Genomic DNA, 55,495 nt, shown 5'->3' with positions numbered 1-55,495 from the left:
CGATGCAGTCCAAGGGCCTGACGCTGCGCAGCGAAGGGCAGGAGATCACCGTCTATCCGCGCTGCGTCGGCACCGCGGAGGAAGCGGGGCCGCAGGATTATGTCGTCGTCACGCTGAAGGCGCATTCGCTGCCCGGTGCCGCGAAGCAGATGCAGCCGCTGCTGGGGCCCGAGACGGCGGTGGTGTCCGCCGTGAATGGCATCCCCTGGTGGTATTTCCACAAGCTGCCCGGTCCGCATGAAGACCGCCGCGTGGAGAGCGTCGATCCCGGCGGCGTTGTCAGCGTCCTGCTGCCGCCGGAGCGCGCCATCGGCTGCATCGTCTACCCCGCCGCCGAGGTGCCGGAGCCCGGCGTCATCGAGCACACCTACGGCGACCGCTTCACGCTGGGCGAGCCTTCCGGCGAGCGCACGCCGCGCATCGCCGCGCTGTCTGAGGCGCTGATCGCCGCCGGCTTCAAGGCGCCGGTGCGGCCGAAGATCCGTGACGAGATCTGGGTGAAGCTGTGGGGCAACCTCGCCTTCAACCCGATCTCGTCCCTGACCACGCAGACGCTCGACGTGCTGACCGGCGACGAAGGCACGCGCGGCATCGCGCGCGCGATGATGCTGGAGGCGCAGGAGGTCGGCACGAAGCTTGGCGTGCGCTTCGGCATCGACGTGGACAAGCGCATTGCCGGCGCGGCCGAGGTCGGCGCGCACAAGACCTCCATGCTGCAGGACCTGGAGCGCGGCCGGCCGATGGAGATTGATGCGCTGCTCGGCGTGGTGGTGGAACTCGCCGAACTGGTGGGGGTGGAGGTGCCGACCTGCCGCACGGTGCTGGCCCTGGTCCGTGCGCGCGGGCGCGCCGCCGGCTGCTACTGAGCGGCCGGCGCGAAGACGTTCCGGAGCGTGCCGATACTGGCAATCGTCACCTCCACCACCATCCCCGGCCGCATCGGCAGCGCGCCGAGGCTGGTGCCGCAAGCGATGATGTCGCCCGGCTCCAGCGTCATCTCGCGCGAGATCAACGCGACGATGCGCGCCGGCGGGATGATCATGTCGGAGAGCGGATAGTCCTGCCGCACGCGGCCGTTCAGCGCGACCTGCACGCGCAGCGCCGACCAGTCGAGCCCGGTTGCGATCGCCGGCCCGATCGGCCCGAAGCCGTCGCAGCCCTTGGCGCGCGCCCATTGCGCGAAGGAGGGATCGGCATTGAGCAGATCGAGTGCCGTCACGTCGTTCACGCAGGTCAGCCCGAAGATCGCCGCTGCCGCTTCGTCCTCGCTCGCATTGGCGACACGCCTCCCGATGACGAGGCCCAACTCGCCCTCGTAGAGCACGCGGCCGGCGTAGCCGGCGGGTGGACGGATCGGCGCCTCCGGCCCGACCACGCTGCGCGGCGACTTCAGGAAGAACAGCGGCGTCTCCGGGATGGCCAGCCCCTGCTTCGCTGCCGCCTCGTGGAAGTTGTTCCACAGCCCGATGAAGACGCCTGGCCGAACCGGGGGCAGCAGCGCGACATCCGCGAGCGGCAGCACGTCTCCTGTCGGGGTCGGCACGGCGAAGAGGTCGCCCGCATGCACGCGGATCGCCCCATCATCGAGCGTGCCGAAGCCCTCCGCGCCCTCGCGGCCGAACCGGACCCAAAGCGCCATGCCCACAATCCCCTCTCGCCAGCGGCGAGTGTCGGGGCGACGCAGGCGGTCCGCAACCCGTCAGGCTGCCGCCGCCGCTCCCGCTTCGATCCGATCGCCGCGAAGGCTCACCGGGCGGGGGGAGCGACGATGGATCTTGTTGTCAGGCGTCACCACCCCCCGCTCGGAACGCGGCCGTCGGCTTGTCGGCCGGGATGATGCTGGCGCCGGGCGAGCACCTCGGTCACGGTAGCGGCCATCTCGAAGCCACTGTGCATACCGATCCGCGCCGCGACCACGCCATCGCCCAGGCCCCGCACCGACGTATAGCGCTCCACGGCCGCGACCGGCATCAGGGCCGGCCCGCCGTGATCGCTGCGCGAATCGATGCGGCGAAAGGCCCCGCCGCTTCAGCCGGTCGCCGGCAGCTTCGGCGCGTTCTCGTTCGCCTTTCCCCACCACGTGATCTCGAGCCCAAGCGCAGCGCCCAGCCGCTGCGGCGCATCCGGCGCCGCAATGTCGAGGTCGAGGAAATGCGGGTCGGCGGCGAAGATCCGCCGCAGCGCCGACAGCTGCGTCGCGATCCAGCGGACGAGATCCGCGCGCTTCTGCCCGCGCCCCATGGGCAGGCCGGGCTGCGCCCCCTCGCTCAGCCGCTTCGCCAGGTCTCCCCAGCGCAGGATGCTGTCGGCGGTCTGCGCCGGATCGCGCGCATTCAGGATGAACAGGCAGGTCGGATGCACCTCGCGAATCGCGAGCAGCAGCGGGATGTCGAGATTGGGCCAGTCGTTCAGCCCCTCGGCCGGCAGGCAGATGTCCATCTGCGTCAGCACGTCCAGCGTCGGGAAATGCGCGAAGGGATCGCCCGTATCGAACCAGCCATCATAGACGAGCCGCCCGATCGGCTGGCCGCGATACCGCCAATGCGCGCAACGCAATCCGCTCTTCTGCAGGGCCTGCTGCAGGGTTGAGGTCCCCGATTTGGGAAACCCGACGACGATTGCGCGCATGCGGCCTTTCCGCACACGGAGATGCCCGGCATCGGGTGACGGGCGCGTGAGCGGGCGCAGCATAGGTTGGACACACGCACCTGTCATACGGCCGCGCATCGTGGCGCTCGCCTGTCTGCGCCGGGCAGGTTTTTGCGCTATGGTTGGTGCCATGCGCCGTATGCTCCCCGCCATCCTCTTGATGTCGCTCGCCTGTGGCCCGGTTGCGGCCCAGCCCTGGGCAAGCGAACCCGCCCGCGCCGCCGGCCGTCAGGCGCTGGCCGCCGCCCAGGCCGGCCGCTTCCCCGACGCCCAGGCCCTGGCACAGGCCGCCGATCCGCTGGCCGCGAAACTGGTCACCTGGTTGCGCCTGCTCTCGCGCGACTCCGGCGCCGGCGCCGCCGAGCTCGTGGCCTGGCTGGGGGCGAACCCCGATTGGCCCTTCCCCGTCGGCATCGCCGCGCGTGCCGAGGAGATGCTGGCCAATGAGCCGGACGATGCGCTGGTGCTGCGCCATTTCGCCCGCATCCCGCCGCGCGGTCTCGCCGGCGCCGATCGCCTGGCGGCGGCGCTCACCCGCGCAGGGCGCGGTGCCGAGGCGGCCGCAGCGCTGCGCGAAGCATGGCGGGAGGGTCCGCCCGACGATCCCGCCGTCGAGGCAGCCTTCGCCGAGCGCCACGCCGCCATCCTGACCGCCGATGACCATGCCCGCCGCTTCGACCGGCTGCTCTGGCAGGAGCAGGCCGGCCCGGCCTCCCGCCTGGTGCCGCGGCTCGACCCGGCGCGCCGCGCCGCCGCCGAGGCGCGGCTCGCGCTGCGCGCCGGGCGCGAGCCGGAGGGGGCCGCTGGCATCCGCGACCTCGGGGTGATGCACGAACGCGCGCGCCTGCTGCGCCGTGCCGACCGCGACGCCGAGGCCGCCGCCGTCTGGGCCGCCGCCGAGCCGCTGCAGACCGGGATGCCACCGGAAGCCGCGCGCGATGTCTGGACCGAGCGGCAGATCCTGGCGCGCAAGCTGCTGCGGCTCGGCGATCCCGCAACCGCCTATCGCGTGGCGCGCGGCCACGGCCAGACGGAACCCGGCGAGCCGCGGCAGGAGGCCGAGTTCCTCGCCGGCTTCATCGCGCTGCGCCGGCTGGACGATGCCGCCGGCGCGCTGGCGCATTTCGCCCGCGTCGCCGAGGACAGCCGCAGCGTCATCACCCGCGCGCGTAGCGCCTATTGGGAGGGGCTGGCGCTCACCGCGCTGGGCCGCACGGCGGAGGCCCGGACCAGCTGGGAGGAAGCGGCTGCGCTGCCGGTGGCCTTCTACGGCCAGCTCGCCAGCCTGGCGCTGGGCGAGACGCCGCAGCGCCTGGCGGCGCGGATCGCCGGCGCCGCGCTGCCCGCGCCCTCGCGAGAGGCGGCGGATCATTTCGCTGCGCGGGAGCTGGTGCGCGCGGCGGTGACGCTGGCCGACCTAGGCCAATCCGACCGCGCGCGTACCTTCCTGCTCCGCATGGAGGAGGTCGCGCCGGATGCGGCGGATCGCTGGCTGATCGCCCGGCTCGGCGTGCTGATCGGGCGGCCCGATCATGCGGTCTGGATCGCGCGCCGCAGCGGCGCCGACGGCGTGGTGCTGCTGGAGGATGGCTGGCCGACCCCCTATGCCGCGCCCGCCGAAGGCGCCGAGGCCGCGCTGGTGCACGCCATCACCCGCCAGGAGAGCAATTTCGAGCTCGGCGCCGTCTCGCGCGCCAATGCGCGGGGGCCGATGCAGCTGCTGCCCGGCACGGCGCGGCAGGTGGCGCGGCGGCTCGGCATCCGGCACAGCACAGGGATGCTGACCTCCGACCCCGAGCACAACCTCCGGCTCGGTGCCGCCTACATCGCCGAGATGCTGGACCGCTTCGGCGGGGCCCTGCCGCTGGCCGCCGCCGCCTACAATGCCGGGCCGCGGCGGGTGGATGAGTGGCTCGGCACCTATGGCGACCCGCGGGTGGCGAGCGGGCCGCACATCCTCGACTGGATGGAGATGATCCCCTTCGGCGAGACGCGGAACTACGTGCAGCGGGTGATCGAGAACGTCGTGATCTACCGCGCGCGCGACACCGCCACCGCCGACCTGCCGCATCCGCTGGCCGGCCTGCTGCGGTGAGCGCGCGGCGGATCACCTTCCACGCCCGCGACGGCCTGCTGCTCTCGGCGCTGGACCAGCCGGGTCCGGAGGGGCGCACGCCGGTCCTCTGCCTGCCGGGGCTGACGCGCAGCGCGGCGGATTTTTCGACGCTCGCCGCGCGGCACGCCGCTACTCGGCGGGTGATCGCGCTCGACCATGCCGGCCATGGCGAGAGCGGCCGCCCGGCGGATCCCGCGCGCTACGGCATCGAGGGCTCGCTGCGCGACGTGCTGGATGCGATGGCGGCGCTGCACTGCCCGCGCGCGGTGATCGTCGGCACCAGCTTCGGCGGGATCCTGGCGATGGTGCTGGCGGTGATGCGGCCTTCCGCCATCGCGGCCGCGGTGCTGAACGATGTCGGGCCGAAGCTGGAACCGGTCGGGCTCGACCAGGTGCAGGGTTTCGTGGGGCGCGACCCGGCGCTCGGCTCGCTCGAGGAGGCGGTGGCCTTCCTGCAGGCGAATCTGCCGCCGCTGGTGCTGGATTCCGGCGGCTGGCGCCGCTTCGCCGCACTCACCTACGCGCCCGGCGAGGATGACCGCTGGCATCCGCGCTGGGACATCCGCATCGCCGAGGCGATGCGCGGCGCCGGGCCGATGCCGGAACTGTGGGGCGCCTTCGGCGCGCTGGCGCATGCGCCGCTGATGCTGGTGCGCGGCGAGCTGTCCGAGCTGCTCTCGCCGGCCACCGCGCTGCGCATGCGGCAGGAGCGGCCGGACATGGCATTCGTCAACATGCCCGGCAGCGGCCATTGCCCGACGCTGGAGGAGCCGCTGGTGGCGGTCGCGCTCGACCGCTTCCTGGACCGCATTCCATGAGGCCCGATTCCTTCACCGGAATGAGCGTCGCGCATCTGGTCGCCACGCTCGGTGGGGTGGGGCTGATCCGGCCGGCACCCGGCACATGGGGCTCGCTCGTGGTGCTGCCGCTGGTCCTGCTCGGGCCCGCCGCCTGCCTGGTGCTGGCGCTGGTGCTGACCGTCGCCGGCTTCTGGGCGGCACCGCGCGTGACGGCCGACCGCAGCGACGATCCATCCTGGTTCGTCGCCGATGAGGGCGCCGGCATGCTGCTGGCCCTGGCCGCGCTGCCGGCGGCGACGCTGCCCGGCGTGCTGCTCGCCTTCCTGCTGTTCCGCGCGCTCGATATCCTGAAGCCCTGGCCGGTGTCCTGGGCGGATGCTCAGCCGGGCGGCTTCGGCGTGATGCTGGACGACGTGGTTGCCGGCGTCCTCGCGGCCTGCACGGTCGCCGCGCTGCGGACCTTCTTCCCGGGAGTGCTCGGCTGATGCTGGAGAGTTCGACGCTGGAGGAAGCCGCCGCGCTGCTCGCCGCCTTGCAGGCGCGCGGGATCACGCTCGCCACGGCCGAAAGCTGCACCGGCGGGCTGATCGCCGCGGCCCTGACGGCGATCCCCGGTTCATCGGCGACGCTGCTGGCGGGCTATGTCACCTATTCCAACGCGGCGAAGACCAGGCTGGTCGGCGTGACGCCGGCGATGCTGGCCGAGCACGGTGCCGTCAGCGCGCCGGTGGCGCGGCAGATGGCGACGGGTGCGCTGGCCGATTCCGGGGCGGACATCGCCGTCTCCTGCACCGGCATAGCCGGGCCGGGCGGCGGCAGCGAAGCGAAGCCGGTCGGCCTCGTCTTCATCGGCTGCGCGCGGCGTGGCATGGAGGCGCAAGTGGAACGCCACGTCTTCCCTGGCGACCGCACCGCCATCCGCGCCGCGACGGTGGATGCCGCCTTCGCGCTGCTGCGCCACGCCATCACGGAGTGACCCATGGACCTGACGGACAAGCTGCTCGCCGCCATCGACGCCGACCATGAGGCGGCGGTCGGGCGCCTGGTGGAATGGCTGCGCATCCCGTCGGTCAGCGCGCAGCCGCAGCACGCGCCTGACTGCGTCGCCGCCGCCGAATGGGTGCGCGACGAGCTGGGCAGGATCGGCTTCACCGCCAGCCTGCGGCAGACGCCGAAGCATCCGGTCGTGGTGGCGCATCACCCCGGCCCAGGGGGCAACGCCCCGCATCTGCTGTATTACGGGCACTACGATGTGCAGCCGGCCGATCCCTTCGAGCTGTGGACCAGCCCGCCCTTCCAGCCGCGGATCGTGGACGGCCCGCATGGCAGGCGCGTGGTCGCGCGCGGCGCGGTGGACGACAAGGGCCAGACGCTGATGTGGATCGAGGCGATGCGCGCCTGGCACAGCGTCGCCGGCGGCCCGCCCTGCGCGATCACCGCGGTGATCGAGGGCGAGGAGGAGATCGGCTCGCCCAACCTCGCCGCCTTCCTCGCCGACAACAGGGCGGAGCTCGCGGCCGATGTCGCGGTGATCAGCGACACCGGCATGTGGGATGTGGACACGCCCGCACTGTCCACGCGGCTGCGCGGCATGTGCTACGTGCAGCTCGACCTGACGGCCGCGAGCCGCGACCTGCATTCGGGCATGTATGGCGGCAGCGCACTCAACCCGCTCAACCTGATCACCCGCATCCTCGGCGACCTGCACGACGAGAACGGCCGCATCCGGCTGCCGGGGTTCTACGACGGCGTTCCCGAGACATCTGCCGCCCAGCGCGCGGCGTGGCAGGCGCTGGGATTCAGCGAGCATGATTTTCTGGCCGACATCGGGCTGTCCGTGCCGGTGGGGGAGAAGGACCGCAGCGCGCTGGAGCGGCTCTGGGCGCGGCCGACGGCGGACATCAACGGCATCTGGGGCGGCTACAGCGGCCCCGGCAGCAAGACGGTGATCCCCTCGCAGGCGCATGCGAAGGTCTCCTTCCGGCTCGTCCCCGGGCAGGACCACGCCAAGGTGTTCGAGAGCTTCAAGGCCTTCGTGCGCGCGCGCCTGCCGGCGGATGCGAAGGCCGAGTTCCAGGTGTTCAGCTCCTCGCCGGGGATCGAGGTGCCGGCCGACAGCCGCTTCGTCCGTGCCGCGCAGGCGGCGCTGGCCGACGAATACGGCAAGCCGGCGGCGATGATCGGCTGCGGCGGCTCGATCCCGGTCGTCTCCAGCCTGAAGGACATCCTCGGCCTGGATACCGTGCTCATGGGCTTCGGCCTGGATGACGACCAGGTGCACAGTCCGAACGAGAAGTTCGAGCTGCGCTGCTTCCACGGCGGCACGCGCAGCCATGCGCGGCTGCTGGCGAAGCTGGCTGCGGGGTGAAGCGGTGCCGCTGGCGGAACCGGTGGTTCCGCCGGCGGCGCGTGATGCTCAGCCGCGCTGGATGGCGGCGCGCAGCAGCTGGACGGTTTCCTCGATCATGCCGGCCGTCACGTCGAGATGGGTGCAGGCGCGCACGCGGCCGCCGAGCATGGAAAGCTGCACGCCCTCCATCCGCAGCCGATCCACCAGCACGGGCGCGCTGAGGCCGGTGCCGCGAGGGTCGAAGAACACCAGATTGGTGTCCGGCGCTTCCACATTCATGCCGGGGATCTGCGCCAGGCCGCGCGCCAGCGCCTTGGCATTGGCGTGGTCCTCGGCCAGCCGCTCCACATGGCGGTCCAGCGCATAGAGGCAGGCGGCGGCGCAGATGCCGGCCTGGCGCATCGCGCCGCCGAGCCGCTGCTTCCAGCGCCAAGCGTCGTCGATGAACTGCTTCGATCCGCACAGCACCGCGCCGAGCGGCGCACCCAGGCCCTTGGTGAAGTCGAGCCACACGCTGTCATAGCCGGCGGCCATGTCGCTCGGCGGGAAGCCGGCGGCGATGCAGGCATTCATCAGCCGCGCGCCGTCCATGTGCGTGGCGAGGCCATGCTCCTTCGCGATCGCCGCGACCTGGTCGAGCTGCGCCTTCGGCCAGACCGCGCCGCCGCCGATATTCGCCGTCTGCTCCACCGCGACCAGGCGCTGCGTCGGCGTGTGGCGGGACTTGCCGCGGATATGCGCGCGCAGCTCCTCCGCCGAATACATGCCGCGCGGCCCCTTCAGCGGCAGGATCTGGAAGCCGCCGAGCGCCGCATGCGCGCCGCCCTCGCTGGTGAGGATATGTGCGGTTTCGTGCGCGAGGATCTCGTCGCCCGGCCGGCAATGCGTCAGCGTCGCGGCGACGTTGCACATGGTGCCCGAGGGCATGAAGACCGCCGCCTCCTTGCCCATCAGCGCGGCCATGCGATCGCACAGCAGATGCACGCTGGGGTCGTCGCCATGCTGCTCGTCGCCAACCTCCGCGCGCATCATCGCCTCCTTCATCGCGGGAGTCGGGCGTGTCTGCGTATCGGAGTAGAGATTGATGCGAACGGGCGGCGCGCCGGCTGGCGGGCGCTGCGGTGTATGGACCATGCACAGGGTTCCGGCGTGACGCGGTGGCCCGCACTTCGCAGCGCGGGGGCCCATGCGTCAAGACGCCGCGGCCGTGGCACCGCCGCGGTGACGCCACGCTTCTCTACAGTTTGCCGCGCACGCTCCAAAGTTCGGGAAAGAAACGCTTGCCCAGCACCGTGCGCAGATAGGCCACGCCGGCGCTGCCGCCCGTCCCCGGCCGGCCGCCGATGATCCGCTCCACCGTCGAGAGATGGCGGAAGCGCCAAGTCTGGAAGGCGTCCTCCAGGTCCACCAGTTCCTCCGCCAGTTCGTAGAGGTCGAAGTGGCGCTCGGCGTCGCGATAGACCTCGGCCCAGGCGGCTTCGACCCCCGCATCGGCCGTGTGCGGCTGCGCCGGGTCTCGCGCCAGCACCGCCGCCGGCACCGGCAGGCCGCGGCGGGCCAGCAGGCGCAGCGCCTCGTCGTAGAGGCTCGGCGCGGCGAAGGCTTCGGAGAGGAGCGCGTGGATGTCGGGGCGATGGCCGTGCGGCTTCACCATGAAGGGCTCGCGGGTGCCCATGCGGATCTCCAACAGCCGGTACTGCCAGGACTGGAAGCCGGAGGAGGAGCCGAGGCTGGCGCGGAACGCCAGGTAGTCGTGCGGGGTCATGGTGGTCAGCACCTCCCACGCTTCGACCATCTGCTTCTGGATGCGGCTGATGCGCGCGGTGGCCTTGAAGGCGGGGCGGAGGTCGTCGGCGCGGATGCGCTCCATGGCGAGTGCCATCTCATGCGCCATCAGCTTCATCCACAGCTCCTGGACCTGATGGATGACGATGAACAGCATCTCGTCATGCTGGCCGGAGCGCGGGTTCTGCGCAGCGAGCAGCGCATCCAGGCCGAGATAGTCGCCGTAGCTCTTCTTTGCGGTGAAGTCGGTCTCGACGCCTTCGACCATCGCTGCCTCCCTGCCGCCATCGGGCCGCCATCTGGCCACTTGCGTGGCGGCAACGCATATGGGTGCGATGCTCGACCTGCGCGGCCATTTCTCGCGATTCCTCGGTGCCGATCCGGCGCGGCTGCACTTCGCCGCGCACAGCCACCACCCCTGGCCCGACGTGACCCGCGAAGCGCAGCTGCGCGCCTGGGACGAGGCGGCGCGGCTGCAGGACGGCAAGTGGGAGGAGGTGCTCGGGCCGCTGCTTGCGGATTGCCGGGCGAAGGTGGCGCGGCAGCTTGGCCTGCCCGATCCGGCCACGCTGGTCTTCGCGCCGAACACGCATGAGTTCGTGGTCCGCATCCTGTCCTCGCTGCCCGCGCACCGCCCGCCGCGCGCGCTCACCACCGATGCCGAGTTCCACAGCCTGACGCGCCAGCTCGCCCGGCTGGAGGAGGAAGGGCTGGTGCAGGTGACGCGCGTGGCGACCGAGCCGCATGGCAACTGCCTCGACCGGCTGGTGCAGGCGGCGCGGCAGGGCTTCGACCTGGTCTGGGTCTCCGAGGTCTTCTTCTCCTCCGGCTTCGTGCTGGAGGGGTTGGAGGCGCTGGCCGAGGCGGCGGGCGAGGCGGTGCTGGTGCTCGATGGCTACCACGCCTTCATGGCCCGGCCCGTCAATCTCTCGCGTCTGGCGGGCCGCGCCTTCTACACCGCCGGCGGCTACAAATACGCCATGGCCGGCGAGGGGTGCTGCTTCCTGCACTGCCCACCGGGCTGGCTGCCCAGGCCGCGGGCAACGGGGTGGTACGCCGCCTTCGGCGCGCTGGCGGGACCGCAGGGCGAGGTCGGCTATGCCGGCGATGGCTGGCGCTTCATGGGCGCGACCTTCGATCCCTCCGGCCTGTACCGGCTGGATGCGGCGCTCGGCTGGTTCGAGGCGCAGGGGCTGACCACGGCGATGGTGCGCGACCATGCCCACGCGCTGCAGGCGCGCTTCGCCACCGGCCTTGATGGCACCGGCCTTGATCCGGCGCGGCTGGTGGTGCCGCTCGACGAGCCGCGACGCGGCAATTTCCTCACCTTCGAGCTGCCGGATGCCGAGGCTTGGCAGGCGCGGCTGGCGGCGGCCCACATCGTGACCGACCGGCGCGCGACGCGGCTGCGCTTCGGCTTCGGCCTCTGCCAGTCGGCTGCAGAGGTGGACGGGGTGCTGGAGCGACTGCGCAACCTTCAGCGTTAGGCGCCCGCCGTTCGCAGCCTTGTGTCGGCGCCAGGCCTTGAGCCCGCACGGCACGAGCGCCGACCCTACCGGGCGCCGGGACAGCAAAGGGGAGGAGGAGCGATGCGCTCACCATTCGCGGCGCACACACTGGCCGCGGTCGCTGTTGCCGCGGCACTGGCACAGCCCGCGGCGGCGCAGCCGCGGCCACATGAGCCCGGCGCCGAGGCGTATCGCCTTGCCTGCGGGCAGTGCCACGGCGAGCAGGGCCGCGGTGACGGGCCGCTGCGCTCCCTGCTCAACATCCAGGCGCCGGACCTCACGACGCTCAGCCAGCGCAACAGCGGCGAGTTCCCCTTTGCCCGGGTCATGCGGATCGTGGATGGGCGCACCGAGATCGCCGCGCACGGCACGCAGCAGATGCCGGCCTGGGGCGCGGTCTTCTCGTTGGAGGCGTCGGACCGGCTCGAGCCGTATTGGCGGGAGACCTACATCCGCGGCCGGATCGTCGAGGTGGTCAGCTACATCGAGGCGCTGCAGCGTTAGGGCGGATAGCGGCCACTTGCCGGGAAGGATCAGCTGCGGGAAACCCCCGCGATGACCCTCCCTCCCCTCGCCCTGACCATGGGCGAGCCCGCCGGCATCGGACCCGAGATCACGCTGGCCGCTTGGCGCGCGGTGCGTGCGGCCGGGCCGGCCTTCTTCCTGATCGGCGACCCGGCGCTGCTGCCCGGCGCGCCCATCGCGCGCATCGCCGCGCCGGAGGAGGCGGAGGCCGCCTTCCCCGACGCCCTTCCCGTCCTGCCGCTGGCCCTGCCGGCACCGGCCACCCCCGGCCGGCTCGATCCGCGCAACGCACCGGCGGTGATCGCCTCGATCGAGCAGGCGGTGGCCTTCGCCAAGGCCGGCCGCGCCGGGGGTGTCGTCACCAACCCGATCCAGAAATCGGTGCTCACCGCCGCCGGCTTTCCCCATCCCGGCCATACCGAGTTTCTCGGCGAGCTGGCCGGCACGGGCCTGCCGCCGGTGATGATGCTCGCCTGCCCCGGCCTGCGCGTGGTGCCGGTGACCATCCACCTGTCACTGAAGCGTGCCGTGGCCGAGCTCACCACCGAGGCCATCGTCACCCAGGGCCGCACGGTCGCCGCTTCGCTGAGGCGCGACTTCGGCATCGCGCAACCGCGGCTGGTGGTCGCCGGCCTCAACCCGCATGCCGGCGAGGACGGAACCATGGGCCGCGAGGATATCGAGATCGTCGCCCCCGCCGTCGCCGCGTTGCGCGCAGCCGGCATCGCCGTGCGCGGGCCGCTGCCAGCCGACACGCTGTTCACCCCGCGGGCGCGCGCCGGCTATGATTGTGCGCTCTGCATGTATCACGACCAGGCGCTGATCCCGGTGAAGACGCTCGACATGGATGGCGGGGTGAACGTGACGCTCGGGCTCTCCATCGTGCGCACCAGCCCGGACCATGGCACCGCGCTCGACATCGCGGGGCAGGGGTTGGCCGATCCCGGCAGCCTGATCGCCGCGCTTCGCATGGCCGCCGGAATGGCCCGCCATCGCGCCGAAGGACACGCCGCATGACGCCCCTCAGGCTCTCGATCAACGTCGACCACGTGGCGACGCTGCGGAATGCGCGCGGCGGCACGCACCCCGATCCGCTGGCCGCCGCCCAGGCGGTGCTGGAGGCGGGCGCCGACGGCATCACCGTGCATCTGCGCGAGGATCGCCGCCACATCCGCGACCACGATTTGGAGCGCATCCGTGCCGCCATCGCCGCGCCGCTCAACTTCGAGATGGCGGCGACGGAGGAGATGGTCGGCATCGCCGAGCGCCTGCGGCCCGCCGATTGCTGCATCGTGCCGGAGAAGCGCGCCGAGCTCACCACCGAGGGCGGCCTCGACCTGCTGCGCGCCGGCCCCTTCCTGGCCGAGGCGGTGCGGCGCCTGTCGGCCGCCGGCATCCGCGTCTCGATCTTCGTGGAGGCCGACCAGGCGCAGATCGCGGCGGCGGCGGCGCTCGGCGCGCAGGCGGTCGAGTTGCACACCGGCACCTATGCCGATACCGCGCCCGAGGCCCGCGCGCCGCATCTGGCACGGCTGCGGGAGGGCGCGCGGATCGCCGCGGCGGCCGGGCTCGCCTGCCATGCCGGCCACGGCTTGGCCTATGACAGCATCGGCGACATCGCCCGGATCCCGGAGATCTCCGAGGTCTCGATCGGGCATTTCCTGGTCGGGCAGGCCGTGTTCGAGGGCCTGCCTGGCGCGGTGCGCCGGATGAAGGCGCTGATCGCGCAGGCGCGGGGCGCGTAAGCCCCCGCCTCAGGCGGCCCGGCGCAACGCCGCGCGGCCGGCATCGCGGACCGAGGCGGCCCAGCGCGGCGCGGCGGCGAGGAAGCTGTCCAGTTCGGCCGGCGCCAGCGCCTCAACATGCTCGGCGGCCGTGGTGACGGCGGGATCCCAGCCGCGGGCGACGCGCAGCACGATGGCGGTGGCCGAGCCGGGGGAGGCCTCATGCGGGGCGAGGGCGGCGGCGCGGCGCGCGGTGACCAGCACGCGCGCGGCGGCATCGAGGCGCATGCGCTCCGCCAGCCCGCCATCCGCGAGTTCCGCCACGGCAGCCATCACATGGACCCGATCGGTCTGATCCGCTCCCTGTGCCACCCTGTCCCACATCCAATGAGCCTCCTGCTGCCGATCCTGCTTCCGGAACACCGCCATGGCGCGCCGCGGCCGGTGTCGGATGGGGACGCGCAGCCCCCGGCGCAAGTGTCAAGCTCACGGAAATTCCATCGGGATGACGGCGGCGTCATGCCGCCCAGCGCTCAACTCAGCGCAAGGTTTCCCAGAGGCCGTTCTCCTCGTTCAGCCGGGCATGTTCCATGGCGCGGAAATCGCCCCGCGAGACGACGCCCACCACGACGCCATCCTGCACCAGCGGGATATGGCGGAAGCCGCCATCCTGCATCAACCGCAGCGCCTCCAGCGCGCCGGCACCTGGCGGCAGGGTGACGGGGTGCCTGGTCATCACCTGGTCGAGCCGGGTGCTGGCCGGGGGCAGGCAATCCGCGCCGATCCGGCAGACGGCATCCCGCCCGGTGAAGATGCCGAGCAGCCGCTTCGCGGCATCGGTGACGACCACGCACCCCACCCGGTGGGCGCGCATCTCACGGCAGGCCTCCTGCACGGTGGCGTCTGGCGGCAGGGTGACCGGGTCGTGGCGATGGACCAGGTCAGCGAGGGGACGGTCGCGCATGGCGTGCTCCACATGCAGCCACGCGGTCGGGCCACGGGGCTGTGTGACAGTTCCGTGATCATGCGGCGGGCGCAGCGCGGGCGGCAAGTCATAGTGATGTCAGCGCCCCGCCGCGGTTGACGCCGACCGGCCCCCGCCGCAGCCTGCGCGGCCTGGCGGAGCCCCGAGACCGTGCCCGAGATCCGTGATTCCGAAGCCGCGCAGATCCACGCTGCGACCCTGACGCTCGATACCCATGTGGACATCCCCTGGCCCGACACCCCCGATCCGGCGGGCGATACGCAGCGCCGGGTGGACTTCCCGAAGATGCGCCGCGGCGGGCTCGGCGCCGTGGTGTTCATCGCCTACCTGCCGCAGGGGCCGCTGACGCCCGAGGGCCACGCCGCCGCGGCGGACCGCGCCGAGGCGATGCTGCGCCACATCGCCGGCACCGCCGATGGGACGGAGCGCGCCTTCTGCCCCGACGCGGCCACCACCGAGGCGGCAAAGGCGGCCGGGCAGCTGGCCGTGCTCTCCGCGGTGGAGAATGCCTATGCGATGGGCGAGGACCTCTCGCGCCTGGCGCTGTGGAAGCGGCTCGGAGCGACCTATGTCACCCTGACCCATAACGGCCACAACCTGGTGGCCGATAGTGCCATTCCCCGCAAGGATCTGGGCGATGGCGAGGCGCGGCATGGCGGGCTCTCGCCGCTCGGCCGGCAGGCAATCGCGGAGATGAACCGGCTTGGGCTGCTGGTGGATGTCAGCCACGCCTCGCGCGACGCCATGCTGCAGGCGGCGGAGGCCTCGCGTACGCCGGTGGTGGCGACCCATGCCTGCTGCCGGGCGTTGCGCGACCATCCGCGCAATCTGGACGACGCGCAGCTGGATGCGCTGAAGGCAGTTGCGGGGCTGGTGCAGATCACCGCGGTGCCGGCCTTCCTGCGCAACCCGCCGGGCGGCGGTGGCGCGACCCAGGCGAGCGTGGCGGATTACGTGGACCATGTGGATCATGCGGTCCGGCGGATCGGCATCGAGCATGTCGGCCTCTCCTCCGATTTCGACGGCGGCGGCGGCCTGACGGACTGGCCGGACGCCGCGCGCTCCCGCGCCGTCACCGCGGAGTTGCACCGCCGAGGCTATGGTGCGCGCGAGATCGGGCTGCTGTGGAGCGGCAACTTCCTGCGGCTGATGCGCGTGGCGGCACTGGCGGCGCGGTAGCAATTCACCTGCCGGTCACCACCTCCTCCGGCACCTCGAAGCGCTCGTCGCCGATGCGGATCAGGAACAGCTCGCCGAAGCGCTCGAAGTGTAGTTCGGCGGTGCTGTTCGAGCCGGTCGGCGCGCCGCGCTCGAAGGTGATGCGGCGGGTCACGCCGCTGCTGCCGAGCACGTCCACCACCGCCGCACCCGCGCCCCGGCGCTCGACACCGAAGCGGCACTCGCGGGAGGGCTGGCCGCGGACCATGGCGCAGGGCAGCAGGCCGGTGGCGTCGAAGGGGCGCAGGGCGGCCGCGGCGGGCTGTTCCGGGGCCGGGACCCCGGCCGCCGCAGGCCGCGCCGCTGCGGGTGGCGGCGCCACGGACTCCCTGAGGTAGCGCCCCAGGACCCAGCCCTGCAGGCTGCCATCGGGGAGTTCGACCCGGCACCAGCGCTCGCCTTCCGCCAGGCGACAGCCGCGGTTGCGGAGCACCGTCCCCGACGTAAGCTGGCGGAGCAACCGCTCCCGCGCCGATGGCCCGTCCCGCAGGTTCAGCCGCCGCCCGCCCCGCAGGCCGCTCACCTCCCAGAAATCGGGACCGCCGGTGAGTTCGTCCGCCATCTCGGGCTGGCGGTGTGCGGTGGCGGCGTCGGCACGGTCCACCACCGCCACCGAGAGGGTGTAGCGGGCTGGCTGGTTCCGCCGTGCGGCCGCGGGCGCAAGATGGACCGAGATGCGGTAGTCGCCGGTCACCGGCACCAGCCCGGCGAAGATGTTGCCGCTGGCCGCGCCGACATGCATCGCCTCGGTGGCGCCGGGGGCGTGCACGTTGAGAAAGGCGGACCGGCTGGTCGCGGTCAGCTCGATCCGCATCCATTTCCCGGCGGGCGCGGCGATGAGGTAGTCCACCGCCTCCCGCCCGCGGACCATGCCCTGCACCACGGCGCGGGTACCGCCTTCGACGAGGGCGATGCGCTCGGACCGAGTCTCCTGCGCCGGCGCCGGCGGCGCCCAGCACAGGCCGGCCAGCAACAGCAGCGCCAGGATCGGGCTGGATCCGGACCTCGGCATCGTCGTCCCCCCGCTCGATTCGACCGGGAGAATCCATCCCCTTCCGGGCGGCGAAGGCAAGCGCCTCCGCCGGGCCGTGCGGTCAGCGCGCGGCCTGGATCGCCGCCCAGACCCGCTCCGGCGTCGCCGGCATGTCGAGATGCCCAACGCCCACCGGCCGCAGCGCATCCACCACCGCGTTCATCACCGCCGGCAGCGAGCCGGCGCAGCCCGCCTCGCCGCAGCCCTTGGCGCCGAGCGGGTTGGTGGTGCAGGGCACCGAATGGCTGTCGGTGGCGATCGCGGGCAGGTCGCCGGCGCGCGGCAGGGCGTAGTCCATGTAGCTGCCGGAGAGCAGCTGCCCGTCCTCGCTGAAGGCCACATGCTCCATCAGCGCTTGGCCGATGCCCTGCGCGATGCCGCCATGCGCCTGGCCGGCGACGAGCAGCGGGTTCACCTGCACGCCGAAATCGTTCACCGCCAGGTAGCGGTCGATCCGCACGATGCCCGTCTCCGGGTCCACCTCGACCTCGCAGACATGGCAGCCATTCGGGTAGGCCTGCGGCGCCTGGTCGAACACATGGGTGACGTCGAGCGTGTCCGGCACGCCCTCCGGCAGGCCCGACGCGGTGCGCAGCTTCGCGGCGAGTTCCATGATGCCGATGCCGCGATCCGTGCCGGCGATGACGAACCGGCCCTCGGCGGTCTCGCCATGCGGCTCGAACTCGATGTCGGCGACGGCGGCTTCCAGCGCCCAGGCGGCCGCGGCCTTGCCCTTCTCGATCACCTTCTCCGACGCCTCGAGGATGGCAGCCCCGGAGGCCATGATGGACTTGGAGCCGCCGGTGCCGCCGCCGGCGATGAGTTCATCGGAATCGCCCTGCAACAGCCGCACCTGCTGGAAGGGCACGCCGAGCGACTGGTGCAGCACCTGGGCAAAGGCGCTCCAATGGCCCTGGCCGTAGTCCAGCGTGCCGGTGATGATCGTCACCGTGCCGTCCTTCTCGAAGCGGATGCCGCCCTGCTCCTTGGTCGGCGGCGCGGTGCATTCGAGGAAATTGCCGATCCCCCTGCCCCGTAGCAGGCCCTTCGCCTTGCTGGCGGCGAGGCGTTCCGCGTAGCCATCGGCATCGCTCGCCGCGATCGCCTGGTCGATCAGCGCGGAGAAGGCGCCGCTGTCGTAGACGGAGCCCGAGGCGGCGGCATAGGGGAACTGGTCGGGCCGGATATGGTTGCGCTTGCGCAGTTCCACCGGGTCGATCCGCATCTCCTGCGCGGCGGCGTCGATCAGCCGCTCCATGAAGTAGTTGCCCTCGGGCCGGCCGGCGCCGCGATAGGCGGAGACCGGCGTGGTGTTGGTCACCAGGCACTTCGTCCGCACCTCGATCGCGGGCGTGGCGTAGTTGGACTGCACGTTCTTGAAGAAGTTGCCGGTACCCATCAGCGGCGCCACCGGGCTGAGCCAGGCGCCCATGTTGGCGTAGCCGGTCAGCCGCACCGCGAGGAACTTCCCGTCGGCGTCCAGCGCCAGCTCGCCGATCACCTCGTGGTCGCGGCCATGCGCGTCCGACAGGAAGGAGCCGCTGCGCTCATCGGTCCACTTCACCGGCCGGCCGAGCTCCTTCGCGGCGTGCAGCAGGCAGAGATACTCGGGATAGACGGCGGCCTTCATGCCGAAGCTGCCACCGACATTGCCCGTCAGCACGCGAACCTGCTTCGCCTCAACGCCGAGCAGCCCGGCGAGCTGCGCCCGCATGCCGAACACGCCCTGGCAGCCGACGCGCAGCACATGGCGGCCATCCTCGATGCTGCCGATGGCACTGCGCGGCTCCATCGCCGCCACGACCACGCGGTTGTTGCGCAGCGGCAGCTTCGCGACATGCGCGGCACCGGCGAAGGCCTCCGCGACCTTGGCGCTGTCGCCGGCCACGTAATCCAGCACCAGGTTGCCGGGCAGGTCGTCGTAGAGTTGCGGCGCGCCGGGGGCGGCGGCGGCGGATGCCTCGGTCACCGCGTCGAGCGGCTCGATGTCCATCTCGACCGCCTCGGCGGCGTCCTTGGCCTGCGCCCGGGTTTCGGCGACGACGAAGGCGACGGGATCGCCGACATGACGCACCTTGTCGGTGGCCAGCGGCGGGCGCTTCGTGCTGCGCAGGGGCGAGCCGTCGGCGTTCTTCAGCGGCATGGCGCAGGTCATCGCGCCGTAGCCGGCCAGATCGGCCCCGGTCCAGACGCCGAGCACGCCCGGCATGGCGCGCGCCGCCTCGGTGCCGATGCCGTTGATGACGCCATGCGCATAGGGGCTGCGCACCATGACGCACCAGACCTGGCCAGGGAGCGTGATGTCGTCGGTGTAGCGGCCGCGGCCGGTGAGCAGCGTCGGGTCCTCGGCGCGCGGCACCGGCTGCCCAACGCCGAACTTCAGGCGCGTGGGATCGAAGGCGGGGGCGAGCGTGTCGGGCATGTGGGTTTCCTGACTGCCCCCTCCTCCGGCGGGCGGAGGAGGGTCGGGGTGAGGGCTGTGCCCCCCTACGGTAAGGCCTGCTCGCGCTTTGCCAACAGCCAGGCGGCGTAATCGGCGCTCGCGGCCGCCGGCGCGAAGCGGGGCCGCCAGCCGAGATCGGCGGCGCGGCCGATCGCCATCACCCCGCGCGGCCGGCTCTCGTTCCAGCTTATGCTGGGCCTTTCGCCGGGCTCGGCATGGCGCCAGCGGCAGCCGGGGAAGGCGCGGCGCAACGCCTCCAGGCAGGCACCATAGGCCGGCGCCCAATCCGTGCCGGAAGCGAGGTTCACGACCCGGTGCGGTGGATCCCTCGCATCCAGCAGGGCGATCAGCCCTTCGGCGAGATCGCGCGAATAGACCCAGTCATAGGCCGGCAGGGGCGCAGGCGGCAGCACCACCTGCTCGCCGCGCTGCGCCGCCTCTGCGAGCGCCAGGTGCAGGCTCAGCGTGTCGCGCAGGCCGGTGTCTCGCTCCCAGGGGCCGAAGGTCGCGCCGATGCGGGCCGCGACCGCATCCAGGCCCCACAGCCCCGCCAGCCGCAGCCCGGCACGCTCCACCGCGTATTTCGTGACACCGTAGAGGCTGATCGGCACCGGCGGGGTCGTCGCCTCGTCCAGCACGGGGAAGGCATAGGCCGATTCGCCATAGACCGCGGCGGAGGAGGGCAGCACCACGCGCCGCACCGTCCCGGCATCCCGCGCCGCGGCCAGCGTGGCCAGCACGCCCTTGAGATTCACGTCCAGCACCAGCGCGGGGTCGGCCGCCTCGCGCTCCGGCCCGGCGGTGATGGCGGCGAAGGGGAAGACCGCGCCGATGCGCCGGCGCGCGAACAGGTCGCGCAGCGCCGCGCCGTCCTGCACATCGCCCTGCACCACTTCGAGCCTGCCGGGCAGCCGGGCGAACAGGCTCGGCGCCGGGCTGGGCAGCTGCGCCTCGCGGCCGAACACCACCACATGTTCGCCACGCGCCAGCAGCGCCTCGACCAGGTTCAGTCCGACGAAGCCGGCGCCGCCGGTGACGAGGATCGCATCCATGCCCCTGGATATCCCACCGCCGCCGGCGCAGAAAGCCGCGATGGATGACAAGCCGCGCATTGCCGTGATCGGCGCCGGTCCCGCCGGGCTGATCGCCGCCGAAACGCTCGCGCAGGGCGGCGCGGCGGTGACGGTATTCGACCACATGCCCTCGGTGGCGCGGAAATTCCTGATGGCCGGGCGCGGCGGGCTGAACCTGACGCATTCGGAACCGCTGGAAACTTTCCTCACGCGCTATCGCCCGGCCGCGCCGGCTCTGCTGGAGGCGGTGCGCGCCTTCCCGCCCTCGGCCCTGATCGCGTGGTGCGAGGGTCTCGGCGTCGAAACCTTCGTGGGATCGAGTGGGCGCGTCTTCCCCAAGCCGCTCAAGGCCTCACCACTGCTGCGCGCCTGGCTCCGGCGGCTGGATGCGCTCGGCGTGGCGTTCCGCCTGCGCCATCGCTGGACGGGTTTCGCGGCGCGCGCCCTGCGCTTCGCGACGCCGGATGGGGAGGTGGTGCATCGGGCGGAAGCGACGGTCCTGGCGCTCGGCGGCGCCTCCTGGCCAAGGCTGGGATCGGATGGCGGCTGGACTTCGCTGCTGCCGGACGTGGCCGTCACCCCCTTCGCACCCTCGAATGTCGGCTTCGTCGTGCCGTGGTCGGCGAAGATGGCGGCACATGCCGGCGCGCCGCTGAAGCGCATCGCGGTGAGCTTCGAGGGGACCACGCAGCGCGGCGAGGCGATGCTGACCGCAAGCGGGATCGAGGGCGGCGCAATCTATGCGCTCTCCGCCGCCATCCGTAACGCAATCGCGCGCGAAGGAAGTGCGCGTTTCAGCCTCGACCTTCGCCCCGACCTTCCGGCGGAGGAGGTGCGGCGCCGGCTGGCGATGCGCGGGCGCGGCGAGACGGTCTCGGCGCAGCTGCGCAAGGCACTCGGCCTGCCGCCGGTGGCGGTCGCGCTGGTACAGGAGGCGCGGCATGGCGGCGCGGCGGCGATGGAGCTGGCGTCGCTGGTGAAGGCGCTGCCGCTGACCACGCGCGCGGCCCACGGCATGGCGCGCGCCATCTCCTCGGCCGGCGGCATCGCCTGGACCGAGCTGGATGGGCGCTTCATGCTGCGCGCGCATCCCGGGATCTTCGCCTGCGGCGAGATGCTGGACTGGGAGGCGCCGACCGGCGGCTACCTGCTGCAGGGCTGCTTCGCCACCGGCGTCGCGGCGGCGAAGGGGGCGCTGGTGTTTGCCAAGCGGGGCCATACCGTCGGCCCTGCTGCGTGACCGGCGGCTACCGAAGGTGGCCGAGCGGCCGAATGGCCGCCGCGCCAAGTGGCGCGCAGCCAAGCGGCCGGAGGCCGCGCCCGGCGCCTGAGGACGTAAGAAGATGCCAACGAGTCGCTGAAAGCGGCCGTTGGACTCAGTAGCCCGCCTTCACCTCCACATCGAAGCCGCGCCTGGCGATCAGCATGGTGCGGTCGAACTCGCAGACCAGCGTCCCATGCTGGTTGAAGCCGCGCGTGCGCACGCCGACGATGCCGGCATTCGGGCGGGACCTGGACTCGCGCTTGTCCAGCACCTGGCTCTCGCCCGAGAGCGTGTCGCCGGCGAAGAGCGGATGCGTCAGCTTGATCTCCTTCCAGCCGAGATTGGCGATCGCCTTCTGCGACACGTCGGAGACGCTCATCCCCACCAGCAGCGCGACGGTGAAGGGCGAGCAGATGATGCACTTCCCGAATTCCGAATGCTTCGCGTATTCGGCGTCGAAATGCATGGGGTGCTGGTTCATCGTCAGCAGGGTGAACCAGGTGTTCTCGGTCTCGGTGATCGTCCGGTTGGGGCGGTGCTCGTAGATGTCGCCGACCTCGAAATCCTCGAAGTAGCGGCCGAAGGATTCGCGGAAGCGGCGCGGTGCGACTTCCTTGTGGGTCTGGACCATGGGCGTCTCCTGCTTGTCCGGACAAGTGCGTGGCGCCAGCGCGCCGCTTCGTCAAGCCGGCCGGCCGAGCAATCGGTAGGCGGGTGCGACGATCGCCGGCATGACGAACAGTGCCAGCTGCGCCGCGGCGACGATCAGGCCGAGATCGCTCTCGCCCGGGTCGCCGAGGGCTGCCAGAAGCAGCACCATGTTGCGCGTGCCGCTGACCAGGCCGGCCGAAAGCGCCGCCTGCCTTGGCGCGGCGAGGAAGACCAGGAAGCCGATCGCCTGCAGCCCGAGATTCAACGCCAGCGCGAAGCCGAGCATCGCGAGGAATGCCAGCGGCCATGCCGCCAGCGCCTCTCCCACGCCATCCATGCAGGGAATGGCGGAAGCGGCGACGAGGATGACGATCCAGGTGTCGATCCGCGGCGCCTGCCGCCGCAGCGCCGGCCGTCCGGCGAGCCGCACGGCCAGCGCCGCCAGCGCGAAGCTGCCGCCCACCAGGACAGCAAGGCGGAACGCCATCGCCCAGGGGTCCACCTGCGCCGTGACGCCGACGAAGGCGGCCATCAGCGGCAGCCAGACCGGCGCCAGCGCATTGGAGGGGATTGCCACCACCGTCAGCAGCGCCGCATCCGCGCCCAGCAGGATCGCGAAGACAGCCGCGGACATGACGGAGGGCGTGGCCGCGATCAGCACCGCCGCGGCCAGGAAGGCGCTGCCCGCCGGCAGCAGCGGCGCCAGAAGCAGCCAGACGACGAGCGGCACCACGAAGGTCACCCAGCCCAGCACGAGCAGCGCCAGCGCCGGCCGGCGCAGCACGCCGATCAGCGCGTCCGGCTCCACCCGCACCAGCGCCAGCGCCATGACCACCAGGGAGATCCACAGCAGCAAGGGCCGCGCCGCCTCCGCCAGCGGCGGCACGACGATCCCGGCCAGCGCGGCGGAGGCGATCAGCGCCATGCCGCGCCGCCGTATCCAGGCGCTCATCCGCGGGTGGAGTGGGGCAGGAAGGTGACGATCTCCGGGAAGAGCGTGATCAGCACGGTGAACGTCATCATGATGATGCAGAAGGGCGCCGCCCAGCGGGCGATGCGGAAGATGCCGTCACGCGTCAGCCCCTGGATGACGAACAGGTTGAACCCGACCGGCGGCGTGATCTGCGCCATCTCGATGGTGATGATCAGGAACACGCCGAACCACACGGGATCGAAGCCTGCCGCGGTGGCCAGTGGCAGCGTCACCGGCAGCGTCATCACGATGGCCGAGAGCCCGTCGAGCACGCAGCCCAGCAGCAGGTAGAACAGCAGCAGCACCGCGATCAGCGCGAAGGGATGCAGGCCCCAGGACTGGATGGCGGTTGCGACATCCGCCGGCAGGCCGAGCCGCGCCATCGCCTTCGACAGGAACAGCGCGCCGACCAGGATCAGCCCGATCATCGAGCAGGTCTTCACCGTGCCGAGCAGCGCCTGCCACAGCCCGAGCGGCGTCAGCGTGCGCTGCCCCAGCGCCACCACCAGCGCACCGAGCACCCCGATCGCCGCGGCTTCCGTGATCGAGGCGAAGCCGAAATACAGGCTGCCCATCACGAAGCTGATGAGGAAGACGATCGGCACCAAATTCGCCAGTGCCTTCAGCCCCTCGGCCAGCGGGATCGGCGGCTCGATCGGCGGCACCAGCGCCGGGTTGCGCCAGGCGGCGAAGGCGATCCAGCCCATGAACATCGCAGCCAGCACGAGGCCCGGCACCAGGCCAGCGATGAACAGCTCCAGGATCGAGACATCGGCGACCACGCCATAGACGATCAGCGGGATGGACGGCGGGATCAGGAAGCCGAGCGTGCCCGCCCCCGCCAGCGAGCCCACCGCCAGCCGCCGGTCATAGCCGCGCGCCAGCAATTCCTGCAGCGTGATGCGGCCGACCGTGGCGGTGGTGGCGGCGGAGGAGCCGGAGACGGCGGCGAACAGCGTGCAGCCCATCACGTTGACATGCACCAGCCGCCCCGGCAGCCGGCGCGTCCAGGGCGAGAGCCCCTTGAACAGGTTCTCCGACAGCCGCGTGTGGAACAGCAGCTCGCCCATCAGGATGAACAGCGGCAGCGTGATCAGCTCCACCGCCGTGGTGGAGGACCATATGTCGCCGGCGAGGAAGCGGTCCACCCGCATGTCGCGGAACATCTCGAGCGCGACGATGCCGATGGACATCAGCCCGACGCCGACCCACACGCCACCCGCGAGCGTGACGACCAGCATGCCGAGGACAAGCGCGAGTGGCCCGGTCACTCCGCGCCCCCGATCCCGCCGGAGGCCAGATCCGCCGGCTGGCCGAGCGCCAGCCGCAGCAGCCGTGCGACGAAGCCGAGCAGCAGCAGCGTGACACCCGCCGTCAGCAGGCCCTGCGGAATCCAGATCGGCGTGGCCATCGGGTAGTAGGAGGTCGAGCCGAACTCATAGGTGCGCAGCACCTGCTGCCACAGCGCCCAGCACGCGAAGCCGACCACGCCGATGGCGAAGGTGGTGCCCAGCATGTCGAGCAGCCGCACGGCGCCAGGCGGCAGCGCCTGCAACAGGATGGCGACACGGATGTGCCCGCCCTGCCGCAGCGTCCAGCCGGCGCCGCAGAACAGCACGACGCATTGCAGGTAGATCGCGTATTCGATCGCCCAGGGCTGCGACCACTCGAAGAAGGAGGTGACGATCACCTCCCCGATCAGGATCAGCGCGAGCAGCGCGGCGGCCACCGCCGCCACCGCCGCGCCGACCGCGCAGAGCACATCGATGGCACGCAGCAGCGCGGCCGCCGCAGCGGGTGGCGCACGCCGGTCGTTCGCCGGGATCACGCCCTTCCGACGCGCTGCCGGAACTGCTGGATGATGGGCCCGGCGGCGGGGTTCGCCTTCGCGAAATCGTCCGCCATGGTCGCGGTGGCGCTCCGCAGCGCCTGCACCAGCGCCGGCGCCGGCTCCTCCACCGTCATCCCGTTCTGCCGCAGCTGGCCCATGCGCTGCTCATGCTCACCCTTGGAGACGTTCCAGAACTCGGGCTCCAGCTTCTTCGCCAGCTCCTGGATCTGGGCGCGCGTCGCCTGCGGCAGGCGCCGCCAGCTGTCCATGTTCACCACCATCAGGTTCGACGCCCAGAGATGGTTGGTGATGTAGGTGTGCTTCAGGAATTCCCAGTAGCGCTGCGCGACGGCGGTGGTGCCGCTGGTCATCACCGCGTCTACGCGTCCCGACGCGAGCGCCGGCACCACATCGGGGTTTGTCAGCTGCTGCGGCACCATGCCGAGCCGCGTGACCATCTCCGCCGTCACCCGGTCATAGGTGCGCATGCGCACGCCGCGCAGATCCTCGGCGCTGTTGATCGGCTTCTTGAAATACATGCACTGCATCGGCCAGGGCACGACATAGAGCACGACGTTGCTGCGCCGCTCCAGCTCGCGCTCCCAGGTCGGGCGCACGAGATCATGCATGGCCTTCAGCTCGTCGTAGCTGCCGATCAGGAAGGGGATGCTCTCGATGCCGAGCAGTGGCACGTCGCCCACGTTCTGGAAGCCGGCCATCTCCGCCATCGGCACCACGCCGTCGCCGATGGCGCGCACCGTCTCGTTCGCGCGCACGCCGAGCGAACCGCCGGCATGGATGGTCATCTGGACGCTGTCGTTGGTGAGCTTGCGCGCCTCGGAGGCGAAGCGCTGCGCGTTGACGGTGTGGAACTCCGACGGTCCCCAGGGGATCGACACATCCCAGCGCACCGGCGACTGCGCCCGCGCCGTGCCGCCGATCATCCCCGCCAGCGCCAAGCCGCCCGCGGCCCGCATCATGTCGCGTCGCTGCATCATCGTCCCTCCGGTTTCCCGTGCCTGACCTAACCATGCGTCCGGCGGCGTGACAACCACTTGTTCGGACAAATTCCGCCCCCCGGCTGGGCCTCCGCCGGCATGGCGGATAGGCTTGCCCGGAGTCGCCACAGGAGACCGCTCATGTCGGAGGCGGAAGATCATTTCGGGACGACGATCGGCGCCCTGCCGGACAGCGTCGCGCTTCTGCGCCGCCACGCACCGGAGGTCTTCGCAGCCTATCTGGCGGCACGCGAGGCGGTCTACCGCCCACCGCCCGGAGGGCATCTGGACCTGGCCTGCAAGGAGCTCGTGTTCATCGTGCTGGACGTCGCCGCAGGGCATGTGGAAGGCGCAGTCGCGCATGCGGAGGCGGGGTTGCGCGCCGGTCTCACGCCGGGGCAGATCATGGAGGCACTGTCCATCGCCATCCTGATCCATGGCCACCAGTGCTGGGCGAAGGCGGGCGCGACGGTCATGCGTCGCGTTGAAGAGATCACGGGGACGACGACGTGAGCGCGGCGGTGCGGCTGCTGCGCGAGGACGCGGTGGCGACCCTGCTACTCGACCAGCCGGCGAAGCGCAACGCCATGACGCGCGCGATGTGGCGCGCGGTGCCGGCACTGGTCGAGCAGGCCGTGGCCGACGACGCCGTTGCCGTGCTGCGCGTGGACGGCGCGGGTGGCCATTTCTGCGGCGGCGCAGATATCGGCGAATTCGCCGAAACCTATGCGGCCGCTGGCAGCACGGCGCAGGCCAATGCCGAAATCGCCGCGGCTGTGGAGGCGCTGGCACGCTGCCCCAAGCCCACCCTTGCAGTGATCCGCGGTGCCTGCGTCGGCGGCGGCGTGGCGCTTGCGCTGGCTTGCGACCTGCGCTTCGCCGCTGCCGATGCGCGCTTTGCCGTGACGCCCGCGAAGCTCGGCCTGATCTACAGCCAAGGCGACACCACGCGCCTGTTGCGCGCCATCGGCGCCGCGCGCGCGAAGGACCTGCTGTTCAGCGCGCGGCCTGTCGGCGCAGCCGAAGCGCTGCGCATCGGCCTTGTGCAGGAGGTGCGCGCGCCGGAAGAACTGGATGCCTTCGTTGCGGGGCGGCTGGCACCGCTCGTCGCCGGCTCCCGCCCCGCGCTGCGCGCCATGAAGGCGATGGTCGCCGCGATCGAAGACGGTGCGCCGCCTGACAGCGCCACACTCCGCACGGCCTTCGACGAGACCTTCGCCGGCGAGGATTTCCGCGAGGGCTACCGCGCCTTCCTTGAGAAGCGGCCCCCGGCCTTCAAGGCGCGCTGAGCGCCTCGGCGATGGCCACGATCTGAGCTTCCGCATAGGCACGGCCAACGAGTTGCACCGAAGCGGGCAGCCCCTCCGCCGGCCAGGGAAAGGCGATCGCCGGCAGGCCGGCGATGTTCGCGAGTGCGGTGAAATCCGCCTGGTCGGCCGGTGTCGCCGTGCCGAAGGCGAAGGCGCGCTGCGGCGCCGTGGGCATCAGCAGGACATCGCATGCATCGAGCGCGCGCAGCGCGCCGGCGTACACCTCCGAGAGGAGGAACAGCGCACGCGCCATTCGCACCGTCCCGGCATCGCGGCCGTACTGCAGCGCTGCCCGGAAGCCGGGCGAGGTGGCGGTCGGATCGGCGATCAGGTCCTGGTGGATCGCCGCGGCTTCCGCCTCGATCAGCAGCAGCCCGGCTCGGCGCGCGGCACCGGGCGACCAGGCCGGCACCTCGACGGGCGCCACCTGCGCGCCGAGGTCGCGCAGCCGCTGCGCCGCCCGCTCCCATGCCTCGCGAACCGCAGCTTCCATGGCGGCCTCCTGTACCGGCCGCGGCAGTCCGACATGCAGGCCAGCGATGCCGGCGGCCTGTTCCGGCACCGCGCGCCAGCCCAGCGGCAGCGGGCGCGAAGAGGGATCTGACGGATCATCACCCGCCATCCCCGCCAGGCCACGCGCCGCCATGCGTGGCGTGCGCGCCAGCATGCCGACATGGTCGAGCGTCGGCGAGAGCGGCACGACCCGGCTGCGCGAGACCAGGCCCCTGGTCGGCTTCAGCCCCACCACGCCGCAATAGGCGGCCGGGATGCGCACGCTGCCCATGGTGTCGGTGCCGATGGCGAGTTCCGCGAAACCCGCTGCAATGGCCGCTCCGGAGCCGCCGGAGGACCCGCCCGGCGTAAAGCCGTGCCGCAGCGGGTTGTGGCAGAGGCGCGGCACATCGGTGGTCGCACCCAGCGCGCCCTCATGCATTGCGACCTTGCCGAGGATTGCGCACCCCGCTTTGCGGAGTCGTGCGACGCAGGGCGCATCGGCGGCCGCGACGCGGCCGGCATAGCCGGCGAAGCCCGCGGTGGTGGGCATGCCGGCGACGTCCACATTGTCCTTCACCGCCAGCGTCATGCCGCCGAGCGGCCCCTCCCCGCCGGGCTGCGGCGCCAAGTGCCAGAAGACGCCGAGACCATCCTCGATCATCACTTGCGCTCGTCCAGCAGGCGAATGGGCTTCTGGCGGCTTTCCACCTGGGTGAGGGCGGCGAGCGCGCCAGGCGCTTCCAGCGTCACGGCGATCTCCACGCCAAGCCGCGACTTCAGCGCGGCTTCGAGCCGTGTCCGCAGCCCCTCCGTGCGTTCGCCGCGGACCTCGACATGGGCGGTCATCGCATCCCGCGCGCCGACCCTGTGGACACGGCAGATGAACTCGCCAGTCGCGCCTTCCGCTTGCTCCGCCAGCAGCGCACCGATTCCGGTGGGAAAGAGGTTGATCCCGCGCAGCTTCACCATGTTGTCGCTGCGGCCGAGGAAGCCGCGGATGCGCCGGAACGGCACGCCCAGCGGGTTGGCGCCGATCACCTCCTCCGTCACGTCATGCGTGTTGAAGCGGATGATCGGGAAGATGTCGTCCTTGAACAGGCAGGTGCAGACCATGTCGCCGAGCCTGCCCTCCGGCACTGGCGCGCCGGTATCGGGATCGGCGATCTCCAGCACATGCGCATCCTCCCACACATGCATCCCCGTGCGATCGGGGCCTTCGCCGGCGATGATGCCGGTGTCGCCGACGCCGTACCAGTCGAACACCTCCGGCCCGCCCCAGGCGGCGGAGAGGCTGGCCTGCGTCTCGCTGCCGAGATGCGCGCAGATCAGGCGAATGCGGATGTCGCGGCCAGGCTCGAAGCCTTCCTCACGCGCAACGTCGGCCAGGCGCCGGATGTAGTCGGCGAAGCCGATGATCGCCGTCGCGCCGAACTCCTTCATGATGAAGGCCTGCTGCGCGCTGCGCGTCTCCACGCCGGTGCCGGCCGACATGAAGCGCGCACCGACCCAGTGCTGCACCGTCTCGCGCACATAGTGGCCGCCATTGATCAGGCCGTGGCCATAGACGCTGTGCACGACGTCGTCGCGCGTCATCCCCGCCATCAGGTAGAGCCGTGCGAGCAGGCGGTTCTGCACCTCGCGGCTCTTCGGTCCGAACAGCAGCGGCTGCGGCTTGCCGGTCGTGCCGCTGGTGGTGTGGAAGATGATCTGCGGGCGCGTCTCCGGCGGGTGCGCATCCTGCCCATGGAAGTCGCCGATCGGCGGATAGGCGGCGACCGAGGCCATGATGTCGGACTTGTCGTAGCTCGGCAGCTTCGGCAGGTCGTCGAGGGTTCGGATATCGCCACGCTCGATCCCCTTGGCGCCCCAGAGCCGCTGGTAGAACGGCACCTGCCATGCGAAGGCGAGGATGCGCTGGAAGTCCCGCTCCTGTCGCGCGCGCAGTTCATCGCGTGAAAGCCGGGCGAGCGCGCCGGGGAAGTCGGGGCCGATGGGGTAGTCGCGCCGGATCGCCTCGGGCTGCATCGCTGTGACATAATCGAAGGCGGTCATGCGCGGCTCCGGTACGGTCAGGGCAGCAGATCGTTCAGACGTGCGACGGATGCACCTTCGGCGAGCGCCAGCGCAGCGACAAGCACCGCCTCGATGCGCGTCCCCTCGACCCCGGCGCTACCCATCAGCATGCGAGCCTTGGCGAGGATGGCGGCCTCGGCCAGCGGGTTCTCGGGGTCGCCAAGTGCGTCCGCCACCGCGTGCCGCAGCTTGGTGCCGTCCGCCAGTTCCACACTGACGGCGGCGCCGAAGTGCAGCGGATAGGCGCCCGTTGCCGCAGGATCCTCGGCGAGGGTGACGCGAGCGCGCAGCGCCGCGAGATCGGCACGCGACAGCGCCGGCGGATCGAAGGCGGCGAGCGGCGGCGGCCCGTCCAGCAGTGCCACCGCCGCGGCATGCTGCAGCGAGAACTTCGCCTCGATCGTTGTGCGCGGCTGCACCTGGTTGCAGAAGGCGAGCGCATCCGCGTAGCTCTCGACCCGCACCGCCACGATTTCACGGCCCGCCAGATGCGGGCGCAGCGCGAGGGCGGCGTCGATGGTCGGATGCGCATGGCGGCAGGCGGGCCAGGGCTTGAAGCTGGTGGCGTGCACCATCCAGGGCGCATCGGGTTCGGCCAGCACGCGCTCGGGCTTCGCGTCCGGCGCCATGCCGGCAAGGACTCCCTGCGGGCCGTCGAGGATCCAGCGCGGACCGCTTAAGCCCGCCGCGGCGAGTTGCGCCGCTTCGAGGCCCATCACCGCGGCGCGCGCGGTGTGCAACTGCTTCGTCATCACCGGCTCGTGCCGGCATTGCCAGACGCCGCCTGCCTGCGTGCCGGCATTGCCGAGCGCCCAAAGCATGCGCGTCGGGTCCAGCGCGAGCAGCGAGCCGCAGGCGGCTGCGGCGCCGAAGGGCCCCATGGTCGCAGTTGGATGAAAGCGCAGATAATGCGCATGGCCCATCGCGCGGCCGATGCGGATCTCCGCCTCATAGCCGCGCAGGATGGCGTCGAGCAGTGCGCGGCCGCCCGCGTTGCACTCGGCGGCGAGCGCGAGCACGGCAGGGATCACGACCGGGCCGGGATGCAGGATCGCCTGGCGATGGACATCGTCCATCTCCAACACGTTGCCGAAGGCGCCATTGGCGAAGGCCGCGTCGCGCGCGGCGACGCCGGCACCGAGCACGACCCGGGCCGCGCCGCACGCTTGCATCGCGGCATGGGCGCGGAAGACGCCGCCTACCTGGCTCGCCGCGCCGGCGGTGGCGCAGCCGATCCAATCGACCAGGTGCAGCGCGGCGCGGCGACGATCGGCATCGGTGATCGGCCGCGCCAGCAGCGCGACGACGCCCTCGGTGAGCGACAACTCAGCCACGGTCGCCGAGACGCCGGCGCGCCTCTGCGATGACCTCGGCCGTATGCTCGCCGAGCGCGGGAAGTCGCGGGTTGAGCGCCCCGGGCTCGTCGCGGAACTTGATCGGCAAGCCGATATGCAGGTTGCCTTCCGCATCCCGAACCAGCATGCGGCGCGCGGCGGTGTGCGGGTTGTCGAACGCCTCCTTGAGGTCGAGCACCGGCGCGAAGCACACATCGCGGCCTTCGAACCAGGCCTCCCACTCGTCGCGCGTGCGCGTGGCGAAGGTGGCGCGAAGGAAGTTCTCGGCGGGCTTGTGCGCCGGGCCGGGCGGTCCGGACGCCGCGGCGATCAGGTCGTCACGTCCGAGGGCATGCAGAAGGTTCTCCACGAATTTGTGCTCGCTGCCGCCGAGCACGATCCACTTTCCGTCCTTTGTCGCATAGATGTTGTAGAAGGCGCCGCCGCCCCACTGGCGCTCCTCCTTCACGCGGGGTGGCCGCGCCTCGGCGAAGACCGCACCGGTGGCGTTGGGCAGCCAGGAGAGCGTGGCGTCGAACATCGCCATGTCGATGACGTCGCCGCGCCCGGTCTTCTCACGGCGGAAGAGCGCCATCAGGATCGCCGAGAGCGCGAGCAGTGAGGCGGTGACATCCGCGACCGGCACATTCGGATGCGTCGGCCTGCCGTCCTGGCCGAGATTGATGGAGGCGGTGCCGGCCAGCGCTTCCACGGCCAAGTCGTGCGCCGGGCGGTCGCGCAACGGTCCGTCCTGGCCGAAGGCCGAGATCGAGCAATAGACAAGCCGCGGATTGAGCGCCGTCATCGCCGCCGCGCCGATGCCAAGCCGCTCCGCCACACCCGCGCGGAAGGATTCGAGCATCACGTCGCAGCCGCGCACGATGTCGCGCAGCGCGGCGAGGTCGGCCGGTTCCTTGAGGTTCAGGACAATGGACCGCTTGCCGCGATGCGTGTTGCGGAACCAGACGCTCTCGCCGTTCGCGCGCAGGCCGATGCCGCGCACCGGCTCGCCGGAGGGCGGTTCCAACTTGATCACCTCGGCGCCATGATCGACCATCATCGTGGTAAGATACGGCCCCGGCAGGAACAGCGAGAGGTCTAGGACGCGGACGCCTTCGAGCTTCATCTTCAAACCGCCCCCAGCGCGCGGAGTTGTGCGATCTCGGCGGCAGTGTAGCCGGCCTCCGCCAGCACCGCCGCGGTGTCGCCGCCATAGGCGGGGCCGGGCCGGCCGGCGGCACGCGCGCCATCGAGGCGGATCGCGCTCGACACCACCTTGAGGTCGGGCCGCTGCGGATGGTCGAGGTTCATCACGCCGCCACGGCTACGAAGATAGGGATTGTCGAGCGCCTCGGCGAGCGTCAGCACCGGCGCGACCGGCACCTTGCCGGCGAGGAGCGGGACCCACTCCGCGGAGGTCCGCGCCTGCATCACCGGATCGAGGATCGCCACGAGATCGTCACGATGGGCGAGCCTCTCGTCGAAGCCGCGGAAGCGCGGGTCGCGCGGCAAGTCCGGCATGCCAATCGCTTCGCAGTAGCGCCGCCAGAAGGCGGGCTTGACGCACATCACGAAGACATGGCCGTCGGCGGTCGGGAACATCTCGCAGGGCACGATGAAGGGATGCCCGCCACGCGGCCGGCGCGGCACGGCAAAGCCGTCGTTGAGGTACCAGGTCGCAACATAGGTGAGGTTCTGGATCGCGACATCGTAGAGCGAGACATCGAGATCACGCCCGATCCCCGTCGCGCGCGCGCCCATCACGCCCGCCAGCACCGAGAGCGCCGCGGTGAGGCCGGAGAGCATGTCGATGACGGAGATGCCGGCCCGCGCCGGCGGGCTGCCGGGCTCGCCGGTCAGCGCACAGAAGCCGGCCTCCGCCTGTGCCAGATAGTCATAGGCGGGCCAGGTGGCGCGCTCGCCGTCGCGGCCATAGCCGGAGACGTGCACGCACACGATCGAGGGCTTCACCTGGCTGAGCGCCGGGTAGTCCAGGCCAAGCCGCGCCGGCAGGTCGCCACGCAGGTTGTTCATGACCGCGTCCACGTCCCGCACCAGCCGGTGCAGCACCGCCCGCCCTTCCGGCTTGCGTACATCGAGCGTGATGCCGCGCTTGCTGCGGTTGAAGGATTGGAAATATTGGCTGTCGTTCTCGCCGAGCGGATAGCCGCCGGTATGCCGCGCGATGTCCCCTGGCGGCTCGCCATCCGCGGTCGGCGGTGATTCGACCCGGATCACGTCCGCGCCGAGATCGGCGAGGTTCATGGTTGCGAAGGGGCCAGCGCCGAACTGCTCGAAGGTCAGGATCCGCAGACCGGCGAGAGGTAGGGGCTTCATACTTGCCTCGTGAAATGCTGACGCATTTCACCCTCAGGCGCCGGCGCTGCGCTTGGCTCGCTGCACTTGCGGCGGCGGCCATTCGGCCACTCGGCGGGCTGCGCCCGCCGCAGGTTGGAACTTCGTGACGCGGGCTTCACACCGGGTTCCGCGCAATCAGCTGCTTGGCGATGATGATTCGCTGCATCTCGTTGGTGCCCTCGCCGATGCACATCAGCGGCGCATCGCGGAAGTAGCGTTCGACATGGTACTCCTTGGAGTAGCCATAGCCGCCATGGATCCGCATCGCCTCCAGGCTGTTCTCCACCGCCGCCTCAGAGGCGAAGAACTTCGCCATCCCGGCCTCCATGTCGCAGCGCTCGCCCTTGTCGTAGGCGCGCGCCGCGTCGTAGGTCAGCAGCCGCGCAGCCTGCAGCCGCGTCGCCATCTCGCCGAGCTTCAGCTGGATCGCCTGGTGCTCGCAGATCGGCTTGCCCATGGTGTGGCGGATCTGGCTGTAGCGTACGCTGTCCTGCAGCGCCGCCGAGGCCAGGCCACAACCGCGCGCAGCGATGTTGATACGACCGAGTTCAAGGCCGGACAGCGCTGCGTTCAGGCCCTTGCCCTCGCCGCCGATCAGGTTCTCTGCCGGCACGCGGTAATCCTCGAAGACCAGCTCGGCGCTGTCGATGCCCTTGTAGCCCATCTTCTCGAGCTTGCGGCCGACCCGGAAGCCCTCGTGCTTTGGCGCCAGCAGCATGGACATGCCCTTGTAGCGCGGCTCCGCGGTGGGATCGGTCTTCACCAGCAGCGCGAAGCAGCTGCCCTCGATGCCGTTGCTGATCCAGGTCTTGGTGCCGTTCACGACATAGTGGTCGCCGTCGCGCCGCGCGCGGGTGCGGATGGCCTGCAGGTCGGTCCCGCAATCGGGCTCCGTCAGCGCGAGGCCGCCGCGGATCTCGCCGGAGGCGAATCTCGGCAGCCAGGCCCGCTTTTGCTCCTCCGTGCCAAGCCGCGTGACGATCGCCGACATGATCAGGTGGCTGTTGAAGATGCCGGTGAGCGACATCCAGGTCTCGGCGATCTTTTCCACGATCTTCGCATAGGTCGTGGCGGAAAGGCCAAGCCCGCCGTATTCGGCCGGAATGGTCGCGCCGAAGAGGCCGAGCGCCTTCATCTGCTCGACCATCTCATGCGGATATTCGTCGGCATGCTCCAGGCGCAGCACATGCGGGCGCACGTCGCGCTCCAGCCATTTCTCGATCGCCTCGAGAAGGGCCGCGTCCTCCTCGGACTGGCGGGCGGTGTTGATGTCCATGGCGACGTCCCCGCGGTAGTTGTCCGGACAAGTAGGCTCGGGTGCGGCCGGCGTCAATCTGGGCCGGCGACGGCAGCGACCAGGGCAGCGATATCGGGCAGTGCCTCGATGCCGGCGACCATGTCGAGGATGCGGCGGGCGCGAGCTTCCGGCACCGAGGGCTCCGCATGGCGGCAGCAGCGGAAGAACTTCTCCTCGTTCTCCGCCGCGGTCAGCGCCGCTTCGGGATGGCCGTAGACATGCGGCAGGTGGATCGTGTGCACCGCGCCGGAGGCAAGCCGGACGGAGATCTCCTGCGGATCCAGAGCGTTCTCGTCGGTGTTTCCGTCCGCCTCGTGCCGCACGCGGGCGGCGAAGGCATGGACCCGCTGGTCGCGCAGTGCCTCGCCGCGGAAATCCGGCACGTCGCAGCGCCCCTTGGCGAGGAAGACGCCGGCGACGAACGGCAGGCAGAGCTTTGCATAGTTGGAGGCCGGATCCGGCATGTCCGGGCGGCCCACCAGCCGGCGGACAAGCGGCGGCACGCGGCAGACCACCTCCGCGATGTCGTCCGGCGCGAAGCCGTGCCGTGCCATCAGATCGCGCAGGCCATGGACCACGCCATGCGTCAGCCGGCCGGAGGGAAAAGGCTTGTGCGCCAGCTGCGTGATCTGCCATTCGCGACCGAGCGCAGCCTCGATACGATCGGCGTGCAGCTGTCCATCCTCGATCAACGTGTAGTAGCCGTAGCGGCCGGTGAAGACGTCGAGCGGACCCTGCATCCCAGCCGCGGCGAGATCGGCCGCGGCGATCGCGCCACGGGCGTTGAAGCCGATCTGCAGGCCGAGCAGCGGCGATCCTTCCAGGTGCGGCTGCAGCGTGCCGCAGGTCTGGCCGTACATGTGGCCGAAGGCGCTGCGCGTCGTCGCTGCGTCGAAGCCCGCCAGGTTGGCAATGGCCGCGGTGGCGCCGAAGCCGCCGGCGGTGGCCGGGCGGAAGAAGCGCAGCGGTGCATCCGTCGCCACGCCGAGAAGGCCGGCGACGTCCACGCCCACCGCCATCGCGGCGAGGAAGCGCGCGCCATCCACCGGCCGGCCGCGCAGCGATTCGCGCTCGCACCACGCCAGCAGCGCGGAGAGCAGCGTGGCCATCGGGTGCACCACCGCGCCCTCATGCACGCAGTCGAATTCCAGGCAGTGGATCAGGTAGGCGTTGATGATGGCGGCCGAGCCGGCGGACATGCGCTGCCCGCCCAGCCAGGAGGTCGCCTCCTCGCCCGGCCCCCAGGAGATCGCCAAATCGCGTACGGCCTCGACGTTCGCCCCGCTGCTGCCAGCCAAGGCCACGCCGAGGGTGTCGAGCAGGAAGGTCTTCGCCTTCGCCACCGCCTCCGGCGACAGGTCGGCGTGCCGTATGCGGGCAGCATGCGCGGCGAAGGCCTGGGCGATGTCGAAGCTCATGCGGTCCTCTCACGATCCACGGTCGTAGCGGGCGCGACGGCAGCGGCCGCCCCGCCCGCTCGCGTCATACGCTCACTGCGTAGCGCGCGCCTGCAGGCCGACCACTTTGCCGATGGTGTCGTTCCACTGCTGCACGCATTCCGCACCGCAGCGGCGAGCCCAGTTCGGCAGCACGCGCTCCAGCATCGCGCGGCGACGCGCTTCGGTATCGGCCGGCGTCGGGTCCACCCGCGTCATGCCGCCGGGAGTGCCGAGCGGGCACGGGCCCTGCGTGTTGCAGGCGATGCCCATCGCATCCTCCTCGAAGTTCAGCGCCCACATCCGCTGCTCGAGCTTGCCGAGCTCGGTGGTCAGGAAGGTCCGCACCGCGGGGCTCAGGCCGCGCCACCACTGGCCGTTCGCGACCGTCGCGCCGGAGCCGTAGTTGATCGGCAGGGTGTAGATGAACTTCGACGCCTCGTACCACTTCGCCACGTAGCCGGAGAGCGTGCCGGTGATCGCGCAGTCGATGGTGCCCTGCGCAAGCGCCTGCTGCGTCTCGCCGAACGCCACGTCCACCGGCGTGCCGCCGAAATACGCCACGAAGTCGCCCTGCGATGCCCCGGAGGTGCGCACGCGCTTGCCGCGCAGATCGGCGAGACCTGAAATCGCGTCGCGGCAGTAGAGCACCTGGCTCTGGTAGGACTGATAGGTGATCGGCACCAGGCCGAGCTGCCGCTCGTAGAACTGGTTCAGCACAGGGCGGAATGCATCGGTGACGCGGCGGAACTCCTCCATGCTGCCGGTCAGGCCGGCGAGGTCGCTGCCATCGTTGATCGCCGCGTCGCCGGCATGGTGACCGAGCTGCGCCGTTGCGATGTTCGCCTGGCCTCGGGCGAGGATGCGAAAGACCTCCGGCCCGCGCAGGCCGGCTTCCGACCAGGGCCGGAAATTCGCGGTGATGCGGCCGCCCGACAGCTCGCGCACCTGCTGGTTCCAGAATGGCCCCTCGATGGTGCGGCTCTGCGTGGTTATGCCGATGTTGCCGAGCACGGTAATGCGTGTCTCCGGCAGCTGCTGCGCCGGAGCGCCGGTGGCGAGCAGCGGCAGCGCCATCAGGCCCGCCGCGAGCATCCTGAACTTCATCTCAGTGTCTCCCTTCGTTGTCGATACCGGCCGGGCACGCGCGCCCAGCCCCCCCGTCAGCCGCCCCCCTTGAGCAGCGACGGCAGGAACAAGGCCAGCCCGGGCGCCGCGATGAGCAGGCCGATCATAGCGAACATGGCGCCCAGGAAAGGCAGTGAGCCCACCGCCACCTCGCGGAAGGCGCCGCCGCCGCGCACCGCCTGCACGACGAACAGGTTCATCCCGACCGGCGGCGTGATCAGCGCCGCCTCGATCAGGATCATGAACAGGATGCCGAACCACAGTGGATCGTAGCCGATGGCGACCACGATCGGCACCACCAGCGGCGTCGTCGCGATCATCAGCGAGAGCGTGTCCATGAAACAGCCAAGTGCGATGTAGAGCGCGATGATCGCCAGCATCACCACAAGCGGCGGCAGGTCCAGGCCATCCACGTAGGCAACGACGGCACGTGTCAGGCCGATGTTCACCATCACGAAGTTCAGGAAGTAGGCGGCCAGCACGATCAGCATCACCATGCAAGTGGTGCGGATGGTGCCTTCGAAGGCGGCGATCAGCGCACGCAGTTGCAGCCGCCCGCGCGCGGCGGCGAGGGCAAGCGCGCCGAGCACGCCAAGTGCGGCGGCTTCCGTCGGCGTCGCGAGCCCCGCATAGATCGAGCCGACGACGAGGAAGAACAGGAGCGCCATCGGCAACAGGGATCGCAGCAGCGCGCGGCTCGCCTCGCTGTGCGCCACCTTCTCACCGCCGAATTCCGGCCGCAGCACGCAGATGCCCCAGACCGCCAGCGAGAACAGCGCCGCGAGCAGCAGGCCCGGCACCAGCCCCGCCAGATACAAATCGCCGACCGAGACATCGGACAGCACGCCATAGATGATCATGTTGATCGAGGGCGGAATGAGGATGCCGAGCGTGCCGCCCGCCGCGATCGAACCGAGGAACAGCGGTGCGTTGTAGCGGTGGCGTTCCATGTTCGGCATCGCGATGGTGCCGATGGTCGCCGCAGTCGCCACCGAGGATCCGGACGTCGCCGCGAACACAGCGCAGGAGGCGATGTTGGTGTGCATCAGCCCACCCGGCACACGCGAAAGCACCGGGGCTAGCGCGCGGTACATGTCCTCCGCCAACCCTGCCCGCAGCAGGATTTCGCCCATCAGGATGAACATCGGGATCGAGACGAAGAGGAACTCCGTCGCACTCGACCAGGCGATATCGCCGAGCGAGGGCAGTGGCGGCATGAAGGCGTAGAGGTCGCCAAGGATGATCGCCAGGTAGAACAGCGCTGCCGCGACGGGGATGCCGAGCCCGACCAGCACGACCACGAGGAGGGCGGAGAGCCCGATCATGCCCTGGGCTCGATGGGAGGCAAGCCCTCCGCCGCCAGCCCGGGCATCCCGCCGATCTCCTCCACGCGGTCGGTGCGGCCGCGCAGCAGCGCCCAGAGCGCCTGCAGCGCCATGACCAGGGCGACCAGCGCGAACCAGCTCAGCCCGGCCGCCCAGATGGTTTGCGGGATCACCAGCGGCACCGCCATCGGCGTGTTGGAGACGGCGCCGAGCCGCGCGCTCTGCAGCATCACGTCCCAGGCATACCAGGCGAAGGCGAGCGCCACCGGCGCCAACGCCAGCAGCGCCAGCACGTCGAGCCAGGGATGCGCACAGCGCGGCACCAGCCGGTGCAGGATGTCGATGCGGATATTCGCCCGCTCCGTCAGCGTGAAGGCCAGGCCGAAGGCGAGCGCGGCGGCGAAGCCATAGCGCGACAGCTCGAAGGAGTGGAAAGGAGCGATCCGCAGCGCGTTGCGCAGCAGCACGTCGGCGCCGATCAGCAGCGCGGAGAGCAGCATCAGCGCGCCCGCCACCCAGGCGAGCACGCGCGACACCTGCCGGATCGCGCCCATGCCCATCAGTGCGCGGCCGGATCGGCGGGCGGCGGCATCGCTGCCGCAAACGCGCGCGCGATCTCGGCGCGCGTCGCGACCCAGACGCCGGGGCGGCTCGCCGCGTGCTGCATGAAGCGATCCAGCGCACCGATGCGCCCGGGCCGCCCGATGATGCGCAGATGCAGGCCGAGCGACATCATGCGCGGCGCGCTCGCGCCTTCCTCGCGTAGCCAGTCGAAGGTGGCGACGGCATAGTCCAGCCATTGCTGCGGCGTATAGCCGGGGGCCAGCCAGAACTTCATGTCGTTGGTGTCGAGCGCGTAGGGCACGATGACGATGGCGCGCGGGCCGCGATTTGTCTCCACCACATCCCAGCGCGGCTGGTCGTCGCTGTAGTCGTCCATGTGGTAGAGGAAGCCTTCCTCCGCCAGCGTTGCGCGCAGCCGCGGCGTGTGCAGGTAGCGCGAGAGCCAGCCGACCGGCCGCGTGCCGGTGGTGGCCTCTATGCTCGCGACCGCCTTGCGCACGAAGTCGCGCTCCCCGGACTCGTCAAGGCGGAACTGGTGCACCCAGCGCCAGCCATGGCTGCAGGCCTCGTGCCCCACGGCAGCGATGGCGGCGGCGAGATCGGGCGCACGTTCCAGCGCGACGGCGGCGGCGGTGAAGGTGGCGCGCGCGCCGTGCCGTCCGAGCAGTGCCATCACGCGCGGCGCGCCGGCGCGGATGCCGTAGGCGTAGTTCGATTCGTTGCCGAAGTTGCGGATCGGTGCCTTCAGTGCGACGCCGAGCTCATCCACGGGCTCGGGGCCCTTGTCGCCGTCGCGGATGGACATCTCCGCCCCTTCCTCGACATTCACGACGTAGGACAGTGCGAGGCGTGCATCCTGCGGCCAGTAGGTCCCGGCGGCCATGGGGTCTCCCGATCTTGTCCGGACAACTACTCTATGGCACCGCCACGAAAGGTCAAACCCCGGAGGTGCCGGCCTCAGCCATCGCCCCGGCGCAGCCGCATCGCATAGGCGAAGCGCTCGGCGGGATGCCAGTTGACCGAAACGACCATCGGGCTGCCTTCCGCATCCAGGTAGTGCCGGACGAAGCGCATCCCGACGCAGCGTCCCTTGCGGCCGAGCGCCGCCAGCACGGCCGGCGGCAGCAGCCCGGCGGAGATCTCCTGCTCCACCTCCGCGACCGCCACGCCGAAGCGCTGCTCGATCATCGCGTAGATGGCGCTGCGTTCCGGCAGGGCCGGTGCGATGGCGGCGAAGCGCGGATGGATCAGCGCCAGAACATGGCAGATCGCACGACCGTCGGCGCCGATGCGCAGCCCCTCCGCCCGCAGCCAGCGCGTGCCGGCGCGGGCGCCGGGGATCAGCGCCGCCTCGTCCGGCGCCAGCGGCGCCATGCCGCGGTGGAGGATGACGAAGCGCGTGCCGGCAGCGTACTGGAACAGCTCGTCGATGCTGCGCATGGACTGGACGAAGCTGCGGCGCGGCTCGCGTGCCACCACCAGCGTGCCGGCACCCTGCCGGCGCTCCACCAGGCCCGCCTCGACCAGGCGGCGCAGCGCCTCGCGCACTGTGTGGCGGGAGACGCCGTACTGGGTGCACAGCTCGGCCTCCGCCGGGAGCAGCGTGCCGACGGGATGCCGGCCTTCCGCGATGGCATCGCGCAGCACGGTCTCGAGCCGCTGGTAGAGCGGCCCAGCCGATGCCGCCGCAGCGCGAAGCTGGCCCACGCCTCGGCGCGACATCCGTGGCGACTCAGCGCTGCGACAGGAGGGCACCGAAGCCCCCCGCGGACACGGCGCGCGCCACCGGCAGCGTATCGGATCCCGGCTCCGCGGCATGCCTGGTGACGCGCGTTACCGCGCCGACTTCCCGTCGCCAGCCGAAACCGTCCGCCATCGCCCGCAACCCCTCCCCGACCCGCGCCCGGAGGCGCGCTGGCACAGTCTAGCGCGCGGGCAATTGTCCGGACAATCGTCCGGAACGGGTCAGCTGCGCCAGACGTCCCTTGCCGCCGCGGGCGTGACGTAGCCGAGCGCCAGGTCGCGCGCGAGCGCGGCCGCCTCGCGCCCGGCGGGATCGCCGAAGCCGCCGCCGCCCGAGGTCTCAAGCCGGACCACATCGCCCCGAAGCAGCACCAGCCCGTCGGTCTTGGGCGGAATCGGTTCCTCCCGGCCGTCGCGGATCAGCAGCAGCCTGCCGCGGTTGGCCGGCTGGCCGCCGGCCAGGCCATAGGGCGCGTGATGGAAGCGGTCCATGTTGGCGGTCAGCACGCAGCGTTCCGAGAGGACGCGCCATTCCCGCACCAACCCGAGGCCGCCGCGGCGTGCCCCTGCCCCGCCGGAATCCGGCAGCAGGCCATAGCGCGCGATCTCGAGCGGCATCTGGCTCTCGATCATCTCCACGGGGATGTTGGCGTTGTTGTGCATGCCGGAGGCGTAGGTGTTCACCCCGTCCTTCGCCGGGTGTGCGCCGGAGCCACCGATCTCGATCTCCACCAGCACCTCGCGCGATCCATCCTCGGCGACGGTCTGGAAGGTGCAGACGTAGCTATTGCCATAGTAAGCGGCTGGGATGCGCTCCGGCACCGCCTGGTGCAGCGCGCCGAACAGCGCGTTGAGCAGCCGGTGCCCGACGGCGATGCGATGCGCGACCGGCGCCGGATGGCGGGCGTTCACCACCAGACCTTCCGGCGCGATCACCCGCACCGGACGGTAGCAGCCGGCGTTGGCGGCAAGCGCCGGATCGTCGGCGGCCGACATCACCGCGAACATCACCGCCGCCTGGCTGCTGGCGAGCGTCGCGTTCACCGGCCCGGCGACCTGCTTCGCACAACCGGAGAGGTCCACCTCGATGCCGTCGCCGGCGATGGTGAGCTTCACATGCAGGCGGATCGGCTGGTCCAGCACGATGCCGTCATCGTCGAGGAAGTCCTCGAATTCATAGACGCCGTCCGGCATGCGGCGGATCGCGGCACGCATCGTCGCCTCGCTCATGTCGAGGATGCGGCGGCCGGCCTCCAGCATCGCCTCCGTGCCGTAGCGCGCGGCCAGCCGGCGCAGCGCCGCCGCGCCGACGTCGAGGCTGGCCAGCTGGCTCTGCAGGTCGCCCATCACCAGATCGGGCTTGCGAACATTCTGCCGGATCATCGCCCAGACGCCGGCATTGACGCGGCCGCCTTCCACCAGCTTCACCGGCGGGATGCGCAACCCCTCCTGGAAGATCTCGGTGGCCGTCGCGGCGTAGCTGCCCGCCGCCAGCCCGCCCATGTCCAGGTGGTGGCAGAGCGTGCCGACAAAGGCGATGCGGCGGCCTTCGTGCTCGACCGGCTTGAACGCCAGGATATCGGGCAGATGCTGGCCGCCGCAATACGGGTCGTTGGTGATGACCACGTCCTCCGGGCCCCAGGCTGCTGCGTCCACGTGCCGTGCCAGCAGCTCGCGCAGACCATGGCCCATCGAGTTCAGGTGGCTCGGGATGCGCGCGGATTGCGCGACGTTGTTGCCCTCGGCGTCGAAGATGGCTGTCGAGTAGTCCAGCAATTCGCGCACGATCGTGCTGCGGCTGGTGCGCCACACCGTGACGTCCATCTCGGCCGCGGCGGCGGTCAGCGCATTGCGGATGACCTCGACCTCGATCGGGCCGAGGCGGTCGCCGGGCGCGGTCATGGCGTGCCTCCCTCGTGTCTTGCGATCAGCGCGCCGGCGGGGCCGAGCGCCGCGCGCCAGCCGCGCGCGACGACATGGGTGGCGAAGGCTTCCTCGACGATGGCGGGGCCTTCGATGATGTCATGCGGCGTCAGCGCCTCGCGGTCGTACACCGCCACCTCGCGCCAGGCGCCGCCTTCGTAAAGCCGACGCATGCCCTTCCGCGCAGGCCGCGCGGCGGGAGCCGCATCGGCGACGGGCGGCCGCGCGAGGCGTCCGATCGCGGCGATGCGCAGCGTGACGATCTCGACCGCTGCCGTCTCGTCCGCATAGCTGAAGCGCTGGCGATGCATCGCGTGGAAGTCGGCAACGAGACGCGCCAGCGCGGCCTCATCCGGCACATCGGCAACAGAGGGCCAGCGCACCAGCAGCTCGAAGGCCTGGCCGTGATATCGCATGTCGGCCGCCGCCTCGAGGAACTGGTCGGCGGGTGCCACGCCGTCCCGTGCCAGCCGCGCCGCGCCTTCCCCGCGCAGCTCCGCTAGCAGTGCGGCGAGCGCAGGCAGACTTCCGGGCACCGCCGGCATCATGCGGGACCGCGCGATGTCCTGCACCAGGTCGCTGAACAGCATGCCGTAGGCCGAAAGCGTGCCCGGGTTGCGTGGGAACACCACCTCGCCGATGCCCAGTTCGGCCGCCACATCCGTCGCGTGCAGGCCACCGGCGCCGCCGAAGGAGAGCATCGCGAAGTCGCGCGGATCGAGCCCCTTTTCGAACAGCGAGAGCCGCACCGCGGCTCCAAGATTGGCGTTGGTGACGGCAAGGATCCCCTCCGCCGCATCCTCAGGCGAGAGGCCGAGCGGCTCCGCAACGCAAGCCGCCATCGCCGCGCGCGTCGCCGGCATGTCCAGCTGCATGCTGCCGCCCAGGAAGAAATCCGGATCCAGCCGGCCGAGCACCAGGTTCGCATCGGTGACCGTCGGCTCCACGCCGCCGCGTCCGTACGCCACCGGCCCCGGCTTGGCACCGGCGCTGCGCGGCCCGACCGTCAGCCGCCCGCCCGCGTCCACCGATGCGATGGAGCCGCCACCGGCGCCGATGGTGCGCATCTCCACCATGGGCAGCCGCACCGGCAGCCGGTCCACCTCGCCCTGCGTGACCAGGCCGACGCGGCCATCCTGCACCAGCGACACGTCATAGGAGGTGCCGCCCATGTCCACCGCGACCAGGTTCGGCCGGCCGAGTTCCTGCGCCAACCGCGCCGCCGCGAGCGTGCCGCCGCTCGGCCCGGAAAGCAGCAGGCGTGCCGGCTGCTCCGCCGCCGCACGCAGGCTGCACACGCCGCCGCTCGACTGCACCAGCAGCACCACCGGCTGGAAGCCGCCCTCGCCGAGCCGGCGTTCCAGTCTTTCCAGGTAGGCGCGCACCACCGGCACCAGCAGCGCGTTCAGAACGGTGGTGGAGCTGCGCTCGTATTCGCGGATCTCCGGACTGATCTCGGAGGCGAGCGAAACGGCGAGGCCCGGCCGCGCCTTCGCCAGCAGGTCGCGGACACGCTGCTCATGCGCCGGGTTGACGTAGCCGTGCAGCAGGCAGACCGCGACAGCCTCCGCGCCGGTCGCGTCCAGCCGCGCCAGCAGCGGGCCGAGCAGATGCGCCTCGTCGAGCGTGCGTTCCACGCTGCCGTCGGCGCGCATCCGCTCGCGCACGCCAAGGCGGCGGTCGCGCGGCACCAGCACCGGCGGCGGGTCGGGCGCGAGGGCGTAGAGCTCGCGCCGGTAATGGCGCGTGATCTCCAGCACATCCTCGAAGCCTTCGGTGGTCAGCAGCGCGCCGGGCGGCAGGCGGCGTTCCAGCACGGCGTTGGTGGCGATGGTTGTGCCGTGCAGCAGCAGCCCGACCTCGGCCAGCGCGAAGCCGAAGCGCTCCGCGGCCTCGCGCACGCCGGTGACCAGGCCGAGCGAGGGATCCTCCGGCGTGGTCGGCGTCTTCCATGCATGGACCGCGCCGCTGCGCGGATCGAGGATCTGCAGGTCGGTGAAGGTGCCGCCGATATCCACGGCAATCCGGATCGGACGCTCCATCGGCGGCCCGCTCATGGCATGGTCCGTTCGGTCCGGCTTCTCGGCATGGCGTCGCGTTGCTCCCGGCTGCGCGCCACCAGGATGGCGGTGGCACGGCGCCGATGCAATCCGGCGGCGTCGTTACCGACCGGCCGTCGCCCTAGCCCGCGATCGCCCTGGGTGTGCACGCCGCAGGCGGGCACGCCAGGGCGTGAATCGCCGGCTCGAAAGGGCTGGACCCGAGTTGCCCGGACACAGTCCGGGCAACTCGGGTCTAGCCGGTGCGCCGCCCTCGAGCGAGGAGATGGCGCAGCGAGCCGAACGCCTCCGGCAGCACCAGCGCCAACGTCGCGAAATGCGCGAGCGCATCCACGATGCAATAGGGGCACCAGGCGCGGTCCACCTTCGGCATCTGGTGGAACAGGTATTTCGCCGCGACTGCCGCCTGCGGCGCTTCCACCGCGACGGCCAGCAGCGGCAGCCAGGGATGCCGGCGCATGCGGTCCGCGCCGCCGGTGGTGGCCAGCACCAGGTTGGTGGCGTGGGCGAGGATGTTGATCGGGCTGTCCGGGCCGCCGTAGCTGTACGCCTCGTCGCTGGTGTTCACGCGGGTGGTGTCGAAGCCGCGGATCGGCGGGTCGGGCAGCCGCCGCACCGCGCCGATCTGCAGCAGCGTCGTCGCCGCCATCATCCCGATGCCGAGCAGCGACACGGCCGCAGTACCGCGCCGCAGTTGCATCAGTGCGCTGTCGTCGTGGCGGAAATCGCGCCTGAGGCGCGCCGGCGTGCTTCCCATCAGCCGCGTGATCGGTGCGGGCATGGTCCGTCTCCCGAGAGATGCGCGGGAAGAACCCTGCGGCGCGGGCGGCGTTCCCGCGCGCCCGGTCCTATCGAGCGAACCAGCCGGGGGCGAAGACCCGCACGCCGTCGATCACCGCCAGCAGGTCGCGGCCGGAATCGGCGCGGCGCGCCACCAGCGCACGCGTCGCCTCGTCCCGTAGCACGTAGAGCGTGCCGCGCTCCCACCTTCCGGCGGCGAGATCGGCCAGCGTGCGGGCGTTGAGGCTGCGGATCGCCGCGGGATCCACGCGCGAGAGATATACAGCATCGGTCGGCAACCGATGGCGCGCCGCGAACCGCGCCACCGGCTCCCACTGCAGCCCGAAATTCGCGGCCGGGACGGCGCGCACCCGCACATGGCGCAGCGCCGCCTGCGACCAGAAGGGATCGGGCAGCCGCTCCGCGGCGATGCGCGGCGCCTCGGCAACCAGCGCGCGGAACTTCGCCATGCCCGCATCGATGTCCACCATCTGCAGCAGGAAGGCCGCCGCGAGCAACAGCCGCAGCCGCGGGTTGGGAAGACGCGCGGCAAGCAGCGCGACGGCAGCGAAGATCGCGGCATAGGCCAGTGGCCAGAAGAAGCGCTCGGAGGAACGCAGCATCTCCGCCAGTCGCGCCGCCGGCGCCGGCAATTCGAACAGCGTGATCACCTGCCCCGCCACACCGACCCGGTTCGAGATGGCGAAGCAGAGCATGCCGAGCAGCACCAGGATCAGCACCGCGTACCGGCGCAGCACCGCGCCAACGCCGCCGCCGCGCAGCGCCATCGCGGCTGCCACCCCAAGCAGCAGCAGCGCGCCAGCACCGAGATAGGACCCGCCATGCTCCCAGTGCCGCAGGCCGGGCAGCGCCGGCAGCAGCCGGCCCCATTCCACCGCGTCGAAGGGTGCGGTCAGGTCGAGTTGCACCTGGCCGTAATGCAGGCCCATCGGCACCACCTCGCCGGAGACGGTGAAGTAGCCCACCGCCCAGAGCGCGGCCGCCACCACCGCAGGCACCGCGAGCACCTGCAACGCCAGATCGCTACGCGGCGCGCCGCGTAGCGCGCGGGTCACCCAATCCGCCACCCAGAGGGCGAGGCACATCGCCATGACATAGGGGTTGAGCATCGCGATCAGGCCGAGGCAGCCGAGCCAGTGCAGCGTCTGCCGCCGTGCCTCCGGCCGCAGGCAGAGCCACAGCGCCCACAGGATCGCCCATTGCGAGACCAGCGCGAAATGCCCGCCCATGCGGTTCAGCAGCAGCGGCTGCCATGCGAACAGCAGCGCGCCCAGGGCACGCGCCACCGGGTCGCGCACGGCCAGCCCCAGCAGCCGCCAGGCGAGCGCCGCCTGCAGCGCGGCACTCAGCACCATCCACGGCCCCCAGTATTGCGGGATCTCCACCAGCGGCCGCAGCGCCTTGGCGATGAAGGCCATCAGCGGCACGGCGTCCACGTAGAAGATCGCGCTCGACAGTTCGAGGCCATAGAGTGGGTTGAGGCCGAGCGGCCAGGACCAGGGCGAGATCGCGAAGTATTTCCAGGCCAGCAGATAAGCAACCGGATCGGGCCCGAGCGTGCCATGCAGCAGCCAGCCGAGATCGCGGACGTCGAGGATACGCGGGCCGAGCGTCAGGATCGCGGCCAGCGCGCCGCCGAGGATGGCGACGAGAAGCGAGGCGCGTTGCGCCAACTGCGCCGATCTCTTGTCCAGCCCCTCTTCTGCAGCCGCGGTTTCGGCTGGCGCGGCCGGTGCGATGGCCTGAAGCGAGACGACAGGCTCGCGCACTAGATCGCACCCATCGGATGATCTGCCCCTGGTAGGGACGGCCGGCACGCAGGTGCCGCCGATGTTGCCCCACGGATCATAGGACGCCCCGCCCCCGTGTTCTTTTCATGTCGTCAATCCGCCGGATCCTAGGCGTCGCGCCCCGGCCGGGCAACACGAAGCGACATCTTGCCCTCCGGGCGCGGCTCCCGCGAGCCAACCGCGTCCAAAGCTCGGCAGCCCCGCTTACCTTGGGAGCCGGTCGGTGCGGCGCCTCAGTCGGGCCGGCCCGCCTCCGGGTCCGGCCCGGCGGGCTCGCCGGTCGGCGGCGGCGCGCTGCCTTCCAGCAGATAGGCGGCGTTCATCAACGCCACATGCGAGAAGGCCTGCGGGAAGTTGCCGAGCTGGCGCTTCGCGTCCGGGTCGTATTCCTCCGCGAGCAGGCCCACATCGTTGCGCAGCGTGAGCAGGTGCTCGAACATGCGGACGGCCTCGTCCCGTCTTCCGTCCATCGCCAGCGCTTCCACCAGCCAGAAGCTGCAGGGGATGAATGCGCCCTCCCCGCCCACCAACCCGTCCGGCGCCTCGTTCACGTCGTAGCGCCGCACCATGCCGTCGCAGGGCAGCCGGCGCTCGATGGCGGCGACGGTGCCGCGGATGCGCGGATCCTCGGGTGGCAGGAAGCCGATCGCGGGCAGCAGCAGCAGGCTCGCATCCACCGCTCGCGAGCCATAGGAACGCACGAAGCTGCCGAGTTCCGGATCGTAGCCGTTGCGGCAGACATCCTCATGGATCCGCTGGCGCAGCGCGCGCCAGTGCGACAGCGGCCCCTTCAGCCCGAACGCCTCGACGTCGCGCACCGCGCGGTCCACCGCCGCCCAGCACATCACCTTGGAATGCACGAAGTGCTCCGGCCCGCTGCGCACTTCCCAGATGCCGTAGTCGGGCTCCTGCCAGACCCGCTCGACCTGCTCGAGCAACGCACATTGCAGCGCCCAGGCATCACTGGAGAACGGGATGCCGCGCCGCCGCCCCTGGTGCAGCGCATCCAGCACCTGGCCGAACACGTCGTGCTGGTTCTGCCGGTAGGCAGCGTTGCCGACCCTGACCGGCCGCGAGCCCTCATAACCCGGCAGCCACTCCACCTCCGTCTCGCGCAGGTTCCGCTCGCCGGCCACGCCGTACATCACCTGCACCTGGGAGGGGCTGCCCATGATCGCGCGCAGCAGCCAGTCGCGCCAGGCCACCGCCTCCTCCCGGTAGCCGGCATTGAGCAGCGCGAGCAGCGTCAGCGTGGCGTCGCGCAGCCAGCAGATCCGGTAATCCCAGTTGCGCGGCCCACCGATCGCCTCCGGCAGGGAGGTGGTGGCGGCCGCCACGATGCCTCCGGTCGGCGCGTAGGTCAGCGCCTTGAGCGTGATGGCGGACCGGCGCACCGCCGCCGACCAACGGCCCGCCGGATGGCAGCGCGAGGCCCAGCCGCGCCATGTGTCGTCCGTCTCCTCGATCGCCGCCGCGACATCGGTGTGGCCCGGCACGGGCCCGTGCGAGGGCGCATAGGACAGCACGAAGGGAACGCACTCGCCCGCCGCGACCTCGAAATCGCCGACGGTGGAGAACTCCTCGCCGTGCAGCGGCACCGGCGTGCGCAGCACCGCCATGTCCGGCCCGACCACCGCGCGGATGCCGCCACCATCGGGCAGCTGCGTCACCCACGGCACGTTGGCGCCATAGCCGAAGCGCAGCGTGATATCGGAGCGGAACGCAACGCGCCCTGCAAGGCCGGTCACCTGGCGGATGATCTGGGAGATCCCGTCACGCATCGGCATGCAGTCGGTCACCAGCGCCCGGCTGCCATCCGGCAGTTCGAACTCGGTTTCGAGCACCAGCGAATCCGGCCGGTAGCGCCGACGCGTCGCCGCGTGACCGTCGCGAGGCGCGATGCGCCAGCGCCCGTGCTCCGGCCCGCCGAGCAGTGCGGTGAAGCAGGCATCGGAATCGAAGCGCGGCCAGCACAGCCAATCCACCGAACCGTCCCGCCCGATCAGCGCCGCGGTCTCGCAGTCGCCGATGATCGCGTAGCCCTCGATGCGTCCGGCCATCGGCTCAGCGCCTCCCGCCGAGGGCGCGCCCGGCGACGAAGGCCAGCGGCAGCGCGAGCAGCCCGGCGAGCGCGGCGGCACCGCGCAGCAGGGACGGATCCACCGCGGCCACGCGCGGGCGCGCACGGCGGTCGAAGCGACCATGCGTGGCATGCAGGCCGGGCACCGGCGCAAAGAGGTTGTCGGGCCGTTCCGCCGGCGCGGCCTCCGGCGTCATCTGGCCGCCATGTGCGCGGCGCGCGAGCAGCCGGTCCATCAGCCCCGGCGCCAGCATGCCGCCGAGGATTGCCTGCACGGCTGGACCGCCAACCCAGAGCTCGCGCGGCGCGCTCTCCGCGGCGCGGCATATCGCCTCCGCCACAGCCTCGGGCTGGTGGATCGGCGGCACCGGCTGCAGGCGGCGCGGCAGGTGGCTGCGCGCCCAGTCGAATTGCGGCGTGTTGACCGCCGGAAGCTGCACCATGGTCAGGCGGATGCGGCTGCCCTCGTGCAGCAGCTCGCAGCGCAGCGAATCGGTGAAGCCGCGGATTGCGAATTTCGCGCCGCAATAGGCGGCCTGCAGCGGAATGGCGCGGTAGGCGAGTGCGGAGCCGACCTGCAGGATGGTGCCGCGCCCGCGCGGGCGCATGTGCCGCAGCGCCGCCATGGTTCCGTGCACCGTGCCGAGATAGGTCACCTCCGTGACCCGGCGGATCTCCTCGGGCGTGACCTCCGCCACCGGCGCGAAGACCGTCACCATCGCATCGTTGATCCAGAGATCGAGGCCGCCGAGTTCCGCCTCCGCACGCTCGGCGGCCGCGAAGACGGCGGGGGCATCGGCGACATCGGCCGGCAGCGCCAGCGCGCGTGGTGCGCCGAGCGCCTCCGCCTCAAGGCGTGCCGTTTCAAGCGCAGCGCCGTCGCGGGCGATCAGCGCCAGGTGCCAGCCACGCCGCGCCAGCGCCTGCACGACGGCACGGCCGACGCCGGCCGAGGCGCCGGTGACCACCGCGGCGCGCGCTGCCTTCCTCCTGGCCAGACCACCCTCCCTGATGACGTTGCGAAGTCCGTCGAGTGCAACACCTTGCGCCCGTCGCGGTTCCTGCCGTTGCGGCACGCGCCGCACGGGCAGGCGGCGGCACGCGCCGCGCGGGCAGGCAGCGGCGTGCGCCGCAACGGCAGGAGGATGCGCGATGATCGGTAGGACGGCCTGGGCAATTGCCGAGGGCTACATTCCGGGCAGCAGCACCGGCGGGGGCCGGGCGATGGAAAGCCACGAGACGCTCTGCGTGCTCAATCCGAACGAGAGCGATGCGACGCTGGAGCTGATGCTGTACTTTGCGGACCGCGAGCCGGTGGGGCCGTACCGGCTGCAGGTGCCGGCGCGGCGCACGCGGCATATCCGCTTCAACGATCTGTCCGACCCCGCGCCGGTGCCGCGCGATACCGACTACGCAAGCGTCCTACGCTCCGACGTGCCGGTGGTGGTGCAGCACACGCGGCTCGACAGCCGTCAGGCGGAGCTGGCGCTGCTCTCCACCATCGCCTTCCCGGGAGACTGACTCACGGCAGGTCCGGGCCGCGCGCCGCCACCGCCCAGGGCCAGGCAAAGGGGATGAAGGCGAACCAGGCGACCAGCGCCCAGAGCAGCAGCCCGGCCAGGATCACGCCGGCCGGCGTGAATCCCCAGCCGCGGCTAAAGGGCCACCACGGGCCGGCAAGCAGGAGCGCCAGCACCAGCAGCACCAGGACGTAGAAGCCGATCATGGCGCGCTTCGTCCCAGGCACGCCGCCGCGATCTGCGCGACATGCACCGTACCGCGACCTGTGCCCTGCTCGATCTGCTCGCGGCAGCTGAAGCCGTCGGCAATGACCCAGGTCTCCCGCGGGGCGGCGCGCAGCTCCGGGAACAGGCCGCGCTCGGCGATCTGCTGGGAGATGCCGTATTTCTCCTGCTCGAAGCCGAAGCTGCCGGCCATGCCGCAGCAGCCATGCCGCATGATCTCCGCCTCGACCCCCAGATGCGCCAGCAACCGCTGCTCGCCGCCCGGCCGGATCACCGCATGGTGGTGGCAATGCATCTGCACCTTGGCGCGCTCGCCCTCGGCGCGGCGTAGCGGGAAGCGGTCCGGCTCACGCATCACGAAATCGGCGATGTGGTGCGTGTTGGCGCTGAGCCGGCGCGCCAGGTTGTCCTTCGGGAACAGGTTCGGCAACTCGTCCATGAAGGCCGAGACGCAGGCGGGCTCCAGCCCGACCACCGGCATGCCGGCCTCGATGTCAGCTCGCAACGTGTCGAGCGTGCGGCGCCAGAGCCGCTTGGCGCGGTCGAGCATGCCCCAATCGTAGAGCGGCCGGCCGCAGCAGAGCGTGCGGCGCGGGATATGCACCTCGTATCCGCCGGCCTCGAGCAGCCGCACCGCCGCCTTGGCGGTCTCCGGCCGGAAGAAATTGTTGAAGGTGTCGGGCCAGAGGATCACCCGCCGCCCGGAGCCGCGTGGCGAATCGCGGCGGGCGAACCAGCGCGTGAAGGGCTCCTCGGCGAAGCGCGGCAGCTGCCGCGCCGCGGCGATGCCGCCCGCCCATTTCGCCGCCGGCGCGATTCCCGGTGCGCGCATCAGCGCGTTCACTGCCGAAGGTGCCAGCGAGGCGAGGCGCGCCCAGTCCTGGATCAGCCCCATGGAGTAGGCCGCGCGCGGCCGCAGCCGGCCGGCATAGTAGTGCGAGTGGAACTCCGCCTTGTAGGTCGCCATGTCCACCTGCACCGGGCAGTCGCTCTTGCAGCCCTTGCAGGCAAGGCAAAGTGAAAGCGAATCGTGCACCGCCTCGCTGCGCCAGCCGTCATCCACCGGGCCGCCATGCACCATCTCGAACAGCATGCGCGCGCGGCCGCGGGTGGAGTGCTTCTCCTCGCGCGTGGCGAGGAAGCTCGGGCACATCACGCCGCCTTCGGGATCGGTGCGGCGGCACTTGCCGACGCCGACGCAGCGCTCCGCCGCATCGGCGAAGCCGCCTTCCTCGGCGAAGGAGAAATGCGTGCGCAGCTCCGGCGGCTGATAGGACGGGCCGAGCCGCAGATTGGAGGTGATGGGATAGGGGTCCACCACCTTGCCCGGGTTCATCCGCCCGTCCGGGTCCCAGATCGCCTTGAACTCGCGGAACGCCTCGATCAGTTCCGGCCCGTACATCTTGCCGATCAGCGCCGCCTTCGACTGGCCATCGCCATGCTCGCCGGAGATCGAGCCGCCATAGCGGACCACCAGATCCGCCGCCTCGTCGAGGAATCGCCGCCAGATGCGCACGCCCTCCTCGTGCTTGAGGTCGAAGGTGATGCGGCAGTGCACGAGGCCGTCGCCGAAATGGCCGTACATCGGAGTGTCGTAGCCATAGCCTTCGCACAATGCGCGGAAGTCGCGGAGGTAGTCGCCCAGCCGCTCGCGCGGGACGGCGGTATCTTCCCAGCCTTCCCAGGTCTCGGGCAGGCCCGGGATATAGGCGCTGCCGGGCAGCCCGGCCTCGCGCACCTGCCAGACCTGCGCCTGCTCCGAAGGGTCGCGCACCAGCTTGGGCTGCACCTGCGGAGTGCCGGCGAAGGCGGCGCAGAGGCGCGCACCCTTCTCCGCTGCCTCCTCCGCAGTGTCGCCGCCGAACTCCACCACGAGCCAGTCATGCGTCCCCGGCAGCACCTTCATGCGCTCCTCGTTGAGGTGCTTGCGGTGCATGGCATCCACCAGGAACTGGTCGATGCCCTCGCAGGCGATCGGGCCGAACTCCAGCACGCGCGGCACGGCGTCTGCCGCGGCGAAGATGCTGTCGAAGCCGAGCACCACCAGCGCACGCTCCGGCGGGTCCGGCACCAGGCGCAGCGTCGCCTCCAGCACGGTCACGCAGGTGCCCTCGGTGCCGACCAGCGCCTTCGCCACGTCGAAGCCGTTCTCCGGCAGCAGCTTGTCGAGGTCGGCATAGCCCGAGACGCGCCGCGGGATGCGCGGGAAGCGCTGGCGGATCAGGTCGCCATAGCGCGTCCGCAGTGCATCCAGCCCGCGGTAGATCTCCGCCCGCGCACCGCCGGCGGCGAGTATGGCGCGCAGTTCCTCCTCGCTGGTGCGGCCGACGGTGAAGCGGTCGCCGCGGTAGGTGAGGATCTCCATCGCCTCGACATTGTCGGCGGTGCGGCCGGCCATGATGGAATGCGGACCGCAGGAATTGTTCCCGATCATCCCGCCGAGCGTGTTGTGGTTGTGCGTGGCCGGGTCCGGGCCGAAGGTCAGCCCATGCTCGCCGGCCGCGTGGCGCAGGTGGTCGAGGATGCAGCCGGGCTGCACCCGCGCGCGCCGCTGCGCCGGATCGATGCCGATGATGCGGTTGAGGTATTTCGAGAAGTCGAGCACCACCGCGGTGTTGGTGGTCTGCCCCGCAAGGCTGGTGCCGCCGCCGCGCGCGACCAGCGGCGCACCGTGCCGCCGGCAGATCGCGATGGTGCGCTCCACATCGGCAAGGCTTCGCGGCACCACCACCCCGATCGGCACCTGGCGGTAGTTCGAGGCATCGGTGGCATAGAGGGCGCGGCTGCCGTCGTCGAAGCGCACCTCGCCCTCAATGCCGCGCGCGAGCTCCTGCGCCAGGCGGCGCCCGGCCAGGGCGGGTGTCTCGGTTCGCACGACCCGCACGCGGCCATCCGGGTTGCGCTGCTGATGACGGCGGAGCGCGGCTTCCGTGGCGGACATGGGATCAGACCTCGAAACGCTGCGCGTCGGCGGCGCGGAGTTGCAGACCATGCCCCGGCCGGGACAGGTCCGGCCGGATCAGCCCTTCGCTCGGCAACGGTGCGCCGTCGAACAGCATCGCCTCCAGCCGCACATGATCGTGGAACCACTCGATGTGCCGAAGCCGCGGCGCGGCGCAGCAGACCGGCAGGTGCAGTGCCGGCGCGGTGTGCGCCGAGAGCGGCACGCCATGCGCATCCGCAAGTGCCGCGGCGCGCAGGAAGCCGGTGTAGCCGAGGCAGCGCGTGGCATCGGCCTGCACCACATCCACCGCCTCCGCCCGCAGCAGCCGGCGGAAATGCAGGAGGTCGTAGCCGTATTCGCCGGCCGCGATCTCCAGCGCCGTGCGGTCGCGCAGCAGCCGCAGGCCAGCGAGGTCGTCGGAGGGGACCGGCTCCTCGAACCAGGTGACGCCGTGATCCTGCGCCAGCCGCGCCAGTTGCAGTGCACCCTTGCGCGTACAGGCGCCGTTGGCGTCGATCATCAGCTCCGCATCGCCGATCGCCGCACGGGCGGCGCGCATGCGGGTCACGGCCAGGTCGGCGTCATCGCCGACCTTCATCTTCACCCAGGAACAGCCGGCGTCGCTCACCCAGCCGCCGAGTTGCGCCTGCATCGCCTCCAGCGTCATCCCGATGAAGCCGCCGCTGCCGTAGATCGCGCAGGCCTCGCGCGCCGGCCCCATCAGCACGGCGAGCGGTACCTCCAGCAGCCGCGCCTTCAGGTCCCACAGCGCGACGTCCAGCGCGGAGATCGCGGCGGCGCAGATGCCCTGATGGCCGAAATTGCGCACCTTCACCCGCATCGCATCCCACAGCCGCGTGGTGGCGAAGGCGTCCTGGCGGGTGAGCACGCCGGCGAGCGGATCGCGGATGATCTCGCGCGCCGCGGCATGGGTGTAGCTGTAGCCCAGCCCGGTGCGGCCGGCGGCGGTCACCTCGGCCAGCACCAATGTCGTGCTGTCCCAGGCGAGCGTGCCGTCCGCCTCGGTCGCATCGAGCGGCACGGTGAAGGCGCGCGCCGCGACGCGCTCGATCGGCGCCGCGCTCCGCATCGCAGCCTCAGGACTTTTCCCTGTTCTTCTCCTTCGCCGGCGTGGTCGCAGCCGGCGCGACGGAGGAGATGAT

General features: G+C 71.3%; 52 protein-coding genes (2 of these 52 running past the window's edge). 15 read left to right on the top strand and 37 right to left on the bottom strand.

Annotated elements, in window-relative coordinates:
- Positions 1–866: the 3' portion of a 2-dehydropantoate 2-reductase gene (locus ACESM1_RS13355; protein ID WP_372620791.1), read on the top strand. 112 nt of this gene lie to the left of the window's left edge; only the last 866 of its 978 coding nucleotides appear in the window; its start codon lies beyond the left edge, outside the window; it ends in the stop codon at positions 864–866.
- Here the strand turns inward: ACESM1_RS13355 and ACESM1_RS13350 are convergent.
- The 3 genes from ACESM1_RS13350 to ACESM1_RS13340 form a co-directional block, all read right to left on the bottom strand.
- Positions 860–1,639, bottom strand: a complete 780-nt coding sequence (locus tag ACESM1_RS13350; RefSeq protein ID WP_372620789.1) for a fumarylacetoacetate hydrolase family protein — start codon at positions 1,637–1,639, stop codon at positions 860–862. The two genes, ACESM1_RS13355 and ACESM1_RS13350, sit on opposite strands and share 7 nt — an antisense overlap.
- 149 nt (positions 1,640–1,788) lie before the next feature.
- Positions 1,789–1,971 (bottom strand): hypothetical protein, encoded by a 183-nt coding sequence (locus tag ACESM1_RS13345; protein WP_372620787.1) that lies wholly within the window; start codon positions 1,969–1,971, stop codon positions 1,789–1,791.
- A gap of 57 nt (positions 1,972–2,028) precedes the next feature.
- Positions 2,029–2,628, bottom strand: coding sequence for a hypothetical protein (locus ACESM1_RS13340; RefSeq protein WP_372620785.1), 600 nt, complete (start codon positions 2,626–2,628; stop codon positions 2,029–2,031).
- 151 nt (positions 2,629–2,779) lie between these two features.
- Here ACESM1_RS13340 and ACESM1_RS13335 point away from each other — a divergent pair, with 151 nt between their 5' ends.
- The 5 genes from ACESM1_RS13335 to ACESM1_RS13315 are packed head-to-tail and all read left to right on the top strand — an operon-like array spanning position 2,780 to position 7,933.
- The gene (locus ACESM1_RS13335) at positions 2,780–4,744 is read left to right on the top strand and encodes a transglycosylase SLT domain-containing protein (protein WP_372620783.1); all 1,965 of its coding nucleotides are present in this window, start codon (positions 2,780–2,782) and stop codon (positions 4,742–4,744) included.
- Positions 4,741–5,583, top strand: a complete 843-nt coding sequence (locus tag ACESM1_RS13330; protein WP_372620781.1) for an alpha/beta fold hydrolase — start codon at positions 4,741–4,743, stop codon at positions 5,581–5,583. The genes ACESM1_RS13335 and ACESM1_RS13330 overlap by 4 nt, the downstream gene beginning before the upstream one ends.
- Positions 5,580–6,050: a phosphatidylglycerophosphatase A gene (locus tag ACESM1_RS13325; RefSeq protein ID WP_372620780.1), complete on the top strand. Its 471-nt coding sequence runs from the start codon at positions 5,580–5,582 to the stop codon at positions 6,048–6,050. The genes ACESM1_RS13330 and ACESM1_RS13325 overlap by 4 nt, the downstream gene beginning before the upstream one ends.
- Positions 6,050–6,541: a CinA family protein gene (locus ACESM1_RS13320; protein WP_372620778.1), complete on the top strand. Its 492-nt coding sequence runs from the start codon at positions 6,050–6,052 to the stop codon at positions 6,539–6,541. Before ACESM1_RS13325 ends, ACESM1_RS13320 begins: the two co-directional genes overlap by 1 nt.
- Before the next feature lie 3 nt (positions 6,542–6,544).
- Positions 6,545–7,933: a dipeptidase gene (locus ACESM1_RS13315; RefSeq protein WP_372620777.1), complete on the top strand. Its 1,389-nt coding sequence runs from the start codon at positions 6,545–6,547 to the stop codon at positions 7,931–7,933.
- A 48-nt stretch (positions 7,934–7,981) separates the two neighbouring features.
- Here the strand turns inward: ACESM1_RS13315 and ACESM1_RS13310 are convergent, their stop codons facing one another.
- Positions 7,982–9,049, bottom strand: coding sequence for a threonine aldolase family protein (locus tag ACESM1_RS13310; protein ID WP_372620775.1), 1,068 nt, complete (start codon positions 9,047–9,049; stop codon positions 7,982–7,984).
- A 103-nt stretch (positions 9,050–9,152) separates the two neighbouring features.
- A complete protein-coding gene (locus tag ACESM1_RS13305) occupies positions 9,153–9,968 on the bottom strand; it encodes a tryptophan 2,3-dioxygenase (protein ID WP_372620773.1) in 816 nt (271 codons plus the stop codon).
- Positions 9,969–10,035: 67 nt separating this feature from the next.
- On the opposite strand from ACESM1_RS13305, the gene ACESM1_RS13300 reads away from it, so the two are divergent.
- The 4 genes from ACESM1_RS13300 (at position 10,036) to ACESM1_RS13285 (ending at position 13,478) form a co-directional block, all read left to right on the top strand.
- Positions 10,036–11,187 carry an aminotransferase class V-fold PLP-dependent enzyme gene (locus tag ACESM1_RS13300; protein WP_372620772.1) on the top strand — a complete coding sequence of 384 codons (1,152 nt, stop codon included), beginning with the start codon at positions 10,036–10,038 and terminating at the stop codon, positions 11,185–11,187.
- Between the two features lie 102 nt (positions 11,188–11,289).
- Complete coding sequence (locus tag ACESM1_RS13295; protein ID WP_372620770.1) at positions 11,290–11,712, top strand: c-type cytochrome; 423 nt, start codon at positions 11,290–11,292, stop codon at positions 11,710–11,712.
- Between the two features lie 51 nt (positions 11,713–11,763).
- On the top strand, positions 11,764–12,750 hold the full coding sequence (pdxA, locus tag ACESM1_RS13290) for a 4-hydroxythreonine-4-phosphate dehydrogenase PdxA (RefSeq protein WP_372620769.1): 987 nt from the start codon (positions 11,764–11,766) through the stop codon (positions 12,748–12,750).
- Positions 12,747–13,478, top strand: a complete 732-nt coding sequence (locus ACESM1_RS13285; RefSeq protein ID WP_372620767.1) for a pyridoxine 5'-phosphate synthase — start codon at positions 12,747–12,749, stop codon at positions 13,476–13,478. Before pdxA ends, ACESM1_RS13285 begins: the two co-directional genes overlap by 4 nt.
- Positions 13,479–13,487: 9 nt before the next feature.
- On the opposite strand, the gene ACESM1_RS13280 is transcribed toward ACESM1_RS13285, so the two are convergent.
- Both ACESM1_RS13280 and ACESM1_RS13275 read right to left on the bottom strand, forming a co-directional pair.
- Entirely contained in the window at positions 13,488–13,841 is a 354-nt protein-coding gene (locus ACESM1_RS13280; protein ID WP_372620765.1) for a hypothetical protein, read from the bottom strand.
- A 154-nt stretch (positions 13,842–13,995) separates the two neighbouring features.
- Entirely contained in the window at positions 13,996–14,421 is a 426-nt protein-coding gene (locus ACESM1_RS13275) for a cyclic nucleotide-binding/CBS domain-containing protein (protein ID WP_372620763.1), read from the bottom strand.
- A 171-nt stretch (positions 14,422–14,592) separates the two neighbouring features.
- Between ACESM1_RS13275 and ACESM1_RS13270 the strand changes: the two genes are divergently transcribed.
- The gene (locus tag ACESM1_RS13270) at positions 14,593–15,621 is read left to right on the top strand and encodes a dipeptidase (RefSeq protein WP_372620762.1); all 1,029 of its coding nucleotides are present in this window, start codon (positions 14,593–14,595) and stop codon (positions 15,619–15,621) included.
- A gap of 4 nt (positions 15,622–15,625) precedes the next feature.
- On the opposite strand, the gene ACESM1_RS13265 is transcribed toward ACESM1_RS13270, so the two are convergent.
- The 3 genes from ACESM1_RS13265 to ACESM1_RS13255 form a co-directional block, all read right to left on the bottom strand.
- The gene (locus ACESM1_RS13265; protein ID WP_372620761.1) at positions 15,626–16,672 is read right to left on the bottom strand and encodes an SH3 domain-containing protein; all 1,047 of its coding nucleotides are present in this window, start codon (positions 16,670–16,672) and stop codon (positions 15,626–15,628) included.
- An 82-nt stretch (positions 16,673–16,754) separates the two neighbouring features.
- Positions 16,755–19,115: a xanthine dehydrogenase family protein molybdopterin-binding subunit gene (locus ACESM1_RS13260; protein WP_372620759.1), complete on the bottom strand. Its 2,361-nt coding sequence runs from the start codon at positions 19,113–19,115 to the stop codon at positions 16,755–16,757.
- Between the two features lie 65 nt (positions 19,116–19,180).
- Complete coding sequence (locus ACESM1_RS13255) at positions 19,181–20,188, bottom strand: NAD-dependent epimerase/dehydratase family protein (RefSeq protein ID WP_372620757.1); 1,008 nt, start codon at positions 20,186–20,188, stop codon at positions 19,181–19,183.
- On the opposite strand from ACESM1_RS13255, the gene ACESM1_RS13250 reads away from it, so the two are divergent.
- Positions 20,187–21,449, top strand: a complete 1,263-nt coding sequence (locus ACESM1_RS13250) for an NAD(P)/FAD-dependent oxidoreductase (protein ID WP_372620755.1) — start codon at positions 20,187–20,189, stop codon at positions 21,447–21,449. The two genes, ACESM1_RS13255 and ACESM1_RS13250, sit on opposite strands and share 2 nt — an antisense overlap.
- A 136-nt stretch (positions 21,450–21,585) precedes the next feature.
- Here ACESM1_RS13250 and ACESM1_RS13245 read toward each other — a convergent pair whose 3' ends face one another.
- Genes ACESM1_RS13245 through ACESM1_RS13225 form a run of 5 tightly spaced genes read right to left on the bottom strand, consistent with a single transcriptional unit; the run spans position 21,586 to position 25,923 of the window.
- Entirely contained in the window at positions 21,586–22,104 is a 519-nt protein-coding gene (locus ACESM1_RS13245) for a MaoC family dehydratase (RefSeq protein ID WP_372620753.1), read from the bottom strand.
- A 51-nt stretch (positions 22,105–22,155) separates the two neighbouring features.
- Positions 22,156–23,049, bottom strand: a complete 894-nt coding sequence (locus ACESM1_RS13240; RefSeq protein ID WP_372620752.1) for a hypothetical protein — start codon at positions 23,047–23,049, stop codon at positions 22,156–22,158.
- A gap of 23 nt (positions 23,050–23,072) precedes the next feature.
- The gene (locus ACESM1_RS13235; RefSeq protein WP_372620751.1) at positions 23,073–24,368 is read right to left on the bottom strand and encodes a TRAP transporter large permease; all 1,296 of its coding nucleotides are present in this window, start codon (positions 24,366–24,368) and stop codon (positions 23,073–23,075) included.
- Positions 24,365–24,925 carry a TRAP transporter small permease subunit gene (locus ACESM1_RS13230; protein ID WP_372620749.1) on the bottom strand — a complete coding sequence of 187 codons (561 nt, stop codon included), beginning with the start codon at positions 24,923–24,925 and terminating at the stop codon, positions 24,365–24,367. Before ACESM1_RS13230 ends, ACESM1_RS13235 begins: the two co-directional genes overlap by 4 nt.
- Positions 24,922–25,923 carry a TRAP transporter substrate-binding protein gene (locus ACESM1_RS13225; protein ID WP_372620747.1) on the bottom strand — a complete coding sequence of 334 codons (1,002 nt, stop codon included), beginning with the start codon at positions 25,921–25,923 and terminating at the stop codon, positions 24,922–24,924. Before ACESM1_RS13225 ends, ACESM1_RS13230 begins: the two co-directional genes overlap by 4 nt.
- A 144-nt stretch (positions 25,924–26,067) precedes the next feature.
- Here ACESM1_RS13225 and ACESM1_RS13220 point away from each other — a divergent pair, with 144 nt between their 5' ends.
- Complete coding sequence (locus tag ACESM1_RS13220; protein WP_372620745.1) at positions 26,068–26,439, top strand: carboxymuconolactone decarboxylase family protein; 372 nt, start codon at positions 26,068–26,070, stop codon at positions 26,437–26,439.
- Positions 26,436–27,215, top strand: a complete 780-nt coding sequence (locus tag ACESM1_RS13215) for an enoyl-CoA hydratase/isomerase family protein (RefSeq protein ID WP_372620744.1) — start codon at positions 26,436–26,438, stop codon at positions 27,213–27,215. Before ACESM1_RS13220 ends, ACESM1_RS13215 begins: the two co-directional genes overlap by 4 nt.
- On the opposite strand, the gene ACESM1_RS13210 is transcribed toward ACESM1_RS13215, so the two are convergent.
- From ACESM1_RS13210 to ACESM1_RS13125, 18 genes are all read right to left on the bottom strand, one after another.
- Positions 27,202–28,392, bottom strand: coding sequence for an amidase (locus ACESM1_RS13210; RefSeq protein ID WP_372620743.1), 1,191 nt, complete (start codon positions 28,390–28,392; stop codon positions 27,202–27,204). The genes ACESM1_RS13215 and ACESM1_RS13210 overlap by 14 nt on opposite strands.
- A complete protein-coding gene (locus ACESM1_RS13205; RefSeq protein WP_372620741.1) occupies positions 28,392–29,783 on the bottom strand; it encodes a phenylacetate--CoA ligase family protein in 1,392 nt (463 codons plus the stop codon). The genes ACESM1_RS13210 and ACESM1_RS13205 overlap by 1 nt, the downstream gene beginning before the upstream one ends.
- Before the next feature lie 17 nt (positions 29,784–29,800).
- A complete protein-coding gene (locus tag ACESM1_RS13200; RefSeq protein WP_372620739.1) occupies positions 29,801–31,138 on the bottom strand; it encodes an MmgE/PrpD family protein in 1,338 nt (445 codons plus the stop codon).
- On the bottom strand, positions 31,131–32,264 hold the full coding sequence (locus tag ACESM1_RS13195; RefSeq protein WP_372620737.1) for a CaiB/BaiF CoA transferase family protein: 1,134 nt from the start codon (positions 32,262–32,264) through the stop codon (positions 31,131–31,133). Before ACESM1_RS13195 ends, ACESM1_RS13200 begins: the two co-directional genes overlap by 8 nt.
- 2 nt (positions 32,265–32,266) lie before the next feature.
- Complete coding sequence (locus ACESM1_RS13190; RefSeq protein ID WP_372620736.1) at positions 32,267–33,475, bottom strand: CaiB/BaiF CoA transferase family protein; 1,209 nt, start codon at positions 33,473–33,475, stop codon at positions 32,267–32,269.
- Between the two features lie 136 nt (positions 33,476–33,611).
- Positions 33,612–34,772, bottom strand: a complete 1,161-nt coding sequence (locus ACESM1_RS13185; protein ID WP_372620735.1) for an acyl-CoA dehydrogenase family protein — start codon at positions 34,770–34,772, stop codon at positions 33,612–33,614.
- Positions 34,773–34,825: 53 nt separating this feature from the next.
- Positions 34,826–36,211: an MmgE/PrpD family protein gene (locus tag ACESM1_RS13180; protein WP_372620734.1), complete on the bottom strand. Its 1,386-nt coding sequence runs from the start codon at positions 36,209–36,211 to the stop codon at positions 34,826–34,828.
- Between the two features lie 72 nt (positions 36,212–36,283).
- Complete coding sequence (locus ACESM1_RS13175; RefSeq protein ID WP_372620732.1) at positions 36,284–37,336, bottom strand: TRAP transporter substrate-binding protein; 1,053 nt, start codon at positions 37,334–37,336, stop codon at positions 36,284–36,286.
- Positions 37,337–37,392: 56 nt separating this feature from the next.
- A complete protein-coding gene (locus tag ACESM1_RS13170) occupies positions 37,393–38,682 on the bottom strand; it encodes a TRAP transporter large permease (RefSeq protein WP_372620731.1) in 1,290 nt (429 codons plus the stop codon).
- The gene (locus ACESM1_RS13165) at positions 38,679–39,236 is read right to left on the bottom strand and encodes a TRAP transporter small permease subunit (RefSeq protein WP_372620730.1); all 558 of its coding nucleotides are present in this window, start codon (positions 39,234–39,236) and stop codon (positions 38,679–38,681) included. Before ACESM1_RS13165 ends, ACESM1_RS13170 begins: the two co-directional genes overlap by 4 nt.
- A gap of 5 nt (positions 39,237–39,241) precedes the next feature.
- Positions 39,242–40,129, bottom strand: a complete 888-nt coding sequence (locus ACESM1_RS13160) for a polysaccharide deacetylase family protein (RefSeq protein ID WP_372620728.1) — start codon at positions 40,127–40,129, stop codon at positions 39,242–39,244.
- Positions 40,130–40,203: 74 nt separating this feature from the next.
- Positions 40,204–40,953, bottom strand: coding sequence for a GntR family transcriptional regulator (locus ACESM1_RS13155; protein ID WP_372620726.1), 750 nt, complete (start codon positions 40,951–40,953; stop codon positions 40,204–40,206).
- Positions 40,954–41,211: 258 nt separating this feature from the next.
- The gene (locus ACESM1_RS13150; protein ID WP_372620724.1) at positions 41,212–42,891 is read right to left on the bottom strand and encodes a hydantoinase B/oxoprolinase family protein; all 1,680 of its coding nucleotides are present in this window, start codon (positions 42,889–42,891) and stop codon (positions 41,212–41,214) included.
- Positions 42,888–44,954: a hydantoinase/oxoprolinase family protein gene (locus ACESM1_RS13145; protein ID WP_372620723.1), complete on the bottom strand. Its 2,067-nt coding sequence runs from the start codon at positions 44,952–44,954 to the stop codon at positions 42,888–42,890. The genes ACESM1_RS13150 and ACESM1_RS13145 overlap by 4 nt, the downstream gene beginning before the upstream one ends.
- Before the next feature lie 253 nt (positions 44,955–45,207).
- Positions 45,208–45,753 (bottom strand): vitamin K epoxide reductase family protein, encoded by a 546-nt coding sequence (locus ACESM1_RS13140; RefSeq protein WP_372620721.1) that lies wholly within the window; start codon positions 45,751–45,753, stop codon positions 45,208–45,210.
- Positions 45,754–45,820: 67 nt separating this feature from the next.
- Positions 45,821–47,446 (bottom strand): DUF6311 domain-containing protein, encoded by a 1,626-nt coding sequence (locus ACESM1_RS13135; protein ID WP_372620719.1) that lies wholly within the window; start codon positions 47,444–47,446, stop codon positions 45,821–45,823.
- Positions 47,447–47,796: 350 nt separating this feature from the next.
- On the bottom strand, positions 47,797–49,623 hold the full coding sequence (locus ACESM1_RS13130) for a glycoside hydrolase family 15 protein (protein WP_372620718.1): 1,827 nt from the start codon (positions 49,621–49,623) through the stop codon (positions 47,797–47,799).
- Positions 49,624–49,627: 4 nt separating this feature from the next.
- Positions 49,628–50,641: an SDR family oxidoreductase gene (locus ACESM1_RS13125; RefSeq protein WP_372620857.1), complete on the bottom strand. Its 1,014-nt coding sequence runs from the start codon at positions 50,639–50,641 to the stop codon at positions 49,628–49,630.
- Positions 50,642–50,795: 154 nt separating this feature from the next.
- Here ACESM1_RS13125 and ACESM1_RS13120 point away from each other — a divergent pair, with 154 nt between their 5' ends.
- Complete coding sequence (locus tag ACESM1_RS13120) at positions 50,796–51,164, top strand: sensory rhodopsin transducer (protein WP_372620717.1); 369 nt, start codon at positions 50,796–50,798, stop codon at positions 51,162–51,164.
- 1 nt (position 51,165) lies between these two features.
- Here the strand turns inward: ACESM1_RS13120 and ACESM1_RS13115 are convergent, their stop codons facing one another.
- The 4 genes in view from ACESM1_RS13115 to ACESM1_RS13100 are tightly spaced (at most 7 nt apart) and all read right to left on the bottom strand, a layout consistent with a single transcriptional unit that may run on beyond the window.
- Entirely contained in the window at positions 51,166–51,369 is a 204-nt protein-coding gene (locus ACESM1_RS13115) for a DUF3309 family protein (protein WP_372620715.1), read from the bottom strand.
- Positions 51,366–54,329 (bottom strand): FAD-binding and (Fe-S)-binding domain-containing protein, encoded by a 2,964-nt coding sequence (locus ACESM1_RS13110; protein WP_372620713.1) that lies wholly within the window; start codon positions 54,327–54,329, stop codon positions 51,366–51,368. The genes ACESM1_RS13115 and ACESM1_RS13110 overlap by 4 nt, the downstream gene beginning before the upstream one ends.
- Before the next feature lie 4 nt (positions 54,330–54,333).
- Positions 54,334–55,422: an enolase C-terminal domain-like protein gene (locus ACESM1_RS13105; RefSeq protein WP_372620711.1), complete on the bottom strand. Its 1,089-nt coding sequence runs from the start codon at positions 55,420–55,422 to the stop codon at positions 54,334–54,336.
- 7 nt (positions 55,423–55,429) lie between these two features.
- Positions 55,430–55,495, bottom strand: partial view of a thiamine pyrophosphate-requiring protein gene (locus tag ACESM1_RS13100; RefSeq protein ID WP_372620710.1) — the 3' portion only. The gene runs 1,755 nt beyond the window's last position; only the last 66 of its 1,821 coding nucleotides appear in the window; its start codon lies beyond the right edge, outside the window; it ends in the stop codon at positions 55,430–55,432.

Source organism: Falsiroseomonas sp. (assembly GCF_041690465.1).
GTDB lineage: Bacteria > Pseudomonadota > Alphaproteobacteria > Acetobacterales > Acetobacteraceae > Falsiroseomonas.
Note: the sequence above shows the minus strand (reverse complement) of the source record. Positions and strands in the feature narration are given on the sequence as shown.

Excerpts from the sequence above, each read along its gene's own strand:
- ACESM1_RS13350 (WP_372620789.1), bottom strand. The coding sequence starts at position 1,639 with ATGGCGCTTTGGGTCCGGTTCGGCCGCGAGGGCGCGGAGGGCTTCGGC.
- ACESM1_RS13345 (WP_372620787.1), bottom strand. The coding sequence starts at position 1,971 with ATGCCGGTCGCGGCCGTGGAGCGCTATACGTCGGTGCGGGGCCTGGGC.
- ACESM1_RS13340 (WP_372620785.1), bottom strand. The coding sequence starts at position 2,628 with ATGCGCGCAATCGTCGTCGGGTTTCCCAAATCGGGGACCTCAACCCTG.
- ACESM1_RS13335 (WP_372620783.1), top strand. The coding sequence starts at position 2,780 with ATGCGCCGTATGCTCCCCGCCATCCTCTTGATGTCGCTCGCCTGTGGC.
- ACESM1_RS13325 (WP_372620780.1), top strand. The coding sequence starts at position 5,580 with ATGAGGCCCGATTCCTTCACCGGAATGAGCGTCGCGCATCTGGTCGCC.
- ACESM1_RS13320 (WP_372620778.1), top strand. The coding sequence starts at position 6,050 with ATGCTGGAGAGTTCGACGCTGGAGGAAGCCGCCGCGCTGCTCGCCGCC.
- ACESM1_RS13315 (WP_372620777.1), top strand. The coding sequence starts at position 6,545 with ATGGACCTGACGGACAAGCTGCTCGCCGCCATCGACGCCGACCATGAG.
- ACESM1_RS13310 (WP_372620775.1), bottom strand. The coding sequence starts at position 9,049 with ATGGTCCATACACCGCAGCGCCCGCCAGCCGGCGCGCCGCCCGTTCGC.
- ACESM1_RS13305 (WP_372620773.1), bottom strand. The coding sequence starts at position 9,968 with ATGGTCGAAGGCGTCGAGACCGACTTCACCGCAAAGAAGAGCTACGGC.
- ACESM1_RS13300 (WP_372620772.1), top strand. The coding sequence starts at position 10,036 with ATGCTCGACCTGCGCGGCCATTTCTCGCGATTCCTCGGTGCCGATCCG.
- ACESM1_RS13295 (WP_372620770.1), top strand. The coding sequence starts at position 11,290 with ATGCGCTCACCATTCGCGGCGCACACACTGGCCGCGGTCGCTGTTGCC.
- pdxA (WP_372620769.1), top strand. The coding sequence starts at position 11,764 with ATGACCCTCCCTCCCCTCGCCCTGACCATGGGCGAGCCCGCCGGCATC.
- ACESM1_RS13285 (WP_372620767.1), top strand. The coding sequence starts at position 12,747 with ATGACGCCCCTCAGGCTCTCGATCAACGTCGACCACGTGGCGACGCTG.
- ACESM1_RS13280 (WP_372620765.1), bottom strand. The coding sequence starts at position 13,841 with ATGTGGGACAGGGTGGCACAGGGAGCGGATCAGACCGATCGGGTCCAT.
- ACESM1_RS13275 (WP_372620763.1), bottom strand. The coding sequence starts at position 14,421 with ATGCGCGACCGTCCCCTCGCTGACCTGGTCCATCGCCACGACCCGGTC.
- ACESM1_RS13265 (WP_372620761.1), bottom strand. The coding sequence starts at position 16,672 with ATGCCGAGGTCCGGATCCAGCCCGATCCTGGCGCTGCTGTTGCTGGCC.
- ACESM1_RS13260 (WP_372620759.1), bottom strand. The coding sequence starts at position 19,115 with ATGCCCGACACGCTCGCCCCCGCCTTCGATCCCACGCGCCTGAAGTTC.
- ACESM1_RS13250 (WP_372620755.1), top strand. The coding sequence starts at position 20,187 with ATGCCCCTGGATATCCCACCGCCGCCGGCGCAGAAAGCCGCGATGGAT.
- ACESM1_RS13255 (WP_372620757.1), bottom strand. The coding sequence starts at position 20,188 with ATGGATGCGATCCTCGTCACCGGCGGCGCCGGCTTCGTCGGACTGAAC.
- ACESM1_RS13245 (WP_372620753.1), bottom strand. The coding sequence starts at position 22,104 with ATGGTCCAGACCCACAAGGAAGTCGCACCGCGCCGCTTCCGCGAATCC.
- ACESM1_RS13240 (WP_372620752.1), bottom strand. The coding sequence starts at position 23,049 with ATGGCGCTGATCGCCTCCGCCGCGCTGGCCGGGATCGTCGTGCCGCCG.
- ACESM1_RS13225 (WP_372620747.1), bottom strand. The coding sequence starts at position 25,923 with ATGCAGCGACGCGACATGATGCGGGCCGCGGGCGGCTTGGCGCTGGCG.
- ACESM1_RS13220 (WP_372620745.1), top strand. The coding sequence starts at position 26,068 with ATGTCGGAGGCGGAAGATCATTTCGGGACGACGATCGGCGCCCTGCCG.
- ACESM1_RS13210 (WP_372620743.1), bottom strand. The coding sequence starts at position 28,392 with ATGATCGAGGATGGTCTCGGCGTCTTCTGGCACTTGGCGCCGCAGCCC.
- ACESM1_RS13205 (WP_372620741.1), bottom strand. The coding sequence starts at position 29,783 with ATGACCGCCTTCGATTATGTCACAGCGATGCAGCCCGAGGCGATCCGG.
- ACESM1_RS13195 (WP_372620737.1), bottom strand. The coding sequence starts at position 32,264 with ATGAAGCTCGAAGGCGTCCGCGTCCTAGACCTCTCGCTGTTCCTGCCG.
- ACESM1_RS13190 (WP_372620736.1), bottom strand. The coding sequence starts at position 33,475 with ATGAAGCCCCTACCTCTCGCCGGTCTGCGGATCCTGACCTTCGAGCAG.
- ACESM1_RS13185 (WP_372620735.1), bottom strand. The coding sequence starts at position 34,772 with ATGGACATCAACACCGCCCGCCAGTCCGAGGAGGACGCGGCCCTTCTC.
- ACESM1_RS13180 (WP_372620734.1), bottom strand. The coding sequence starts at position 36,211 with ATGAGCTTCGACATCGCCCAGGCCTTCGCCGCGCATGCTGCCCGCATA.
- ACESM1_RS13175 (WP_372620732.1), bottom strand. The coding sequence starts at position 37,336 with ATGAAGTTCAGGATGCTCGCGGCGGGCCTGATGGCGCTGCCGCTGCTC.
- ACESM1_RS13170 (WP_372620731.1), bottom strand. The coding sequence starts at position 38,682 with ATGATCGGGCTCTCCGCCCTCCTCGTGGTCGTGCTGGTCGGGCTCGGC.
- ACESM1_RS13165 (WP_372620730.1), bottom strand. The coding sequence starts at position 39,236 with ATGGGCGCGATCCGGCAGGTGTCGCGCGTGCTCGCCTGGGTGGCGGGC.
- ACESM1_RS13160 (WP_372620728.1), bottom strand. The coding sequence starts at position 40,129 with ATGGCCGCCGGGACCTACTGGCCGCAGGATGCACGCCTCGCACTGTCC.
- ACESM1_RS13150 (WP_372620724.1), bottom strand. The coding sequence starts at position 42,891 with ATGACCGCGCCCGGCGACCGCCTCGGCCCGATCGAGGTCGAGGTCATC.
- ACESM1_RS13145 (WP_372620723.1), bottom strand. The coding sequence starts at position 44,954 with ATGGAGCGTCCGATCCGGATTGCCGTGGATATCGGCGGCACCTTCACC.
- ACESM1_RS13140 (WP_372620721.1), bottom strand. The coding sequence starts at position 45,753 with ATGCCCGCACCGATCACGCGGCTGATGGGAAGCACGCCGGCGCGCCTC.
- ACESM1_RS13130 (WP_372620718.1), bottom strand. The coding sequence starts at position 49,623 with ATGGCCGGACGCATCGAGGGCTACGCGATCATCGGCGACTGCGAGACC.
- ACESM1_RS13120 (WP_372620717.1), top strand. The coding sequence starts at position 50,796 with ATGATCGGTAGGACGGCCTGGGCAATTGCCGAGGGCTACATTCCGGGC.
- ACESM1_RS13115 (WP_372620715.1), bottom strand. The coding sequence starts at position 51,369 with ATGATCGGCTTCTACGTCCTGGTGCTGCTGGTGCTGGCGCTCCTGCTT.
- ACESM1_RS13110 (WP_372620713.1), bottom strand. The coding sequence starts at position 54,329 with ATGTCCGCCACGGAAGCCGCGCTCCGCCGTCATCAGCAGCGCAACCCG.
- ACESM1_RS13105 (WP_372620711.1), bottom strand. The coding sequence starts at position 55,422 with ATGCGGAGCGCGGCGCCGATCGAGCGCGTCGCGGCGCGCGCCTTCACC.